The sequence below is a fragment of the Brevibacillus sedimenti genome, assembly GCF_020923495.1.
In the GTDB taxonomy this organism is placed as follows: domain Bacteria; phylum Bacillota; class Bacilli; order Brevibacillales; family Brevibacillaceae; genus Brevibacillus; species Brevibacillus aydinogluensis.
This window is the reverse complement of record NZ_CP064048.1, coordinates 259,703-317,373: the sequence shown is the minus strand read 5'-3', so window position 1 is coordinate 317,373 and position 57,671 is coordinate 259,703. Positions and strand designations below refer to the sequence as shown.

The following is a 57,671-nucleotide window of genomic DNA, read 5'->3' as shown; positions in this document are numbered from 1 at the left end:
CGCCGTCCCACATCATTATTCCCGCGATCCACAAGAACAAAAGCCAGGTGGCGCAGCTGTTTTCCCAGGTGGCGGGAACCGATCTCCCGGCGGAAACGGCGATTCTTGCCGGATTTGCCCGCACCAAGCTGAGGGAGAAGTTTCTCGCCGCCGACATCGGCATGACCGGCTGCAACTTTGCTATTGCTGAAAGCGGTTCGATTGTGCTTTTTTCCAACGAAGGAAACGGCAGAATGGTCAGCACGTTGCCCAAGACGCAGATCACCTTCATGGGGATGGAGCGAATCATCCCCTCCTGGGAAGATCTCGAAGTGATGGCGACGCTGCTGCCCCGTTCCGCCACCGGACAGAAACTGACCGTGTACATGTCGGCGATTACCGGTCCACGGCGCAGCGGAGACGGCGACGGGCCGGAAGAGCTGCACGTCATCATCATTGACAACGGGAGGTCCCGCCAACTGGGCGACCCGGAGTTTCAGGAAGTACTCAACTGCATACGCTGCGGTGCCTGCCTCAACGCCTGCCCGGTCTACCGGCACGTGGGCGGCCACGCGTACGGCTGGGTGTACAGCGGGCCGATCGGCGCCGTGCTCACGCCTCTGCTGAATGAAGACCGGGCCAAGTGGGGAGAGGTGGCGAACGCTTCCAGTCTTTGCGGCGCCTGCTATGAAGCGTGTCCGGTCAAAATCCCCCTGCACGACATGCTGGTCTACACCCGCAGGAAAAATGTGGAAAGTGGACTGACCGCACCTGCGGAGAGGCTGGGGATGAAGGTGTTTCGACTGGCTGCCTCCAGTCGCCACGCGTTTCGGCGAACGATCAAGCTGGGGCGGATCGGACAGGCCGCGCTGCTGCGAAACGGCGTGATCCGCGCCAAGTGGGGCCCGTTCAAGGGATGGAACGCGGGGCGGGTGCTGCCGGGTTTGGCCGGGCAGTCTTTCCGCGAGCGCTGGTCCGCCCTGGAACAGGAGCTGCGTGATGAAAGCACGGAGATGAGCGACGAGATTCGAAAACGGCTGCAGGATCAGCTCGAGCAAAGGAGGAAACGCTGATGAACCGCACTCTATCCCCAACCGGCCATGAGGAAATTGATCGGCTGCATCGCGAGTCTCTGGAAAAGGAACAGGCATTCTTCGCGCGGATTGCAGAACGCCTGGGACGGCCGCAGCTCACCAAGCCGCCGCAGCGCACGGTAAAGGGAGCGCCCGATTTTTGGAACGATTATGCGCTGGACAGGGAGGACAACGTGGAGTTGTTCATCAAAAACTGGAAGAGTCTGGGCGGAGTTGCCAGGCGTTTTGCAGACACGGCCGCTCTCGGTCAATTTCTCGAAACGTTTGCCGCCGAGACAGGCGTGAAGCAGGTGATCCGAGCCGATCATCCGCTGATGGAAGAGCTGCGGGTGGACGTCCGCATGAAACCGGCCGAGGTTCACGTCTGGAAAAAGGAGTCGGGCGAAAACGGCGGGCGTTCGCGCCTGTTGGAAAAGGCAGCCGACGCCGACCTGGGAATCGCCGTCGTCGACTTTGCCATTGCTCACACCGGTTCGGTGGTGATCGCCTCCGGGCCGTCTCAGGGCCGCTTGATCAGCCTGCTGCCCACTGCGTTCATGGGCATTGTGAAGGCATCCGCGATCAAGACGAAAATGGGCGAGGTGCTGCGCGAGATCGCCGCATGGAGCGGGAGCGGGCTGCCGGCGGGCATTCACTTTATCACAGGCCCCAGCCGTTCGGCCGACATCGAGAACGACCTGACGATCGGCGTGCACGGACCGGGGATCGTCTACGCATTGGTCCTCGACGACGAATAGTTAGGTATAAGTGTGGTCAGTAAACAAAAGCGGGTGTCTTCAACGGACGCCCGCTTTTGCGTTGGGGAAGCGGACAGGCGATAAAAAGCATTGTCGCCGCTGCGTGAACGACGGCCGCATCGTCTTGGTCCGGACTGGGCGCGTCAGAAAAGTGTTGACATCCTCGGATGCACAGGCGTATATTGAAAGCGTATACATGAAACCGGTTACATATGGTTGGATACTCCGATCATTCATTTTTTTCCAATCATGTGTAACCGGTTACAGATCAGATGACGACGGTGAAGCAGACATGGCGACGATTCGCGATGTAGCCAGACTGGCGGGCGTCTCCGTGGCGACAGTGTCCCGGGTGCTCAACCAAAACGGCTACGTGAACAAGGAAACGGAACAAAAAGTGCGCAGAGCGATTGAGCAGCTCAGGTACGAACCGAATGCGGTGGCGCGGGGCTTGGCCGGCAAACAGACAGGCACGATTGCCCTGATACTGCCCGACATCACCAACCCGTTTTTTCCCGAGATGGCCCGCGGCGTGGAGGACGCGGCACAGGCGCAGGGGTACACGGTGATTCTGTGCAACTCCGACGACCAGGGACAAAAGGAAAAGTCATACATCGAAATGCTCCGCAAAAAGTACATCGACGGCATCATTTTCGCCTCCAACACCCTGGGGCAGGAAGACGTGGAGCAGATGCGGAGCAACAACATTCCGCTGGTCGTGCTCGACCGGGCGCCCACTCGGCAGTTGTGCAGCGTGATCCGTTCACAAAACTACGAAGGGGCCAAACTGGCGGTCCGCCACCTGCTGGACGTGGGGTGCCGGAAAATCGCCCACATCTACGGCCCGCAGGAGCTGATCACGGCGAAAAAACGGCTGCTCGGCTACGAGGAGACGGTGATGCACTTCCCCTGGTACACGCCCAGCCTGATGGTGCCCGGCCACTTCCGCGTGGATGGCGGATTTGATGCCGTCAAGGAGCTGTTGAAGCGGCACCCGGACGTGGACGGCATTTTCTGCGGCAACGATCTGATGGCGGTCGGCGCGTTAAAAGCGCTGTACCAATTGGGCGTAAGAGTGCCGGAGGACGTGGCGCTGATCGGTTTTGACGGGATCGGGTTGACTGAACTGACCCAGCCGGAGCTGTCCACGGTGGCCCAGCCCATTTACGAGATGGGAGTGCTTGCGGCCAAAGTCTTGATGGAAACGATTGAGACCGGCGTGATGGAGCCAAGGCTGTACGAGCTGGAGGTCACCCTCGTTGCGCGGGAATCCACGAAAAGGAGAGCGGAAGCATGAACAAGATCCCTTCGATTGTCGTAATCGGCAGTTTGAACATCGACATCGTGGTGGAAGCGGACCGGCCGCCTCAAATGGGCGAAACGGTGTCCGGCAGCCAGGTGCATTTCATTCCCGGAGGCAAAGGTTCCAACCAGGCGGTGGCCGCTGCCCGGCTGGGAGCGCGAACAGCGATGATCGGGGCTGTCGGCGGCGATCCGTTTGGCGCGGAACTGCTGCAATCGCTGCAGCGTGAAGGCATCGACACAAGGGCAGTCAAAACCGTAAGCGGGACGCACACCGGCGTTGCCTCAATCCTGCTGTCGCAAGGAGACAACCAGATTATCGTCGTCGCCGGGGCAAACGGTCACTGCACTCCGGCTGACATCGACCGGCACCAGGAGCTTGTCAGACAGGCGGACGCGGTGCTCCTGCAGTTGGAAATTCCGCTGGAGACGGTCCAGTACGCGGCGCAGACGGCCAAGCGGCTCGGCAAGGCGGTCGTGCTCAACCCGGCTCCGGCCCGGCCGCTGCCCGACGACCTGCTCTCCCATGTGGATGTGCTGATTCCGAATGAAACGGAGCTGTACCTTTTGGCGGAAGCGGACGAACGCACCGAGCTGGTCGATGCGATGCGCCGTCTGCAGGACAAAGGGGTGCGGACCATCGTCACCACGCTCGGCGCCAAGGGTGCGGCGTATCTGACAGAAGACGGAGCGTTTGGCCGCGTTCCCGGCCACAAGGTAGACGTGGTGGATACGACAGGAGCAGGCGATGCGTTCAACGCCGGATTTGCCTTTGCGCTTGCAACAGGCGAGACAGTGCCTGCGGCGGTGGCGTTTGCCGTCAAGGTGGGGGCGCTGGCCGTCACCAGGCTGGGGGCGCACGCCGGAATGCCGACGCTTGCACAGGTGCAGGAATTTGCCGCAGAGTAGGAGGACGCCATGAAAAAACAGGGGATACTCAACAGTGAATTGTCGGCGCTGATCAGCAGACTGGGACACACGGACCGGATCGTCATTTGCGATGCCGGCCTGCCGATTCCCGAATTCGTTCCGCGCATTGATCTGGCTGTGTTGCCGGGACTGCCGTCGTTCTTTGACGTGCTGCAGGCGGTCCTGATCGAGATGCAGGTGGAGCGGGTGATCTACGCGGAGGAATGGCAGCGGGTCAACCCGCAGGCCGTCCGGCGGCTGGAAGCGGAACTGCCCGGCGCCGAACGGGACATCGTCAGCCACGAAACGTTCAAGCAGCTGACCAGGGAAGCCCGGGCGGTGATCCGTACGGGTGAGTGCACGCCGTACGCCAACGTGATCCTGCAGGCAGGCGTCATCTTCTAAAGCGCGAGGCGAAGGGAGGGAGAGCGCATGAGTGACTACTTGTTGGAGATGAAGGAGATCAGCAAGTCGTTCCCCGGGGTAAAGGTGCTGGACGGGGTGATGCTCAACCTGAAGCGCGGCGAAGTGCTTGCGCTGATGGGCGAAAACGGGGCGGGCAAATCCACCCTGATGAAAATTCTCGGCGGCATCTACCAGCGGGACGGCGGCACGATTGTCGTCAAGGGGCAGACGCAGGAAACGATGACCCCCGACATCGCCGCCAAACGGGGCATCGCCATCATCCACCAGGAGCTGAACCTGATCCCGCACCTGTCCGTCATGGAAAACATCTTTCTCGGCCGCGAGTTTACCTACGGCAAAAGCGGGCTTGTCAACTGGTCCCGGATGCGGACGGAAGCAAAGCGCTGGCTGGAGCAGCTGGCGATCGACCTGGATCCGGCGACGCTGGTGGGCAACCTGTCCGTCGGGCAGCAGCAGATGATCGAAATTGCCAAAGCGCTGTCGATGCAGGCGGATATCCTGGTGCTGGACGAACCGACGGCGGCGCTGACCAACCGGGAGATCGACGCCCTCTTTGAGGTGATTGCCGCCCTCAAACAGAAAGGGGTGGGCATGATCTACATTTCCCACCGCATGGAGGAGATTTTCCAGATCAGCGACCGGATCACGGTGCTGCGGGATGGCAAATACGTGGGAACAGTGACGACGGAACAGACCAACCTGGATGAACTGGTAAAAATGATGGTCGGCCGGGAAATCACGGATCGCTTCCCGAAAGTGGAAGTGAAGCCTGGCGAGGAACGGCTTCGCGTGGAGAACCTCACCGTCCGCGGCAAGCTGTCCGGCATCTCCTTTTCCCTGAGAAGCGGTGAGATTGTCGGCGTGGCCGGCTTGATGGGAGCAGGCCGCACCGAGATGGCCAAAGCGCTGTTCGGCGCGGAGAAGATGGACGGCGGCGCCATTTTCGTCGACGGCAAGCAAGTCCGCATCAGCCAGCCGATCGACGCGATCCGGGCGGGCATTGCGCTGGTGACCGAGGACCGAAAAGAGGAGGGGCTGGTGCTGCCGCTCTCTGTGCGGGAAAACATCGCACTGCCCAATCTGGCAAAGCTCTCGTCGCTGGGCGTGATGAACCGGCATGCGGAGCGGACATTGAGCGAGGAGACGATTCGGCGGCTGTTAATCAAGACATCCGGCGGGGAACAGGCGGCCGGCTCGCTCTCCGGCGGCAATCAGCAAAAAGTGGTGATCGGCAAATGGCTGGCCACCAAGCCGAAGATTTTGATTTTGGACGAACCGACCCGAGGGGTCGACATCGGAGCGAAAAAAGAGATTTACGACATCATGAACCGCCTGGCCCAGGAAGGCGTGGCCATCCTGATGATTTCCTCCGAACTGCCGGAGGTGCTGGGGATGAGCGACCGGGTGCTAGTCATGCACGAGGGGCGCATCACCGGATCGTTTTCACGGGCGGAAGCGACACAGGAATTGATCATGCATGCGGCGACGGGAGGGACGAACACCCATGCGGTTTAACCTATTGCAGCGGATGGGCCCGCTCCTCGGGCTGGCCTTGATTGTCATCGTACTGTCCATTATTAGCGACGACTTTTTGACCCTCAGCAACATTTTCAACGTGCTGCGGCAGATCTCCATCAACGCCCTGATCGCGTTCGGGATGACCTTCGTCATCCTGACGGGCGGGATCGACTTGTCCGTTGGCTCCATTCTGGCCCTGTCCAGCGCCATCACGGCCGGCTTGATGACCGGCGGGATGGACACGACGCTGGCCGTCCTGATTGGCCTGATGGCCGGCATGGCGATGGGAGCCGTCAACGGCCTGATCATCGCCAAGGGAAAAGTCGCCCCGTTTATCGCCACGCTGGCGACGATGACCGTGTTTCGCGGACTGACGCTTGTCTATACGGAAGGAAAGCCGATCACCGGCCTGAATCCCGATTTTGCCATGCTGGGGAAAGGCTTTTTCCTGGAGATTCCGATGCCGGTCATCTGGATGGTGCTCTCCTTTGTCGTGCTGTACTTCATTCTGCGTCACACGACGTTTGGGCGTCACGTCTACGCGCTCGGCAGCAACGAGGAAGCGACGAGGCTGTCCGGCATCAGCACGACCCGGGTGAAGGTATGGGTCTACACGATCAGCGGGCTGTTTGCCGCTCTGAGCGGAATTATCCTCGCCTCCCGCCTCAACTCGGCGCAGCCGACGGCGGGGACTGCGTACGAACTGGATGCGATTGCTGCCGTCGTGCTGGGCGGAACCAGTCTGGCCGGCGGACGCGGCTGGATCGTCGGCACCCTGATCGGGGCGATGATCATCGGTGTGTTAGACAACGGTCTCAATCTGCTCAATGTCTCCTCTTTCTACCAGGCGGTGGTCAAAGGGGCAGTCATCCTGGTGGCAGTATTGCTCGACCGGTCTAAATCCAATAAATAATGCTCACATAGGGGGAAGGTACACATGAAAAGGTTTTTGAAGTTGGCGTTGGCTTCGTCACTGGTGCTGTCGGTGCTGGCCGGCTGCTCCACGTCGTCCAGTCTGGAAAACAAGGCACCGGATCAGTCGTCCCAAGGTGGCTCCGGTGCTGCGGCAGACGGCACAATCACCATCGGTCTGGCCGTGTCCACGCTGAACAACCCGTTCTTTGTCACGCTCAAGGAAGGGGCGGAAAAGGCGGCAAGCGAGGCCGGCGCAAAGCTGATCGTCGTCGACGCGCAGGATGACACCGCCAAGCAGATCAGCGGCGTGGAAGACCTGATCCAGAAAAAGGTGGACGTCATCCTGATCAACCCAACGGACAGCGCCGCCATCACCACCGCAGTGGAAGCGGCCAATCAGGCCAACATTCCGGTAATCACCGTCGACCGTGCGGCAGAAGGCGGAAACGTCGTCTCCCACATCGCCTCTGACAACGAAAAAGGAGGCAAAATGGCGGGCGAGTTCATTCTGGAGAAGCTGGGCGGCAAGGGCAACATCGTCGAGCTGCAGGGCATCGCCGGCACCTCCGCGGCCCGCGACCGCGGCAAAGGGTTCCACGAAGCCGTTGACAACAAGGACGGTGTAAAAGTGGTGGCTCAGCAGCCGGCTGACTTTGACCGCGCCAAAGGATTGAGTGTAATGGAAAACATTCTGCAGGGCAACAAGGACATTCAGGCCGTCTTCGCCCACAACGACGAGATGGCGCTGGGCGCACTGCAGGCGATCGAAGCGGCGGGCAAACAGATCCTGGTGGTCGGCTTTGACGCTACCGACGACGCAGTCAAAGCGGTCAACGAGGGCAAAATGGCGGCAACCGTCGCGCAAAAACCGGCTGCAATCGGGGAGACGGCTGTACAAACGGCAATCAGCGTGGCTAAAGGAGAGAAAGTGGACAGCTTCATCCCGGTTGATCTGGAGCTGGTGACGAAAAAGTAACACCGGAAATGGGCCTCCTGTCTGTACGGCGGGAGGTTTTTTTTGCGCATGGATTGGATTTAAGGCCGGGAGTTGTCCAACAGGTCCATCACCCAGCGGCACCACTCCATTTCCTCGCGCATGCTGCTGATGGCGCGGCGGATCAGAATGTATTCGCCAAAGGAGGGAGTGCGGGGGTCTTGCGGCAGGCCGTCGCAAGCCTTCTCCAGCTCTTGTAAAAAGGTCTCAAACATCTGCAGCTGCTCCCGGCAGTACGCTTCCCGCTCGGCAAACAGGTTGCGGGCCGACTCAGTATCTGTCAACCACAGGCAGTACGACTTGAGAAACAGCTCGTCGCGAAACACCGGCTCCGAAGTCGGTTCCGCCAGCCACTCCCGCAAAGCCTCGCGTCCCTTTTCGGTAATCGAATACACTTTTTTGTCCGGCCGGTCTATCTGGTGTACGCGGGTAAATTCCACATACCCCTCCTGCTCCATTTTGGCCAGCAGGGGGTAAATCTGGCTGTGTTTGGCCTGCCAAAATGGTTGAAGCTGCAGCATCAAGTCATAACCGGAGCTGGGCGTGCGCGCCACCAGCCCAAGCAGTCCGTACGCAAGCGGATTCACGTTGTAGCCTCCTGTCATCGTTATGTTTGAGACTATTATAGGAAGAGGTGGAAACGTTTTCAACTTGGCGTGTTTGCCCGCCGCCATCGCGCCGAAAACTCGCTCGGAAAAATTTGATCGACAAGACCCTCCACCTGTTTACAAAACGTGTCATCCACGTTATATTTACCTAGATTGGTTATGAGTATTTTGACATATGGTGAGACGATGACCAGATGAAAACGATCATTGCCCTGGAGTCAATTGAAAAGCACTTTTCAGGTTCCGTGGTGATTCCTCCCCTGTCCCTAACCATCGGTGAAGGGGAATTTCTGACGCTGTTGGGGCCGAGCGGCTGCGGCAAAACGACACTGCTGCGCATGATCGCCGGTTTTGAGGAGCCGACAGCCGGGGAGATCTATCTGGACGGGAAGCCGTTGACCAACGTTCCCCCCTACAGGCGCGACATGAACATGGTGTTCCAGCAGTACGCCTTGTTTCCGCACATGACGGTGGAAGAGAACATCCTGTTCGGACTGAAAATGAAGAAAGTGCCTGCTGCGGAACAGCAGCGGCGGCTGGAGGAAGCCCTGCAGTACACGCATCTCGCTGAGCTTCGCAAGCGGACGCCGAAACAGCTGTCCGGCGGGCAGCAGCAGCGCGTGGCCATTGCCCGGGCAATCGTCAACAACCCGAAGGTGCTGCTGTTGGACGAGCCATTGGGAGCGCTGGACTATCAACTGCGCAAAAATCTGCAGTTGGAATTAAAGAATTTGCAGAAAAATTTAGGTATTACCTTTGTCTACGTGACGCACGACCAGGAAGAGGCGATGGCGATGTCCGACCGGATTGCAGTCATGAACAAGGGGCGGATCGAGCAGATCGCCACACCGGCCGAGATTTACAACCGACCGCGCACCCTGTTCGTCGCCACGTTCATCGGTGAAAACAACATTTTCCGCAGCGGTGACGCCAACATCGCCGTCCGGCCGGAAAAAATCAGGCTGTATCCGCTTGAAGCGGAGCAGGACAAGCACCGCATGACCGGCCGGATCATTGACATGGTGTTTCTCGGCAACCTGCGCAAGCTGTACATTCGGCTGTACGAGGAGGACATGACCGTGCTGGCCCACCAGTACGCAGGCGACAGCCGCAGCTGGCGGGAGGGCGATCAAGTGGCGATCGGATGGGCACCCGAGGACGAGGTGACGCTCTGGTTATGACCACCAAACGGCTCAAGCTATTGGCGCTGCCGGCCCTGGTGTGGCTGGGGGCGCTCTTCGTCCTGCCGCTATTGATGATCGCTGCCCTTTCCTTTTTGAAACGCGGCACCTACGGCCAGATCGTGTATCAGGGGACGCTGGACAACTACACGCGCATCATTGATCCGCTGTACGGAGACATCTTCCTGGACACGCTGGCCATTTCCGTGCTGACGACGTTTCTCGCGCTCGTCTGCGGCTATCCGCTGGCGTACCACATCTCGCGGATGCGGCGGTCGGCGCAGAAAATCTGGCTGCTGCTGGTCATGATCCCGTTTTGGATCAATTTTCTCGTTCGCTCGTACGCCTGGGTGATCATTTTGCGCTCGCAAGGTGTAATCAACACCGTGCTGCAGTCGCTCGGTCTGATCGACGAACCGCTGCCGCTCTTGTACAACTCCGGCTCGGTGCTGCTGGGGATGGTCTACACCCTGCTGCCGTTCATGGTGCTGCCGATCTACGTCTCGCTGGAGCAGATGGATCGGCGCAAGCTGGAGGCGGCGTACGACCTGGGTGCGACGCCGTGGAAAGCCTTTTGGCACGTCACCTTGCCGCTGAGCAAGACAGGCGTGGTCACCGGTTCCATTCTGGTTTTCGTGTCGTCCATCGGCATGTTCGTCGTGCCTGACGTGATGGGCGGGGCGAAATCGGCCCTGATCGGCAACGTCATCCAGAACCAGTTCCTCTCCGCACGCGACTGGCCGTTTGGCTCGGCGCTTTCGATCGTTTTGATGCTTCTGTCGATGCTGTTGATCTTCCTTTACTACCGTGCCACCAAAGCGGCCGGGCCAAAGGAGGGAGCAGCATGAGCAGCTGGCGGCGCCGAGCACTATCCGGTTATTCCTGGGCGATGCTGGTCTTTTTGTACCTGCCGATCGCCGTTTTGATGCTGTATTCGTTCAACCAGTCGCGCATCAATGCCGTCTGGAGCGGGTTTACGTGGAAATGGTACGTTTCCTTGTTTGAAAACCGGCAGGTGATGGAAGCATTGGGCAACAGCTTGTCCATCGCGCTGATCAGCAGTGTGCTGGCCACGCTCTTGGGGACGGCGGCGGCACTGGCGTTAAAGCATTTCTCGCTTCGCTGGCGCAGCATCGTTCAATCCCTAATCTACCTGCCGATCGTCATCCCGGAAATCATGATGGGGCTGTCGCTGCTGGTGCTGTTCAGCCAACTGCACATCGAGCTGGGCAAAGCGACGCTGGTGATGGCGCATGTCACCTTCAGCATGCCGTTTGTGATGGTCATCATCATGGCGCGGCTGGCCGACATGGGCAGCGAACTGGAAGAGGCGGCACAGGATTTGGGTGCCACCCCCTGGGAGACGCTGCGCCATGTGACGCTGCCGCTGATCTCGCCCAGCATTCTCGCCGGGCTGCTGATGTCCTTTACGCTCTCGCTGGACGACTTCATTATTTCGTTCTTTGTCGCCGGGCCCAACTCGACGACGCTGCCGCTGTACATCTACGGCCTGGTTAAACGCGGCGTGTCTCCGGAGGTAAACGCGCTCTCCACGCTGATGATCGCCTGCACGGTGCTGCTGGTGGTCATCGCCGAGCTTCTCCGGCGCAAGGACTCCAAATCGATCACGTTGTAACCAGGACACAAACAACCGTTTACGGGAGGTTGAACTCGTCACATGAAAGTGCTGAAGTCCCTGTTGATCGGCGCGATGTCCGCCGCCCTCGCCTTTTCCGCCGTCGGCTGCTCCTCTTCCGAGCAAGGGGAGCAGGTGCTGAACATCTACAGTTGGGCTGACAACTTTAACCCGGATGTGATCAAGGAGTTTGAGCAGACGTACAACGTCAAGGTAAACTACGACGTGTACGGCAGCAACGAAGAGATGCTGGCCAAAATCCAGGCGGGCGCTTCCGGTTACGACCTGATCCAGCCGTCCGACTACATGGTGGGAACGTTGATCCAGCTCGGCTTGCTGGAAGAGCTGAACAAGGAGAACATCCCCAACCTGAAGAACATCGTCTCCACGTTCCAGACGCCGCCGTTTGACCCGGGCAACAAGTATTCGATCGTGTATACCTGGGGCATTACGGGGATCGCCTACAACAAAAAGTACGTGAAAGAGCCGATCACCAGCTGGCAGGACCTGTGGAACCCTGCGTACAAGGGACGTGTGATCCTGCTGAACGACCCGCGCGAAGTCATGGGCATGGCGCTGATCAAAAACGGCTTCTCCAACAGCACCAAGGACAAGGGCGAACTGGAGAAGGCGTTTGCGGATCTGAAGGGCCTTTTGCCCAGTGTGATCGCGTTTGACACGGACAACATCAAGCAGAAAATGATCGCCGAAGAAGCGTGGATTGGCACCGTCTGGTCCGGCGACGCGTCGTTTATCAACGCGCAAAACCAGGATGTCGCGTACGTCATCCCGAAAGAAGGGGCCACAATCTGGGCGGACACGCTGGCCATTCCCAAAGGAGCCAAGCACAAGGAACTGGCGGAGAAGTTTATCAACTACCTGATGGACCCGCAGGTCAGCGTGAAAAACTACGAGTTCATCGGCTACAGCAACCCGAACGAAAAGGCGTACCCGCTGCACAGCGAAGAATACCGCGCCAACAAGATGATCTTCTTGGACAAAGCGGACATCGATCGGGCCGAATGGCTTGTCGACGTGGGCGACACGCTGCAGGAGTACGACCGGTACTGGACTGAACTAAAGAGTGGACGTGAATAAGCGCAAGTCCCGTTTCACCGCACATGTGGCGGCGGCGGGACGCGTGCATCCGGCCCGGCAGCGGGGACATCTCCCGTGTGTCGGGCCGTTGTTTTTTTCAGCGCACATCGCGACCCATACGTGACGTCCGGACTTTTTGGGGGGTATCTCGTATATTGTGTGAATTGTCTGGACACATCCGGGTGATGTGTGCAATAGTGGTGGCGGGGTGATAAAAAATGGAAATCGATCTCGTAACGCAATCCGGATGGATCGAAGCGAACGGCACCCGCTTCTACTACGAAGCACAGGGAACGGGAGAGCCGCTGCTGCTGATTCACGGACTTAATCTGGACACGCGCATGTGGGAGAGACAGGCGGCGGTGTTTGCCCAATTCTATCGCGTCATCCGCTTTGATCTGCGCGGCATGGGCCGGACGCCCATCGGGGAGGGGCCCTACACGGTGTACGGGGATACCCGCGCCGTGCTGGAAGGATTGGGTGTGGAACGGGCCCATGTTGTCGGCTTGTCATTCGGCGGGATGGTGGCCCAGGAGTTTGCCCTGGCCTGGCCGGAGATGGTGAAGCGGCTCGTACTCGTCTCGTCCGGTCTGCTCGGCCACCCGCGATCGGAGCGACGGCAGCGGGATGCAGGCCGCATAGCAGAGCTGATTGAATCAGGCAGCCGGGAAGAGGCAGTGGAGCTGGCGGCGCGGATGTGGTTTGACGGGCCGGATCAGCCGGTCAACACAGAGGCGGGGGAAGAGAGGGAGAACTTCCGGCAGATGACCGCGCATGCCTACTCGCTGCCGCCGGTGACCCAAATGCCCGCGTGGCTGTCACCGCTGCCGAAAGACCGGCTGGAAGAGATCAAGGTACCGACGCTGGTGATTGCCGGCGGCAGAGACTACGAGGACTTTTTGCAGATCGCCGACGAGCTGGCGGCACGCATATCCGGCGCGGAAAAAGCAGTGCTGGAGGCGTCGGCTCACATTCCGCCGATGGACCAGCCGGAGGCGTTCAACCGGCTGGTGCTCGACTTCCTGGGGCGGAAGTAACAGGAAGCAGTAGGCTGTACTTATACGAAAGATGGGCTTGCAGAGACAGCTAAGGAGGCAAAAAGACTCTAGTGAAGAAATGGCTGCTGCTTGTTGTGACAGCTGTTGTCCTGATCGGCTGTACGTCATCGAACAGCGAGCAAGGGGAACGAAAACAACCTGTTCAATCAGAAGAGGGGGATGCAACCAACATCCCCGATTGGTTGTTCGATTCATTCAGACAAAAGTTTAGTCAACCAGATGAAATCAAGAAAGAAAGCATTACGCTTGTGTATCTTCGGATGGATCGAAAAAACAGGGCACCCGAAATAGCCGCCTTCCTGACAACGAGCCATATGGAAGGCTGGTTTGTCCTGTATGCGGAAGAAAACGGCGCATACAGAGAGGTGTATGCCAAGGGTGAGCCAGTATATGGTCTGCAGGTTCACGGTGCCGTTGATCACATGATTTCATTTGTATCCGGGCTTGGCGGTTCCGGCGTACAGAAAAACAATTACCATCTCATCAAATACACAAAGCAGGGTTACAAAGAAGTGTGGAATGGCGTAGCTTATGATGTGTTGGCGAACGGCCCCCCGCCGTTACACAAGAAGTTTGGCACGTTTTTTATCGATGAACATACAGGCACCCTGTATTACAAGCAGACTGCCTACAACTATAACGAGGACTTCGAACACGTAAGTTCGACCAAAGAAACTTCACAAGTCTATCACTATGATGAAGAGAAGGACGTTTTCATCCCCTCTTCCTGATACCAGACGGACTGCTTCGCTCGCCGCGCGTTTCGCGAGTCAGCCGACATTCCGGCCGCTGTGCCGCTGACGCGGCGAGCACACAGTCGTGATCGTGTGCTGATTACTTGTCGATGTACTCGTACAAAAACGACTCGCCCCGGTCGCCAAAACGCGGATCGAAGACGGCCAGACGCTCAGGCGTGTCAACGACGACGACCATCGGCGCCCACTGATAGAGCGTGCGGGCAGCCGGATTTTGCTCGAACAGCGGCGTCAGATCGGCCTGCTCGGCGGTGGTGAGGCGCTGAAGCAGCACCGGCTCCGACCAGACGGAGGCGCGGTGAATGTCCACAGTGGTTCCCTGTTTGCTGATCACCTTGTACGAACCAGGCACAAAGTCGGCGGCCAGCACGACCTGCTCGTACCGGTCTGCAAACGAATGCTTGACGATCTGGCCCTGCACCGTCTGGCTGGCGATCTCCAGCACCAGTAGGCAGGCAACGGCGCGAAAGACGAGATGGCGCGGCCATTTGCCGAAACGGCTGAGGAGATAGCCGGCGAGCATGATCGCCCACATGACCAGATCGATAATCGGGACGGTGCCGATGGAGACGCGCTGCTGGGAAAACGGCTCCCAGTAGCCGGTGCCCCACGGATTGAAAATGTCGGTGGTGATGTGGACAAAGAGGGCGAGCATGGCGAGCGGGAAAATGCGCTTGTCAGCCACCCGCCACCACCATCGGGCGATGCCGGTCAAAAGCGCCGCCCACACCGGCACGAGCAGGACCGAGTGGGTAATGCCGCGATGCCACATCAGGTATTGGCCGCCTGTATCCCACAATTGGGAGACGACGTCGATGTCGGGCAGTTCGCTTCCGGCAAGCGAGGTGAACAAGAGCGCCCGCTTTTCCGCTTTGGACAGGTGTTCAGTGCGAATCGACCTGTAGAGAACTGCGCCGATAAGCGCGTGTGTGACCGTATCCATGGATAAGAAACCCCTCCCACTGCACAGCATGTAAGGTAAGCGTACCACAGAATTATCCAGGCAAACAGCGGGGGGACGTACGGCCGCTTTTCCTGGGCATTCGGCCTGCCTGACTGCAAGACCGCTGCATGAATAATGAAATGGCAATCAAAAATTGCAAATGCTGGGGGAGAAAGATGAAAGCAATCATCATCGGTGCCGTATTATTGATCCTCCTGCTGCTGGTGCTCGTGTCGGCCGTCAAAAGGGCGGGCACTGGTCGATCCTCCGCGTACGGCAGTGACAGTTCGTCGTCCGGACCGTTTTACATCGACAGCGACGGTAAAGACCACAAGTCCGACGGCATCTGGGGAGACGGCGGAGGAGGAAGCGACGGTGGAGGCGGCGACTGACGTCGTCGCGTCAGGCAGAAAATCCGGGGCATCCCGTACTGTTGCTCCCCATAAAACCGTGGTACAATTAGCGGTAACCACATGCATTGACCGGTTCGCCGGTCTGAAAGGAGAGATGTCACGATGGTAAAAACGCAGATTGTCGAGATTGTTCAAGGTGATGTAGTCACGGGAATCCTCCTTTCAGCCGGACGCTAACCGTATTTTTTGCCAGAGGATTCCCTGTGACGGGTTGTTGTCCTGTTGACTGGACCAGACAATACCTTTGCAGGAGGAATCCGTAAGTGAACAACAATTTGCAGGCATGGGGCTGGAACGACCATTTCGCAGCCCATTTCGCTCCGTTTGCGGAGCAGGATGTATGTGTGGGACGCATTGTCCTGGAACACAAACGATTGTATCGCGTGATGACGGAACACGGCGAACTCCTGGGGGAAGTGACGGGTAAGTTCCGTTTTACGGCCTCCGGACGGGAAGACTACCCGGCGGTGGGGGATTGGGTGGTCATCACTTCCCGCGTCGAAGAGAAGCGGGCCTCCATCCACGCCGTGCTCCCGCGCACGAGCAAGTTTTCCCGCAGGGCGGCGGGCGAAACAGTGGAGGAGCAGATCGTCGCCGCCAACGTGGATACCGTGTTTCTCGTCAACGCGTTGAACAACGATTTTAACCTGCGCCGGATCGAGCGCTATCTGATCCTGGCGTGGGAAAGCGGGGCCAACCCGGTCATCGTGTTGAGCAAGGCCGATTTGTGCGAGGATGTGGAGCGCAAGGTGGCCGAAGTGGAGTCGGTCGCCATCGGAGTGCCGATCCACGCGATCAGCGCTGAACGGGGCGAGGGGCTGGACAGCCTGGCTCCGTACCTGAGGGAGGGGCAGACCGTCGCGCTGCTGGGCTCCTCCGGGGTGGGCAAATCGACGCTCATCAATCGGCTGGCCGGCATGGATCTTCAGCGGGTCAGCGGCGTGCGCAGCAAAGACGACCGCGGCCGGCACACCACGACGCACCGCGAGCTGTTCCGGCTGCCCTCAGGCGGCCTGATGATCGACACGCCTGGCATGCGGGAACTGCAGTTGTGGGAGGCGGATGACGGGTTTCGCGACGCCTTTGACGACATTGAAACACTGGCGGAAGCCTGCCGCTTTCGCGACTGCAGTCACGAAAGGGAGCCCGGCTGTGCGGTCCAGGCGGCGTTGGCCGACGGCTCGCTGCAGCGGGCCCGCTTTGACAGCTATCGGAAACTGCAGCGGGAACTGGCCCATCTGGCCCGCAAGGATGACGCCAGATTGCAGGCGGCCGAAAAAAACAAGTGGAAGAAAATCACGATGGCCATGCGCCACGCTAAGCCCAAGCGGTAGGCGGCCTGCTGTTCCATCCTGCCGAACCCTCCCATTGCGCGAGGGTTCGCGCTTTTTTTTTTGACTTGATTGCGGCAAAATTACGCTTGCCCCGCCGACAGGTAGTGTGGTAGATTTGTCTGTATCAACCGAACATCGACACAAGCTCGTATAATTTTGGGAATATGGCCCATAAGTTTCTACCAGGTGACCGTAAATCGCCTGACTACGAGTGAAAGAGCGCCTAGGGTTCCGTTTTGACCGCCGGTCCGTATCGCGGCCGTCCGGCAAAAGCCCGGTCCGAGCGGCGCTGGCACATCTTTCGTGCTACACCTGAGGGAAAAAAGCCCAGAGGGACAGGTTTCACTTGGAGTTGGTCTGCCTGCCAGCCGGTGAACTGTCCGCTCTGGGTTTTCTTGTTTTTGTGGCAGTGCAGCCGATAGGAGGAGGAAAACAACGTGAAAGAATTAAAGGAGCGAATCGTCCGGGACGGCAAGGTGTTGTCCGAGACGGTGCTGAAGGTGGATGCGTTTTTGAATCATCAGGTGGACCCGCAGTTGACGATGAAGATCGGCCAAGCCTTTGCCGAGCTCTTCCGCGATGAGCGGGTCAGCAGGGTGCTGACGGTGGAAGCGAGCGGCATTCACTTTGCGATGGCCACGGCATACGCGCTGGGCGTGCCGTTTGTCTATGCGAAAAAGAAAAAAGCCGTCACCTTGAGCGACGAGGTGTATTCGGTGCCGGTCCAATCCTTCACCCGCCAGGAGACGTACCAAATCAGCATCGCCAAACAGTACCTGTCGTCTCATGACCGGGTCTTGATCGTCGACGATTTTCTCGCCACCGGAGCGGCGCTGGTAGGTTTGGCTACGATCGTAAAGGAAGCGGGGGCGCACCTCGTCGGCGTCGGCGCGGTGATCGAAAAAAGCTTCCAGGAAGGGCGCGGTCTGTTGGAGCAGATGGGCGTTCGCGTCGAGTCGCTGGCCCGCATCCAATCGATGCAGCCGGGTGACATCCAGTTTATCGAGCCTGTGTCTGCTCGCGTCTAGTCGGGTACGCGGGGAATCCCATTCACAAGAGAGGAGAACACTCATGCTGTCCAAACAAAAACTGCTGACGCTGGGCATGCAGCACGTATTGGCCATGTACGCGGGGGCAGTCATCGTCCCGCTGATTATTGGCGGCGCGCTGAAACTGACTCCCACTCAGATTGCCTACCTGATCGCAGCCGACTTGTTCACCTGCGGACTGGCCACTCTGCTGCAAGTGATCGGCACACGCTACACCGGGATCAGACTGCCGGTCGTGCTCGGCTGTACGTTCACCGCAGTGGGGCCGATTATCGCCATCGCCTCCGGCAGCAACCTGGCCACCGCCTACGGAGCGATCATCGTCTCCGGTCTGTTTGTCGTGTTGGCCGCACCGCTCTTTGGCAAGCTGCTGCGCTTTTTCCCGAAGGTGGTGCAGGGCTCCGTGGTGACGATTATCGGTCTGTCGCTGATTCCTGTCGCCATGAACAACGCCGCCGGCGGTGCAGGCAGCCCGGATTTTGGCCAACCGCGCAACCTGCTGCTGGCATTTGGCACACTGGTCATCATTTTGCTTATCAATCGTCTGTTTACCGGCTTTATTCGCGCCATCTCGGTGCTGCTCGGCCTGGTGGCCGGAACGGCAGCGGCGTACGTGATGGGCATGGTCAATTTTGACGCCGTAACTGAGGCATCCTGGGTCAACATTGTCCAGCCGTTCTATTTCGGCGTGCCGGAGTTTCACATCGTTGCGATCCTCACCATGATCCTCGTGAACATCATCAGCATGGTGGAATCGACCGGCGTCTATTTTGCCCTCGGCAGAGTGACGGAACAGGACGTCAGCAGCCAGGACGTCGTCAAAGGATTGCGCGGCGAAGGGATTGCGATCATGCTGGGCGGGATTTTCAACGCCTTCCCATACACCGCCTTTTCTCAGAACGTCGGCTTGGTGTCCCTGACGCAAATCAAGACCCGTGACGTAATGGTAGCCGCCGGCGGCATTCTCGTGGTCCTCGGCCTGCTCCCGAAACTGGCCGCGCTGACCACCGTCATCCCCAATCCGGTGCTGGGCGGCGCGATGATCGCCATGTTCGGCATGGTGGTGGCATCCGGGATCAATATCTTGTCGCAAGTCGATCTGCGCCAAAACGAGAACCTGCTGATTGCCGCCTGCAGCATTGCCGTCGGGCTTGGGTCCGCTGCCGTCCCGCAGATGTTTGATCAACTGCCGACGATGGCGAAAATGATTCTGCAAAACGGCATTGTCACCGGTTCGATCACGGCTGTCGTGCTGAACATCATGCTCGTGCACAGCCGGCAAACACAAAAACAATCAACGCCGGTGCATACGGGTACCGTTACAGAGGCGTAGGGAAAAGGAATCCTCCTCCGCCCGTCCACGGACTTTTTACATTAGATGAATAACCTGTTGGACTGTAGTCAAAGAGGGGACTGTGCAGACAGTCCCCTTTGCTTGTAGACAAAGTCCGTGGGGCATGGGTGGTGATAGGGCCCGCTCGCTCTCTTGACGACCAGCCAAGAAGTTGGCAGCGTCCGCGTACTATATCTCCAACGACGTTTGAATATGGACAGATTACCAAACAGGCGGTATACTATTCTCTACCAATGAATACGTATACATTCGAGGTAACGTTCCATGATCTCTTCCAAAGATGTTGCAAAATTGGCGGGGGTGTCCCAAGCCACCGTTTCCCGCGTACTGAACAACGCGAAAAGCGTGAAGCCCGAGACGAGAAAAAAGGTGCTGCAGGCGATGGAAACCCTGCGCTATCAGCCCAATCTCATCGCCAGGAGCCTGGTGACGAACAGCACGAAAACCATCGCCTTGATTTCCGGTACGCTCAAAAACGGCTTTTTCGTGGAAACCACCGACTCCATTATCAACCTGGCGACCAAACACGGCTACAAAACCATGGTGTACTTTGAGGGCGAGGCAAAGCTGAAAGACATTGTGAACACCGTGATGGGAAACAAGGTGGACGGCATCCTGATGTCATCCATCCTGCTGGACGATCCCCTGTTTCACGAGATCGAGCAGTCCGGCATCCCGTACATGTTTTTCAACCGCCGCCCGAGAAACGGTGGGAACTACGTCGTTCTGGACAACACGCGGGCAGGCGAAATGATTACCAAGCATCTGTTGGACCTGGGACATGAAAGGATTGCCTACATTACGGGCGAACCCACGATCTCTACCTTTCTTGAACGGGAAACAGGGTTCAAAAAAGCGATGGAAGAGGCCGGCATCGAGATCGATCCGCAGCTGGTGTTTGTTACGAACACGACGTCAGCCGAGGTGGAAAAAATCACCTGGAGGTTGATGAACCTGGACGAACCGCCCACGGCGATCATCTGTGCGACCGATACCATGGCGTTGGCCTGCATGGATACGATCATGTCGATGGGGCTGTCCATCCCGGATGACGTAAGTCTGGTCGGGATTGATGACATCAAGATTTCCTCCCATCGCGCCATCCAATTGACAAGTATCGGTCATCACAAATTCAAGATGGGGGAGATCGCAGCCGAAAACCTGATCGAGATGATTCAGCAAGGGGAGCGCCCGAAACAGCTGCGACAGATTGTGCTGCAGCCCGAGCTGATTGTTCGCAAGACGACTGCCCGCCGCAAGTAGCCATGGCCGGGACACCTCTTTTTCGATGTTTTTGAATACGTATTCATAGGGGCGATTTAAGAAAGAATCAGCATTGGATCAAAAGGTGTAACGACCCGCAGGAGGAGTGGTGGAGATGAATCAAAGCGAGATCACCGTCATGCACGTCGGCTCTCTCATCGACGGCAACGAGGTTACCGGGGGCGGCCGGATTCGGCACGAGGTTCGCAGTCCGTACAATGGCGAACTGATAGGAGTTGTGGACTTTGCGACGAGAGAAGATCTGGAACAGGCCATCCAAACCGCCCACCGGGTCTTTCAGCAAACCATGAAAAAAATGCCCGCGCACCAGCGGTCCGAGATTTTGCGGAAAGCTGCCGATGCCCTCGAGGCGCAGCGGGAGGATTTTGCTCACCTCCTGTCTCGTGAAGCGGGCAAGCCGATCCGCGATGCGCGGGGAGAAGTGGGACGTGCGGTGCAGGTACTGCGTTTCGCTGCCGACGTGGCCAAAGCCAACGACGGCGAACTCATCAAAATGGACAGTGCGGTCGGCGGAGAAAACCGAATCGGATTTGCCCGCCGCTATCCGGTTGGGGTGGTCGCCGCCATAACGCCGTTCAATTTCCCGCTGAATCTCGTTTTGCACAAGGTGGCCCCGGCCATCGCAGCAGGCTGCACCGTGGTCATAAAGCCGGCCGAAAAAACGCCGCTGTCCGCGCTGAAACTCGCCAGGCTGCTGCTACAGGCAGGGCTGCCGAAAGGGGCGTTGCATGTCGTGATGGGCACCGGTCCCGACCTGGGGGAACCGCTTGTCACCCACCCGCTGGTAAAGAAGGTGACCTTCACGGGAAGCGGGCCAGTCGGCTATAAAATCAAACAACTGGCGGGCAACAAAAAAGTAACCCTGGAGCTGGGCTCGAATTCGCCCAATCTGGTCTTCGAGGACGCCAACCTGGACGCAGCGATTTCCAGCATCGTGACGGGCGGGTTTGCCTATGCCGGCCAAGCGTGCATCTCAGTGCAGCGCATCTATGTGCAAAGGACGCTGTACCAGACGTTTCTCGATCGGCTTGTGCCGCGGGTGGCGAGCCTGCGCGTAGGGAATCCGGCCGAGGAAACAACAGATGTAGGTCCGCTGATTACGGAAGAGGCGGCCGTACGCGTGGAACAATGGGTGCAGGAAGCGGTCGAAAACGGTGCGAAAGTGCTCACCGGCGGCAAGCGGGAAGGATCCATTTACCATCCCACCGTTCTGGTGGATGTCAAGCCGGACATGAAAGTCGTATGTCAGGAAGTATTTGGCCCTGTCGTTGTCGTCATCCCGTTTGACACGGAAGAAGAAGCGGTATCACTCGCGAACGCTTCCGACTACGGCCTGCAGGCAGGCGTTTTCACGTCGGATATCAATCGTGCCTTTCGCCTGGCCGACGAGCTGGAAACCGGCGGGGTGTGGATTAACGAAGTGTCAACCGTTCGCCAGGACAACTATCCATACGGTGGCGTAAAACGGAGCGGGATCGGTAAAGAAGGCGTGAAATACGCCGTTGAGGATATGACCGAAGTGAAATTTATCGGTGTGAAGCTGCTGTAGACGGAAAATATGTGCGGGATAGGAGAGGAATGGACGATGAGCATTAGCGTGTTTCGAACACCGACTGAACTCGTGACGGGAATCGGCTCGATTGCACACATTGGGGAGAAGGCAAAGAAGCTGGGGGCAACAAAGGTTTTGGTCTTGACCGACAAGGTATTGAAGCAAACAGGTCTGGTCGACAAGGCCGTAACCCCGCTGACGCAAGCAGGCCTGCCCGTTCACGTGATTGATGAAATCATGCAGGAGCCTCCGTTTGAAAATCTGGAGCAGCTTGCCTCCCAGGTCAGGGGTCGGGGCTATGACGTGTTTGTCGGGATCGGGGGCGGTAGCGTGCTGGATGTGACCAAGGCCTTGTCCATTATGATGACCAACACGGGCGATGTGCGCGACCTGGTGGGCATTGACAAGGTGGCGAACAAGGGCGTGCCCTTCATCCTCGTGCCGACCACTTCCGGAACCGGGTCGGAAGTTACCTGCAACGCCATTTTTACGGACACGCGCGACCAGGTGAAAAAGGGAATTGTCTCACCGTACCTGCTCCCGGATGTGGCCATCGTCGATCCGGAACTAACGGTGACGGTGCCTCCATCCGTCACGGCCGCGACGGGGATGGACGCGTTTGTTCATGCGGTGGAGTCCTATACGGCGATTCGGGCAAATGAACTGACGGACGCGATTGCCCTGCACGCGATCAAACTGGTTTCCCGTTCCCTTCGCCAAGCCGTGTATCAGGGACATGACCTCAAAGCGCGCGAAGACATGGCGATGGGAAGTCTGCTCGCCGGCATTTCGCTGGGCAACGCCGGGGTAGGAGCCGTCCATGCGCTGGCCTATCCGCTGGGAGGCAAATTCAAAGTGCCCCACGGGGTGGCAAACTCCTTGCTGCTCCCCTACGTCATGAAGTACAATGTAGTTTCGAATATTCCCAAATTTGCGGAAGTGGCCAGGGCGATGGGAGAAAACGTAGACGGGTTGTCGCTTCGCGATGCAGCAATGCAGGCGGTCCACGCCATCGCCAAACTGTCTTGCGACGTGGGCATTCCCGCCAGCATCAGAGATGTTGGCGTGACAGAAGAAGACATTCCGGCCTTGGCAGCAGAAGCTAGCAAAATCGACAGACTGCTGAACAATAATCCACGCTGGCTGACGGCTGCGGACATCGAAACCATTTATCGTGAATCGTTCGCCGGCAAACTGTTTTTGGAATAATTTGTTTCCCGACCTCAGCACCGACTCGGCCTCTCTCGGTATGATGCGCCGTTTGGTGGACGAAGGCAAATACGGCCAGAAAAACGGACACGGTTTTTATCAATGGACAAAGGAATTTTTGCAGAAGAAGAACGACGAGCGGGAAGCAGAACTGATTTATTTGCTGAAAAAAGAGTGGGGGATCTAGCAAAATCTCGCTTGTTTCAAGCCATGCTTCATTTTCCTTCCTGTGAACAACACGATCATTGACACTGGATTCGTTTTCAAATCAGAGAATCGGAAATAATAGAGAGTATGGCTTGCTTTAATACGTGTCAATCTGTGGCCCGTACGGATTTTTGCGGCGGGCAGAATGAAAATCCAAGGAGCTGATTCCTGATGACACTGCGCTTGATCCCCTATCTGATCATGGACGGAAATGCCAAGGAAGCCATTCACTTTTACGAACAAGCACTGGATGCCAAAATCCTGTTTTACCAAACGTTTGGCGAGATGCCGGAAAACCCGGAATTTCCCCTGCCGGAAGAGGCAAAGGATCGCGTGTCGCATGCCATGATAAGGGTCGGCGAGTCGGACCTCATGTTTTCCGATACGTCTCCGGGCCAACCCCATCAGAGCGGCAGTCAAATCACCATCTGTATCTCGACGGACGACAAGGAAAAAGCGACACGAATCTATGAAGCCTTGAAGCAGGACGGTCAGGTGAACATGCCGCTGCAAGAGACGTTCTTTAGCCCGGCCTATGGGATTGTAACGGACAAGTTTGGCGTGACCTTCCAAATCAACACGGAGGGGAAACAACAGTAACGAAAACGGCTCTGCTCGCGTTGATTGCAGCAGAGCCGTTTTCCTTGGCGTTTTACGCCTGCCCAACCTTCGCTGTTCGTCGATTGAAAACTGTCAGCGGAAGATGCTGACAGTTGTGAATTTTTTGGAGAAGCGATCGAAAAACGGGATTGACGGCACATCCCGCTTCGATGTATGATGTCATCAATATTAAAAAGCATAGTGGAAAACTTGGAATTACACATGCCTTCTTATCCAGAGCAGGCTGAGGGACTGGCCCGATGACGCCCGGCAACCGACTGTCAAGAGCATGCTGCTCTTGCGGCACGGTGCTAACTCCTGCAGGAATTTTCCTGAGAGATGAGAGGTGAGCGAGCAAACCGCGCCTCTTTTCTCAAGGAAAAGAGGCGTTTGTTTTTTCGGTTTTTCCGTCCATGTCATTATTTTTTACGCACTCATGAGGGGGATGTACCAAATGAAAACGATCAACAAATGGATGACTGTCAGTCTCGTCGCGGCTCTTTTGCTGACGGCCTGCACCAATGAACAGCCGCCGGCGCCGTCTGCACAATCTGCCGCGCCATCGTCGTCACAGCCGGCGGACGCGCCGCAGCAGCCAGGCGCATCACCGGCGGCGGCAACTCAGGCAGCTATTCCGGCGGCAGTGGACAAACCGTTGAAAATCGCTCTGGTCAGCGAGTTTTCCATCGGGACGTTTTCTGCCCAGTACCTGCAAGGAGTCAAAGAGCAGGTGAGCAAATTCGGCGGCGAGCTGGTCGTCTACAACGCGGACGGCGATTTGGGCAAAATGGCGGCCCACCTGGACACCGCGATCAACCAAAAAGTGGACGGCATCCTGATCAACCACGGCCGTGCGGAAGCGCTGCAGCCGGGGGTGGAGCGGGCGGTCAAGGCGGGGATTCCCGTCGTCGCGTTTGACAACGACCTGGACCAGGTGGAAGGCGTCACTGTAATTGACCAGGACGACTACAGCCTGGCCTGGCAGGGGCTGAAAAATCTGGCCCAATCCATCGACGGGAAAGGCAACATCGTCTACATCTGGGTGGGCGGTTTTGCGCCGATGGAAAAGCGAAACCGCGTCTACGAGATTTTTCTCAAGCGCTACCCCAACATCAAGGAGATCGCCCGCTTCGGTTCGGCCACGCCGAATACGGCGCTGGACACCCAGGCGCAGATGGATGCAATCCTGAAAAAGTTCCCCAACAAAGGCGACATTGCAGCCGTATGGGCGCCGTGGGACGAATTTGCCAAAGGGGCCACACGGGCGATCAAGGCGGCGGGACGGACGGAGATCAAGGTGTTCGGCATCGACCTGTCCGACGAGGACTTGCAGCTCATCCAGGAGCCGAACAGCCCGTGGAAAGCGTCGGCGGCGACTGATCCGGCGGACATCGGACGGGTGCAGAGCCGCTTCCTCTACCAAAAGATCGCCGGCGAACACACGCCCAAGTACTTCTCGCTCGATCCGCATCTGGTCAGCCAGGACAAACTGCCGGACCAACCGGTCAACATGTCCGACCTGACGCAATACGTGAGCGGATGGGGTCGAAGCGACGCCGCCATCTCGCCGTGGATGGCTGCGCTGGAGGCAAAGCACAAGTGACCGAAACGGACAGATCAGGGAGGGATGCGAGATGACGGCCTCTGTTTTGGAAATGAAGGGGATCGTCAAGCAGTACGGCGGGGTGTACGCCCTGCGCGGGGTGGATTTCACCGTACGCGGCGGGGAGGTGCACGCCATCCTCGGAGCCAACGGAGCGGGCAAAAGCACGCTGATGAAAATTCTCTCCGGCGCAGAGCAGGCGACGGCCGGCAGCATTCTGATCGACGGCCGTGAGCTGGCCGTCAGCGGACCGCGGGATGCCAAGCGGGCCGGTATCCACCTCGTGCAGCAGGAAGTGGACACGGGGCTGATTCCCTCCCTGAGCGTCGCGGAAAACATACTTCTGGACCATACTGTCTCCGCCGGCGCCTGGTGGCATTCGCCGAAGCGTACGGTGGAACAGGCCCAACAGATACTCAGCCGGTGCGGTTTTTCCCTGCCGCTGAAGGCAAAGGCGGAGGAGCTGACGCTGGCGGAGAAACAGTTGGTGCTGCTGGCCCGGGCTGTGGCCCAGGATGTCCGCTTCGTCATCTTTGACGAGCCGACCGCGCCGCTCAGCCTGACGGAAGCGGCGGCGCTGTTTGAGCTGATTGCCAGCTTGAAGGCGGCAGGGCTGGGGATTGTCTACATCTCCCACCGGCTGCCGGAGGTGTTTGCCATCGCTGATCGCATCACTGTGCTGCGGGACGGCAGCCGGGTGTGGGAAAAGCGGACGGAACAGACCAGTCCGGAAGAGGCGGTGGCGGCGATGCTGGGCCGCCGCGAAGCCAATCAGACGGACGAGAGATGCAGACGGGCAGGCGAGGTGTTGCTGGAAGCGAGAGAGCTGCGGATCGGCCACAAGGTGAAGCGGTTTGACGTTCAGCTGCGGCAGGGGGAGATCGTCGCGGTGGTGGGACTGGTGGGCGCCGGCAAGACGGAGGTGTCCCGTGCCCTGTTCGGCGCCGACCGGCTGGACGGCGGCGAGATCCGGCTGAGAGGGAAGACTCTGCGCCTCCGCCATCCTGGTGAGGCGATTCAAAACGGCATCGCGCTGATTCCCGAAGAGCGGCGGCTGCAGGGCATCCTGGTGGAGGAGCCGGTGAAGCACAACCTGACACTGGCCCACCTGAAGGCGTTTACGCGCGGAGGCTTTCTCTCGGACAAGGCGGAGCGCGAGGCGGCCCAATCCCTCGTGGAGCGGCTGGGCATCAAGACGGCCGGGCTGGATCAGCCGACGGGCAGCCTGTCCGGCGGCAATCAGCAGAAAGTGGCGATCGGCAAGTGGCTGTTGACCACGGCCAGCGTGTTCCTCTTCGACGAGCCGACCAAGGGCGTGGACATCGGCGCCAAGCAGGAGATTTTCCGCTTGATTAAGGAACTCGCGGACGAGGGCAGAGGCGTCTTGTACTTTTCCAGCGAGATTGACGAAGCGCTGGCGCTGGCCGATCGGCTGATCGTGCTGGAAAACGGACGGACCGCCGCCGAGTGGAGCCGGAGCGAATGGACGACAGGACGGATCACGGCCGAGACGGTGATGTATTACATGAGTGGAGGGAATCATCATGGAAGCAGTGCTGCAGGGTGAAAAAACAAAACAGACGCGGGGGTCGCTGGCGCAGCGGTACGGTGCGCTCCTGGCCATTCTGGCCGTGATCGTGTTTTTCAGCATCGTCAACGAAAACTTTCTCAGCTACGCCAATCTGGTGGACATCCTGCGCTCCATTTCCATCGTGACGCTGGTGGCAATCGGGGTTACCTTTTCCCTGATCGTGGGCGGCTTTGACCTGTCCGTCGGTTCGACGGTCAGCGTGGCGACGGTGCTCTCCGCCTCGCTCATGGTGTGGTACCGGCAGGAACTGCTGGTGGCGGTGGTTGTTCCGCTCCTGGCCGGTCTGGTGATCGGGCTGATCAACGCGCTGTTGGTGGTCAAGGTGCGGATTCCCGACATCCTGGCGACGCTCGTGTCGCTGTACGTCTTTCAGGGCATTCACCTCAGCTACACGCAGGGCTTTTCCATCTACAACAACATGCCGATGGCCGACGGCTCGTCCGCTCCCGGCATCATCATTCCGTCGTTTCTCTTCATCGGCCAGGGGGAAATATGGGGCATCCCCGTCCCGGTCATCCTGATGGCGCTGGCCGTCGTCGGCGTGCACGTGTTTCTCAACTACACCCGTTTCGGACGGATGCTGTACGTCACCGGCGGCAATCTGGAAGCGGCCCGCCTCTCAGGCGTACCGGTCAACAAGTACCGCACGCTGGCCTACATGCTGTCGGCGCTGTTCGCCTCCATCGGGGGGATCGTGCTGACGGCGCGGATCGGCACCGGCCAGGTGATGGCCGGATCGCCGCTGTTGATGGACGCCGTGGCTGCTGCGTTTATCGGGTTTTCCATCTTCGGGCAGGGCAAGCCCAACGCGTTCGGCACCTTTTGCGGCGCCATCCTGATGGGTGTGCTGATGAACGGGCTGACGATGATGAACGTGCCGTATTACGCCCAGGACATCGTCAAGGGGCTGGTGCTGGCAGGAGCGCTGACGCTTACCTATCTGCCCAGGCTGAAAAAATAGGCGGGCAGCCGATGGACTGCTGCTGTCGGGTTAGTGAGCTTTCTGTTTTTGCGAAAGCGACCGCCGAGCGACTGAAGCAGTAGTTTCCCGCTTTGTTTGATCGGAAAAAGGCGCGATGGCCGTCATGTCGGACGAGGGCGGCGATACGGCCATGCGCCCGGTTTACGCCCGCTGACTTCCCGCCGGCAGTTCCGCCTGTCTTTTTCGGGCACGCTGGCTGTGTTTGTCCGCTGTGCGCCTGCCTTTTCCGGGAGCTTGCGAAAAAAATTTGTGAATGAAAAAAATACGGGTTGATTTTTTCTTGTCTCCCCTGTATAGTATTGAATTGTCGCCACGGTGCGAAACAACAAACAGATACGTGCCCTTAGCTCAGCTGGATAGAGCGTTTGACTACGAATCAAAAGGTCGGGAGTTCGAATCTCTCAGGGCACGCCATAATGCAGAGGCGAGAGCCTATCTCGCCTCCAGTCGGGAAGTGGCTCAGCTTGGTAGAGCGCTTGGTTCGGGACCAAGAGGTCGCAGGTTCAAATCCTGTCTTCCCGACCATTTTTATTTTTACGGACGTGCCGCTCAGCATTGTTGGCAGAAAACCAAGCCCCAAGGGGCGGCATACAAGCCCTACGCCGGTATGGAAATAGGGACAGCGGCTTTTCAGATGCAAAACAGACCGCCAGGAGGAGATCTCCGGCGGTCTTGCTGTTATTACGCCACCAAGCCCAATCCTCGTGCTGTCTGCGCGATGACAAACGTCACGGCAATCGCGATGGACAGCGGGATCAGAGCGGACAGCACGGTCCATTTGGCGCTTTTGGTCTCTTTGTAAATGTTGAACAGGGTCGTGCCGCAGGGATAGTGCAGCAGCGAGAACAGCATCATGTTCAGCGCGGTCAGCCACGTCCAGCCGTGTGCCAAAAAGATGTCCTTGATGTTGTCCAGGCCGTCAATGTCCACCATTGCCCCGGAGGACAGATATCCCATCAGAAGGATCGGCAGGACGATCTCATTGGCCGGCAGCCCGAGCAGAAAGGCCATGAGGATGTACCCGTCAAGTCCGAGCGCGTGGGCGAATGGATGGAAAAAGGAAGCCAGGTGATTCAAGATGCTGTCGCCGCCCACGGTCACGTTGCCCAGTATCCAGGTAATCACGCCGGCCGGAGCGGCGACGAGGACCGCCCGGGTCAACACGCTCAGGGATTTGTCCTTGGACGCCAGCAGCACGGTTTTGAGCATCTGCGGTTTCCGGTACGGCGGCAGCTCCAGCGTGTAGTGGGTGGGGACGCCGCGCAGCGCCGTTTTGGACAAAATCCAGGAGACGGTCAGGGTGACGACGATGCCGATCAGCACCATGCCCATGACGATCAGCGCCGTGACCAGCGTGTGGTACTGGCTGGCGACACCGGCGGCCACGAACAGTGAGGCGAGCAGGATCAGCGTCGGCCAGCGCCCGTTGCAGGGGACAAAGTTGTTGGTCAGGATCGCAATCATCCGCTCCCGCGGCGATTCAATGATCCGGGTGGAGATGATCGCCGCCGCGTTGCAGCCGAAGCCCATCGACATGGTCAGCGCCTGCTTGCCGTGCCCGCCCGCCTTTTTAAACAACCGGTCCATGTTGAATGCGACCCGCGGCAGATAGCCGAAGTTTTCCAGCAGCGCAAAGATCGGGAAGAAGATCGCCATTGGCGGCAGCATGACGCTGACGACCCAGGCTGTCCCGCGGAACAGCCCGAGCACGAGCAGGCCGTGCAGCCAGTCAGGGGCGTGAACAGCCTGAAACGCGGCCGTCAGGTGCCCTTCGATCCATCCGAACATGTCGGCAAGCATCCCGGACGGGACGTTGGCGCCGGCGATGGTGATCCAGAACACGACGCCGAGAATCGCCAGCATGATCGGGAAGCCCCAGATCGGCGAGGTGACGATTTTATCCAGCCGATACGTGCTTTCCAGCTTTTTGGGGTCTTCGTAGCGGACGGCCTCCCGGCAGATGTTCCGGGATGTCTGGTAAATGTCGCGGACGATGCCGTCGCGGATCGCGTCTCCGCCGGCCATGCACTGGGCCAGGGCAAACAGCGAGTCGAGCGAATCCGGCCTCTCAGTGGCAAGAAATCTGCTCATGGGGCACGACCTCCTTCATCCCGGTCGCTCCGACGGTGTCGAGGCGTGCCTTGAGGGAGGCGAGCAGCTTCTCGTCGCCGTCAAGCAGGCGGAGCGCAATCCATCTGGGCGAAAAACGCGTGCCCAACAGGTGCGTGACATGCGGCTCCAGCTCCCTGATTTTCTGCTCGATGTCCGCACTGTAGGAAATCGTCACGGGCTGCGGGATGATTTTGCCGGACGCCACTTTTTCCACCTCGGCCAGGAGCGCGTCGATTCCCGTCCGATTGCGGGCTGAGATGGCAACCGTCGGCACGCCCAGCTTTTGTCTGATTTTGGTTACGTCGACGTGAATGCCCAACCGCTTCGCTTCGTCGATCAGGTTGACGCAGAGGACGACGCGGTTGGTCATCTCCATCACCTGCAGCGCCAGATTCAGGTTGCGCTCCAGCGATGTGGCGTCCACGACGACGACAGTTACGTCGGGCTGTTCAAAAATGATGTAATCGCGCGCCACTTCCTCATCGGCGGAATTGGAATACAGTGAGTAGGTGCCCGGCAGGTCGATCACCCGGTAGGTGACGTCTTCGTGGACAAACTCACCGACGGCTGACTGCACCGTTTTTCCCGCCCAGTTTCCGGTGTGCTGGCGGAGGCCGGTCAGCGTGTTGAACAGCGTGCTCTTTCCGGTATTGGGATTGCCGGCCAGAGCGATTGTGTACGCAGCCAAAATCATTCACCTCCCAGGATGTTTCCGAATATCTGCGAGCTTTCTTCCCGGCGCAGGGCAATCGTCGTATTGTTCACACGAAATGCGACCGGATCGCCGAGCGGACTTTTCTGCAGGACCTCGATGACGTTTCCCGGGACGAATCCCAGGTCGAGCAGTCTTCGCCGCAGGACCCCCTGCACGTTGATTCCCGATAAAACAAGCCGCATTCCGGTTTTTGCCTCGGAAAGCGGAATTGTGGGCGAAGCCATGTGATGCCACCCCCTGTGGTTTTCGCATGGGACAAAATGTTTGCCAAGGGCAAATTTTTGCTTACAAAAAAATATGTGACAAAAGTAGATCAGGTTCTTACTGTTAGTATAGTACAAAATTTTTCTCTTAGGAACAAAAAGTTTCTCTAGTGCAACATTTCGTCCTTTGTGCAACACTCCGACGCTGGAGCGGCAGGCATTCGGCACGACTTTGACTCATTTGTCTGTTATAATGGAAATCGTAACGGTTCTCTTTTGGGGTGGTGACTGGATGATATCAAACGAGATGCAGGATTCCTGTGACGATACGTGTCAAGGAACGGAACCGACAGCCGCTGAAATAAAGGAAGCCATGATTGATAACGACACGGCCGGGGCGCTCGCCGATCTGTTTCGCGCGCTGAGCGATCCTACCCGGGTCAAGATCATTTACGCTTTATTGCACAGGGAGCTGTGCGTCCACGACATCTCCACGGCCCTGGACATGGGGCAGTCAGCGGTGTCGCACCAGCTCCGTTATCTGCGAAATCTGCGCATCGTCAAACGGCGAAAGGCGGGAAAAACCGTCTTTTACTCCCTGGACGACGATCATATTGAACAGATATTCGTGCAGACGCTTCAGCACATGAAACACGGCTGATCGTCCGAGACCCGCTTGCTTGGCAGGCGGGTTTTTTTGTCTGCGCTGCGGCCTGCATGCACGGCTGTCCGCCCGGGAAAAATTGTGTTGACGTTTTGCAGCCGGAAAAAATAAGATGATTGTGAGGATAAAATACATGAACAATTAATCATGTGTTTGAGCGGGGTGGAACGAATGGCCAATACGGATGAGTGCTGCAAAGCGGCCTCCCACGCGGAAACAGGATGCTGCGGCAACGGTACTGCCGTTGAGACCTGCAGTGAAACATTGTCCCTGATCGGTCTGCACTGTGCCGACTGTGCGGCACGTCTGGAGAAAAGCCTGGCCCGGCTGCCCGGGATGGCGCGGGCAGAAGTGAACGCTGCCGCCGCCAAGGCAAGCGTCAGCTACGATCCGCATCGGACGACCTATGAGCAGATTGTCGACACCATCCGGAAACTGGGCTACGACGTCGCCCCGCAGCAGCGGGGGACGGTCACGGCTCGCTTCCGCATCCGCGGGATGGACTGCGCCGATTGTGCGCAAAAGCTGGAGAAAAAGGTGGGAGCCCTGCCCGCCGTGCATCGCGTCCAGGTCAATTTCGGCGCGGCGATCATGACCGTCGAGCATGACGGAACGGCAGTTGACCGCGTGATCGACACTGTGCGCCAGGCGGGCTACGAAGCCGTCCGGGAGCAGGAAGCGAACAGGCGGGAGGAAGAGCGGGGCTTTTGGCGGCAAAACAAAAAAGCCTGGTCGACCGTGACTGCCTCCCTTTTGTTTCTCGCCGCCTGGGGCCTGGGGTTCGCGCCGGCGGCACCGGAGCCGCTCATCACGCTGCTCTACGCGCTGTCCATCCTGGCCGGCGGCGTTCGCATCGCCAAAAGCGGCCTGTACGGTCTCAAGTCGCGAACGGTCGGCATCGACTTTCTGATGACGATCGCTGTCATCGGGGCGGTGGCGATCGGCGAGTGGGCGGAAGGAGCGGCGGTGGTCTGCCTGTTTTCGCTGGGGGAAACGCTGGAGGCCTATACCATGGACCGGACGAGACGATCGCTGCGCAGCCTGATGGAACTGGCGCCGGCTGAAGCTCTCGTCCTGCGCGACGGTCGGGAGTTGACGCTTCCGGTGGAACAGATTCGCGTCGGCGACACGATTCTGGTCAAACCGGGGGAAAAGATCGCGATGGACGGCATCGTGACCGACGGGCGGTCGACCGTCAACCAGGCGCCCATTACCGGCGAGTCCGTACCGGTGGAGAAGGGAGCCGGAGACGAGGTGTTCGCCGGCACGATCAACCAGCAGGGAGCGTTGACGGTCAGGGTGACCAGACGGGCCGAAGACAACACCTTGTCCCGGATCGTTCATCTCGTGGAAGAAGCACAGGCGCAGAAGGCGCCGTCGCAGCGCTTTGTCGACGCCTTTGCCGCCTACTACACGCCGGCGGTGATCGCCGTGGCTGTCGCGATTGCTGCCGTTCCGCCGCTTCTGTTCCAGCAGCCGTTTGCGGACTGGTTTTACCGAGCGCTGATGATGCTTGTCGTCTCGTGCCCCTGCGCGCTGGTCATTTCCACCCCTGTCTCTATCGTCTCCGCCATCGGCAATGCCGCACGCAGCGGGATTTTGATCAAAGGGGGCATCCATCTGGAACGGCTCGGTGCCGTTTCAGTGATGGCCTTTGACAAGACGGGGACGCTCACCCAGGGGCTTCCCGAAGTAACCGGGATCATCCCTGTGTCTGCTCTGACGGAGGTGGAGGTTCTCGCCATCGCCGCTGCCGTGGAAGCCCGATCGGAACACCCCTTGGCGGCAGCCATCGTCCGCAAGGCGAAGCAGGAGGGCGTGGCCATCCCTGACAACGATCAGTTTGTCTCCGTCCCCGGCGGCGGGGTGAAAGCCCGGGTGAACGGCATCACGTACATGATCGGAAACCCCCGGTGGATCTCCGGCGACGCGGGGCTCTCGCTGGAGCGGGTCGAGCAGCGGATCGAGCAGCTTCGAGAGTCCGGCCACACCTTGATGGTGCTGGGCACGGAACAGCAGGTGGTGGCGCTGATCACGCTGGCCGACGCGGTCCGTCCGTCCAGCAGGACAGCGATTCGGGAACTGCGCTCCCTGGGGATAGAGCGGATGGTCATGCTGACCGGAGATCACCGGGGCGCGGCTCGCGCTGTCTCCAGCGAACTGGGAGGCATCGACTGCCATGCCGAACTGCTCCCGGAAGACAAGCTGACCCTCATCCGGGAGTGGCAGTCTGCTGGCGCCAGCGTGGCCATGGTGGGGGATGGCGTCAATGACGCGCCGGCGCTTGCTGCGGCGACCGTGGGCATCGCCATGGGCGGTGCCGGATCGGATACGGCGCTGGAAACGGCCGACATCACCCTGATGGCCGACGATCTGTCCAAACTTCCCTACGCCGTCAATCTCAGCCGGCGGACGCTGCGCATTATCAAGCAGAACATCGCGTTTTCGCTGCTGGTGAAGGCGGTCTTTCTGCTGATGATCGCGTTTGGCTGGTCCACGCTGTGGATGGCTGTGCTGGCCGATACGGGAAGCTCCCTGATCGTGATCGCCAACGGCATGCGGCTGCTGCGGTCCGCCGAGCGCGCCTAAGCGCTCCCGGTCCGCACCGGGCAGGCGGCGGGCTAGGCAGCAGCCCGCTGCCTTTTTTAGTCCAGCCACCATCCCACCGGCCCGTCTGGCGCTTCAATGCGCACAAATCAGCGGTCAGCTGCCATCCTTCACTCCCCGCAGTTTGGCGATCGCCAGCAGCACGAGCGGGATGACATAGGCGATCACCACTCCGAAATAGCCGAGCCGGTCGCCAAAGGTAAAAAACTCGGTCTGGTTTTGCGGCATCATCGCAATCAGGTAGATAATCGGCGAGAGGATGAGAATCCACGTAAATCTTGAAATCCGGGTAAACACGGACTGCAGCGTGGTTATGGCCAGATCAAACGAGATGCTGCAGGTGTTAAAGATGGTCATGATCCAGATGGTGAAAAAGACGGATTCGACCCGCTCGATAAACCCGCCGGGCACCTCCACACCTTTTGCCAGCTCGATGGTGGGAAAGGTCAGATTTCTGACCACCTCCGATGAAAAGACGCCGATGACTATCATGTAGATGGTCATGTACAGCAGGATGGGAATCGCCATTCCCAGCGTGACTGATTTGGGGGCATCCTGCGGACGTTTCATCAGAATCGTGTAAAACAGCACCAATTCCCCACCGGTCATGGAAAGGCCCAATCTTTTCACACCGCTGAGCAGGGACATCCAGTCAGTAGAGAAGAACGGCCGGACGTTTTCCCATTCCAAAAAGCGCAGCGTGTACATCTGGACCATGAGAATGACCAGCAGCACGATCGGCAGAAAGATGAGATTGAGACGCAGCAGCGCCAGGCGCGATCCAGCCGCAACGTACTGGACGATCAGCAGAAAGGCCAGCGTGATCATCTCCACCGGCGTGTTCGTAAACAGGCACTGCTTGGTGATAATGCCGACAGCCCGGATTTCAAAGGAGGCCATCCATATGCTGTGCACGCTAAAGAGCAGAGTGAGCAGATACGCGAACGGCCGGCCTGTGATCACCGCCACTAACTCGAAAAAGGGACGGGTGGGAAAGCGGCTGGCCAGCTTGCCCAACAGCCAACTGATGGTACAGACGACAGTGCCGGCGATGAGGATGGAAATCCACCCGTCAAACGAATCGGTTTCCTCCGCAATCGAACGGGGAAAGGTGAGGATGCCTACGGCGATCACGTAATTGGCGATGATGAAGATCATCTCTCGGGTACTGATTTTTTGATCCACATAGGAAACGTTGTTCATGGCGAATCCCCTGTCTTCATGCGAATGTTTTTGCGCTCATTCCCGCTTGTCGCATTTCCATGGCGGATCGCCGTGCTCGCGCAGCTTGCGGAACATGATGTGGAGGCTCCACGGAATCAGCACAGACAGCACCGCCCCGGCACATGTCATAAACGGGGGAAGAATGCCGAATAGCTTGTTCAACATGGCCACACCGCCTTAACGTACTTCGTTCCTGCTGCGGGTTTCCGTTGTATTGATCTCGCCCACATTGCGGATGTACACGGTTGCCTTGACGTCGATTTCGCTCGATGCGAAGTAATTTCTGCCGTAGTCCCAGTCGTGTTTGAGCTGCTTCCAGAGGTGGGGATGCTCCTGTTTCAAGTAAGTGCCCAACCCGAGCACATCTGTTTTCATCTGCTTGTGCACCTTTCTGATCGTGTCGCGGGCCATTCGCTCGATCTCTTTGGCCAGGTGATCCTGCAGCGTTTTTAACGCATCTTTGCTCAGGTAATTCATTGGCTTGAACGTCTCGTCGATCACGCCTTCACACGTGATGGTGTAGACGAATCGCATCCGCTCCTTGTGCCGGGTATCCGCCTTGATTTTCCGGCTGGCCGACTCAATGTTAAATGTCACCAGTTCGCGATCGAGCACTGCCTTCAGCATGCCCCCCTTAACGCGGTCGGTGAGGAAGTTCAAGCCTTCCGTTTCTTCTTCGCCCAAAAAACCGACCATGCGGTTTGATTTTCCATTAAACACGGCCGCGCCGGCCACTTTCACTTCCTTTTCGTTTGAGGTAATGCGGGGAAGCACAAAGCTGTGCTCGTTCATCAGATTTTCGTGGCATTCACCCAACCATATTTCCGGCAATATCCGCGCGTTTTTTTGGATGTTTTCGGCCACGGCGTTGATGTACATGGCCGGCAGTTTCTCGTTAATAGGGGAGATTTCCAGGACGGGCCTGGCGTCCCCCTTGGCGATCATCACCTTGCTGCTACGGCGCAGTTCCGGATCGCGCAGGAAAAAGTCGAGCGCGTCGGCAAAGGCGTGATTGGCCTTGGCCACCTCTTCGGAGATGATCAGCACTTTCAGGTGCTGGTAAAACGGAAACCGGCTGCTCCGCGTCGCCAGCTCACTGGAAATCTCCAGCAGGGAATCCCCTTCTGATGCGAGGTTCAAAAACGCCTCGTTGGCACTGCCCTGGACGCCTCTTTGCTGCGAACCGGAAACCAGTCCGCCCGGCACCACAAACTGGTGGGTGACCAAAAACCGCCATCGTCCCTCCGGCCTGTCTGGCGCTTCCTTTTCTGCTGCTTCTTCTGCGGCTGAGGAGCGGGGGAAGTCAATCGCCACGCCGATGACAAAACCGCGCTCTTCGATGGGCAGCTGATCCCAACACCCGGCTGTCAGGAATGCGCACAGACCGATCAAGGCAGTGCGAACGAATCGGCGGTCAATCATTCTCCTTCACCCCCCGCAGTTTGGCGATCGTCAGCAGCAGGAGCGGAATGGCATAGGCGATCACCACACCGATGTAGCTGAGCCTGTCGCCAAAGGTAAGAAACTCGACCTGGTTTTGCGGCTGCATCGCAATCAGGTAGATAATCGGCGAGAGGATGAGAATCCACGCAAATTTTGAAAACCGGGTAAATACGGACCGCAGCGCAGTTATGGTCAGATCAAACCAGATGGTGCAGGTGTTAAAGATGGTCATGATCCAGATGGTGAAAAAGAGGGATTCGACCCGCTCGATAAACCCGCCGGGCACCTCGACACCTTTTGCCAGCTCGATGGTGGGAAAGGTCAGATTTCTGGCCACCGCCGCTGAAAAGACACCGATGATCACCATGTAAATGGTCATGTACAGCAGGACAGGAATCGCCAGTCCCAGGATGACTGACTTGGGGGCATCCTGCGGACGTTTCATCAGGAGCGTGTAAAAAAGCACGATTTCCGGGCCGGACATGGACAGGGTCACTCCTTTCGCACCTTTGAGCAGGGTCGTCCAGTCGGTAGAGAAGAACGGCCGGACGTTTTCCCATTCCAAAAAGCGCAGCGTGTACATCTGGACCATGAGAATGACCAGCAGCACGATCGGCAGAAAGATGAGATTGAGACGCAGCAGCGCCATGCGCGATCCTGCCACGGCATACTGGACGATCAGCAAAAAGGCCAGCGTGATCATCTCCACCGGCGTGTTCGTGAACAGGTACTGCTTGGCGATATTGCCGACAGCCCGGACTTCAAAGGAGACCATCAATATGCTGTACACACCAAAGAGCAGAGTGAGCAGATACGCGAACGGCCGGCCGACGATCAGCGCCACGTAATCGAAATAGGTACGGGTGGGAAAGCGGCTGGCCAGCTTGCCCAACAGCCAGCCGATGAGACAGACGGCAGCGCCGCCGATGAGGACAGAAATCCATCCGTCAAACGCATCGGTCTCCTTCGCAATCGAACGGGGAAAAGTGAGGATGCCTACACCGATCACGGCATTGGCGATGATGATCACCATCTCTCTGGTGCGGATTTTTTGATCCGCATAGGGAACGTTGTTCATGGCGCATCCCCTGTCTTCATGCGAATGTGGTCTTTTGGCTGCCCGGTCTCCGGCCGTTTTCGCATAAACGTCACGGGAGCACGCAGCAACAGATCCTTCCAGTCGTTCAGCAGTTGCGGCGCAAACGGCGTCAGGTACGGCACACCCAGGCTCGTCAGATTGGCCAGGTGAATAAAGATGGCGACAAACATGAGCACGACTCCGTACAGGCCGAAGATAGCGGCGGCAAACATCACAACAAAGCGGATCATGCGAAACGTCAGCGCCAGGTTGTACGCCGGGATGGCAAACGAGGCGATCGCCGTCAGGGCGACGACGATGACCATGACCGGGCTGACGAGTCCGGCTGATACGGCCGATTCGCCGATCACCAAACCGCCGACGATCCCCACCGTCTGACCGATTGGTTTCGGCAGGCGCAGCCCCGCCTCCTGAAGCAGCTCCATCGTCGCCACCATCAGCAGCGCTTCGACAAACGCCGGAAACGGAACGCCTTCTCTCGTCGCTGCGATAGAGAAGGCCAGGTCGGATGGGATCAGTCCGGGATGATAGGTGACGAGCGCGACGTACAACGCTGGAGAAAAGACCGCCAGAAACGCGGCGACGTAGCGAAGCAGTCGGGCCAGCGTTCCGACAATCCAGCGCTCGTAAAAGTCTTCCGGCGAATGAAGCAGCATGCTGAAGGTAACCGGCACGATCAGGCCCATCGGGGTACCGTCCAGCAAGATGGCCACCCTGCCTTGAAACAGCGCGGAAGCCACCTTGTCCGGCCGCTCGGTCACCTGGCATTGCGGGAACGGCGAAAGAAAGTCGTCTTCGATCCACTGTTCAATAAATCCAGATTCTTCCACCTCATCAACGTCGATGGTGGCCAGCCGCCGTTTCACCTCTTGCACGAGCGCGGGATTGGCGATGTCCTGCATGTAGGCGATGATCAAATCGGTCTTGCTGCGCCGTCCCACGTTCATGGTATCAAAGCGGAGCTGGACGTCCCTGACCCGCCGCCGGACGAGCATCGTATTGTCCCGGATGTTCTCGGTAAACCCTTCCCGTGGGCCCCGCACCAGCCCTTCCGACACCGGCTCGTCGATAGTGCGGGTCTGCCAGCCTCGGCTGTCGATCACGATGGTTTGGGCTGTGCCGTCAACAAACAGGGCGGTATCTCCTGCGAGTACCCGGTCATACATGGCTTCAAATGTTGATTCCAGTTTGACCTCGATGGTAGACAGCACTTCTCTCAACAGGAACGTCAGCATCTCTTCGCCCGGCGGAGGGAGCTTCTTGCCCGATGCCGGCAGTGTCAGCTGGATGTGCTTGACGACTTTGTCATTGATGAGATCAGAGTCCACCAGTCCGTCGAAGCAAACCACGGCGCACGTCAGCGAGGTATTGTCGATCGAAAATGTCCGGACGATCAGATCTTGCGGGTTACCCAACGTCTGCTTGATGGCCGTCAGGTTTTCCTCAAGACGGGGGTAGAGCGGGGTGGACAGGTCGGGCGTCTGCTGCGGGCGTCGCTTCAACTGCGAAGCCATTGTTTTTGTCGGCCTCTTATTTTTGCGATACACCTGGAGGTCCCTCCTGTCGTGGAAACACAAGCCTGTTAGTGCGATTTTTTCCGGAAGTGAGCGGAATTATGCGAACGCTGCCGCTTCTGCGGTGCCGGTTTGCCCCTGCATGTAAGTTCCAATACCGCATTCGCGCAAAAGAATTGAAGAACGAGGGGAGGTGTGGTACATTCGGCATGGTAGAATAGGAGAGTGGAGAGGAAGAAAGACGAGAGGATGATAGGGGTGCCTGACACACAGGTAATGGAGCGGGCAACGGATTTTGCCCGCCTTGCTGATACACTGGAACAGATCGGATCGATGATGGAAGAGGCGAAAGACGGCACGACGCCGGGGAAAATGGCGCAGCTTGCCGAGAAGACGCGGCAGGCAGAGCTGAACATCGCATTTTGCGGCCACTTTTCCGCCGGCAAATCGACGATGATCAATACGCTGTTGGGCGTCAATCTGCTGCCGTCCAATCCGATTCCCACCAGCGCCAACGTGGTCAAAATCCGCGGCGGGGAAAAGGCTGCTCGCGTCTATACGCGCAACAGCGGCGTACTGACCTTTGACCCTGACACCGAAATGGAAAAGCTGAAGCAGTTTGCCGTGGATGGGGACACCGTGGAATGGGTGGAAGTCTCCTATCCGGGGACGTTCCTGGACGAGCGTTCCAGTCTTCTGGATACGCCGGGGATCGATTCCACCGACGCCGCCCACAAGATCGCGACCGAATCGGCGCTTCACCTGGCGGACGTGGTCGTCTACATGATGGACTACAACCACGTGCAGGCGGAGGAGAACTTCAATTTTACCAAAGCGCTGAAAGACCGCGGAAAACCGGTCTACCTGGTCGTCAACATGATTGACAAGCACATCGACTTTGAGCTTGATTTTGACAGTTACAAGGAGAGCGTGGAAGAGGCGTTCGCCACGTGGAACATCAAGCCGGACGGCATTTTCTACACGTCGCTGGCGGAGCCGGATCACCCGGAAAACCAGTACGAGGCGTTTCGGGAGAAGCTGCTGGCGCTGATCGGTGAGCGGGAGAGGCTGATTGGGGAGAGCGTCGTCCACTCGGCGGAGCACCTGATCGACGAGCACGTGAAAGGGATCGCCCAGCGCAACGCAGCGGCCCGCGAAGCGCTGGAGAGCAGACTGGAGGCACTGGCGGTGGACGGCGTGGACAAGAGCGATGCCGCCCAGGCGGAAGCGGCGCTCCGGGAGGCGGAAGCGCAGCAGTCTGCGCTGGCCAACCGGGCCGAGGAGGCGCGCAAGCAGATGGAAAAAGAGCTGTCCGCCCTGCTTGACAACGCGCGGCTGACGTATTACAGCACCAACGAAGCGGCGGAGCGCTATCTGGAAAGCCGCAAGCCGGGATTCAAGGTGGGCCTGTTCTTTGCCGCCAGAAAAACGGAGGAGGAACGGGCCAAGCGGCTGGACGCCCTCTTGGCTGATATCCGCGAAAAGGTGGCCGGCAATCTCGACTTCCATTTCAAGGATCTGGTGAGCAAGCTGCCCGAGGCGTACGGCATCCGCGACGAAGCCTACCACGCCGCCGTGCACGCCACGCGGATCGAGGTGACGGCTGAATTTCTCGCCGCCCTTGTGAAGGAGGGAGCAGGCACGCGCGAATACGTGATGAACTACTGTTCCGATATTTCCAACGCGATCAAGGCGGAGTACCACCGTGCAGGACTGGCGTTCATCGAACAGGTGACGGCGCGGCTGCGTAAAGAGGCAGAAGCGGAGGCCGAAGCGCTGAATGGGCGGCTGGGCGCACTGCGTGAACTGGCGGAGATTCACGCCGGGCTGGCTGCGCTGGCAGAAAACGAGCGGGCGGTCAAAGAGCGGCTGCGAGCGATTTTGCGTGAAGGAGCGTAACGGAGACAATGAACCAACTGAGAGAGAAACTGATTGCTGCAGCGGAGCGCTTGCGGCGGGCAAGCGATGAAATTGCGACGGTGCCGGGAATGCAGGCGCAGGCCGAGGCAATGCGGGAGCGTGCCGACCGTCTGACTGCCAACCGCTTTACGGTCGCGTTGTTCGGAGCGTTCAGCGCCGGCAAGTCGTCGTTTGCCAACGCGCTGATGGGGGATTTGGTACTGCCGGTGTCCCCCAATCCGACGACGGCGGCGATCAACAAAATCATGCCGCCGACCGAGAGCCATCCGCACGGGACGGTGCGAGTGGTCCTGAAGAGCCGGGAAGCGGTGGAGCAGGACGTGCTGCGCTCACTTGCCGTCTTTGGCCTGTCGGCTGACGGGCTGGAGCAGGCTCTGGCCGAACTGGACAAGATCGACGTGGCGCACATTCCGCCGACTGCGAAACCGCATTTCACCTTTTTGAAAGCGGTGACCAAGGGGCTCAGCGACATGACTCCCCATCTGGGGGGCGAGCTGATCGTCGACATGCAGGCGTTCAAAGGCTTTGTGGCCAAAGAGGAGAAAGCCTGCTTTGCCGAGTACATCGAGCTCTTTTACGCGTGTCCCCTGACCGAGCAAGGGATCGTGCTGGTCGATACGCCGGGAGCGGACTCGATCAACGCCCGCCATACCGGGGTCGCCTTCGAGTACATGAAAAACGCCGACGCGGTGTTGTTCGTCACCTACTACAACCACGCCTTTTCCCAGGCGGACCGGGAATTTCTGCTGCAGATGGGCCGCGTGAAGGACACCTTTGAGATGGACAAAATGTTCTTCATCGTCAACGCTGCCGACCTCGCCTCCTCCAAGGAAGAGCTGGACGGAGTGGTCGCGCACGTGGAGAAAAACCTGCTCGCCTGCGGCATCCGCCATCCGCGGATCTATCCTGTCTCCAGCCAGACGGCATTGCTGGCCAGGATGCACGCGGCAGGCAAGCTGTCGGCCTCGGCGGAAAAAGTGTACCGCCAGCGCACCGGCACGGCGGAAGGCGAACCGCTGCCAGCGGCGGAACAGGCATTTGAGCTGTCCGGCATGGCAGGGTTTGAACGGGATTTCCTCCGCTTTACCCTGGAAGAACTGACGAGCATTGCTGTTACGGCGGCGATGGGAGAAATCCGCCGGGCACACGACATGCTGGCCGAGTTCATCCGGATGGCCCAGGCGGACGAAAGCGAACGGATCGCACGCCGCCAGGCCGCCGAAGAGGCGAAGCGGGCGGCGCTCGCAGCGGTGGCCGAGCTGTCTACTGCGTCGGCCGAACGGGATCTGGCCAAGGAGCAGGAGGAACTGCTGTACTATGTAAAACAGCGCCTCTTCTTCCGGTTCAACGAACTGTTCAATGCCGCGTTTAACCCGGCTGTGCTGAAAGAAGACGGCCGGAACATGAAGCAGGCGCTGCAAGGCTGTCTGAGTGACCTGCTGCGGTCGATCAGCTACGACCTGGCTCAGGAGTTGAGGGCCACGACGCTGCGCCTGGAGAAGTTTGTAAACAGACTGGGAGTCTCCCTGGTGGAGCAGTGGCAGCGCGACGTACAGCGGCACGCCGCCGGGCTGACGCTGGCTCCGTTCCAGCCGCGCCAGACGGAGACGCTGCCGTTTGCTGAAGAGCTTCCGGTGGATGCGGCAGCCCTGCACCCGGCGCTTTCCCTGTTCAAAAACACCAAGGACTTTTTTGAACAGGACGGCAAGACCAAACTGCGCGACCAACTGGAAAAACTGCTGCAGGAACCCGTCGCCGCCTACGTCGCGGCCGGCAGTGAGCAGTTGGGTGAACAGTTTTCCACCCTGTTTGCGGCCGTGACAGCGGACGAGCGGAACCGTGCGGCGGAGCAGGTGGAGTCGTACTTTACCGGCGTGTTTGCCGCACTGGACATGACGCTGGATTTGGACGAACTGTCCGGCAAGCTGCAGCGCGTGGCTTCCGAGCTGGAGTAAGCGGCACCGGCGAGACGAGGAGCAATGTAACATGACGCCAAAAGCGGCCTGTCACCGGGCCGCTTTTTTTGGTGTGCATGGGCGGAAGCGTTTGATGCAGCGATACACGCTTCGGCACTGCTGGGCGCAGGAAGCGCCAGGCGATCGCCGACCACCTGCATCCGCACGTGACCGTGCTGGGCCATTCCGTGGGCCTGCACATCCTGCTGGAAGTACATACGGACCGCAGCGAAGAAGAGCTGATTCGTATAGCCGCTGAGGCGGGAGTGGGTGTCTACCCGGTCGGACGCAACTGGCAGGAGCCGTGCGGCAGACAGGAGCGGCCGCGCATTATCGTCGGCTTCGGCGGCATGAGGGAAGAAGACATTTCAGAAGGCATCCGCCTGCTGGCCGCCGCGTGGTTTGGGCGATGTTGAACGTGTCGTGTCCGGTTTTGTCGTGCAGAGGGGTTACCGGTTTGAAAAGGAAAGGTTCGGGCAGATATTCGTGTGCAAAAATAAGCAGACCGCCAATACAGGTTGCATTGACGGTCTGCCAGTGAATAGAGTGGGAGCGGTAATCAAGCAAGTTGCTTACTGCTTGCTCAAACGCTCGTATCGGTCAAATTGCTCCTGGAGCTGCTGCGACGGCTTTTGCGTCAGCAGGCTGACGACCACGATGGCCAGCAAGCTGGCGGCAAAGCCCGGCACCATTTCGTAGAGGAAATTCTTCAGCACGTCAAATTGGGTCCAGATGATGACGGTAGCGGCACCGGCAACCATCCCGGCGAGCGCGCCCCATTTGTTCATCCGTTTCCAGTAGAGGCTAAGCAGCACGACCGGTCCAAACGATGCGCCAAACCCGGCCCAGGCGTAACCGACCAGACTCAGGATCGTGTCGTTCTTGCTGTAGGCAAGCGCCAAGGCGATCAGCGACACCAGCAGGACGGACAGGCGGCCGATCGTGACCAACTCCTTGTCCGTAGCCGAGCGACGGAAGAAGGTCTTGTAGACGTCTTCAGTCAGCGAGCTGGAAGTGACAAGCAGTTGGGAAGAAATCGTACTCATGATCGCTGCAAGAATGGCTGCCAGCAGGAAGCCGGTAATCAGCGGGTGGAACAGGATTTTACCCAGTTCGATAAAGATCGTCTCCGGATCGGCAATCGTCCAGCCCTGTTTGGAGTACAAGGCGATGCCGATCAAACCGGTCAGCATTGCACCAACGACGGAGAAGATCATCCAGCCCATGCCGATGCGGCGCGCTTTTTTCATCTCCTTGACGGAGGAGATGGCCATGAAGCGGACGATGATGTGCGGTTGGCCGAAGTAGCCAAGCCCCCAGGCAAACAGCGAGATGATGCCCATCAGGCTGGTGCCTTTGAAAATGTCGAGCAGGGCGGGGTCAACGGCATGGATTTCCGTAAAGGTTGGCCCGATTCCGCCGACGGTCATAATGGTGACCACAGGCACCATGATCAGCGCGATGAACATGATCAATCCCTGCACAAAGTCGGTCCAGCTCACGGCGAGAAAACCGCCGAACAGCGTGTAAGCGATGGTGACGCCGGCTACGATCCACAGCCCGGTGTGGTAGTCGAGGCCAAACGTGTTTTCGAACAGCACGCCGCCGGATACGATCCCGGAGGAGACGTAAAACGTAAAGAAAATCATGATGACTAGGCCGGATACCAGGCGCAGTATGCGGCTGCCGTCGCCAAAGCGGTTTTCCAAAAACGCTGGAATGGTGATGGAGTTGTTGGCTACCTCCGTATAGGTGCGCAAACGCGGCGCCACGTACAACCAGTTGGCGTACGCCCCGAGCGTCAGGCCGATGGCAATCCACGAGGCGCTGATCCCTTGGGCAAACATCGCGCCGGGCAAGCCCATCATCAGCCAGCCGCTCATGTCGGATGCTCCTGCACTGAGCGCCGTCACAGCCGGCCCGAGCGTCCGGCCGCCCAACATGTAGTCAGTGAGATTGGATGTGCGCTTGTACGCGTAGTACCCGATCAGCAGCATGCCGACCATATAGGCGGTAATGGAAGCGACTAGTTGCATATCCATGTGCGTTTTATTCCCCTTTACAATTTTATCAATATTGAACATATTGTGACGATGAATAGTCTAACATGAAAGCGCTTTAAAATCTACTGGTAAAATCAAACGAATAGCAAAAAGATATCAAAAAATTAGATTGAACGTTTCCTTCGTACGACATTCTTTCTTTCGTGCTGCGTTTCCACTTTCCCATGCATCCGCATATGATGTGATAAGCCAGCGAGCTGCACTGACACAGGGAGGAAGGGCAATGATTGAAGGGAAAGTGAAATGGTTCAGCAAGGAAAAAGGGTACGGCTTTATCGAACGGGAAGGCGGCCCCGATGTGTTTGTCCACTATTCGGCCATCGCCGGAACAGGATACCGCAATCTGGAAGAAGGTGAATTGGTCACGTTTGACATCGTCAACGGCCAGCGCGGCTTGCAGGCGGCAAATGTGGTCCGCAAGAACAGCCAAAGCTGACCGCTGGCCCCGGCCGGCAGCGAGGAGGAGCAACAGTCGCCAGCCGGTTGCGCCTCGACAGACAGTCCAGCAGACGTACAAGACGCCGTTGCTCCCGCGGGAGCAGCTGGCGTCTTTTTGCGCATGTCTTATTGTCGGGATAAAAATATGAAAAAGGCAATCAACAAAACGAGCGTGAGGGACAGATAGATCGAAAGCAGGTTTTTCGACCGTCTGGCAAAACTTCTTCTCGTCTTTTCTTCCGGATTTCGGCCAATCAGGATGGTACTGACAAGTCCGATGAAGGATAGAACGAGGACGGCTATGATAAAGGGATAAATGCTCACATCGGTACACTCCTTTCGGTCTTTGCCATGCGCCAGCGAGGAGCTGAACACATGGGGCCACATGCTTGTCCCACACGATCATATCCCGTTGTTCGCCGAAATGGACCATCCACTTGCCCACTTTTTTGCCCATCCACTTGAACGACTGTCGTTCCGCGGGTGCCGTGACCCTGGGGAAAAAAAGCGGCGGGCGGTCATTGGCGACAAACGGAGCGATACGCCTCCGCCAGGCGGCTGATCGCGTCCTGAATCCGCTCTTTTGGGGGGCGTCCGAAGGTGAAGCGGACGAACCCTTTTTTTGATCCGAAGACCATGCCCGGGACAAAGATGACGCCGCGCTTGACCGATTCGGCCAGCATCCGGTTCTCGCTCCACTCGCCCGTCAACCGGCACCATAAATGAATTCCTCCTGCGGGCGGCACAAACTCTGCGCTGCCGCCAAACGACTCGCGAAGCGAACAAACAAGCCGCTCGCTGCGGCCGGCCAGCTCCCTGCGCAGCATGTCCAGATGGGCGGGAAACCACTCCGAGGACAAAAAGCGGTTCGCCAACCACTGGGGAAAAATGCTGTGCCCAAAATCGATCTGCTGCTTGGCGTCGGCCAGCCGCTCAATGACCGTTCGGGGCCCGACAACCCATCCGATCCTCAACCCGGAGGCGACAATCTTGGTCAGCGAGCTGATGTACAGCACGGTGCCGTGTCGATCCAGGGACTTCAACGTAGGAACATGTTCGCCCGAAAAGGCGGTCAGGCTGTACGGGTCGTCCTCCACGATGGGAATTCCGTGTTCAGCCGAAATCTCCAACAGCCGTTTCCGCCGGGGCAGGGAGAGGAACGTTCCCGTCGGATTCTGAAAGTTGGGGTTGAGAAAGACCATTTTGATCCGATGCTTGCCGTGCAGCGCCAGCAGTTCGTCCGGATCGATGCCTTCGCTGTCCACGGGGAGCGGAAAAAGCCGCACGCCCGCCGACCGGAACAGCGGCAGCGAGTAGCAGTACGACGGGTCTTCGATCGCCACGGCGTCGCCCGGCTGGAGCAGGCACTGAACCACGAGATGCAGGGCCTGTTGGGCGCCTGCCGTCACCAGAATGGACGAGGGAGCGGCATCGATGCCCTTCCACGTCTTCATGTGGGCAACCAGCGTGTCACGCAGCTGCGGATTTCCTTGCGGATGTTCGTAGCCAAAGTGACAGGGGAAGTCGCCCGCGGCCAGCAGCTGCCGAAACTGCTCGTGCGGGACCAGTTCGGGAGACAATTCGCCGCTCGCCAGGTCAAGCATGTCGCTGTCCTGCGTGTCGCGGCGTATCTGGCGGATCAGAGGCAGGTTGGGACGGAACAACCCCGCCTCTGCCATCCGATTCCAGTCGGGCGTACGATTCCGGGCCAAGCCCCAGATGTCCCGGCTCACAATGGTTCCGCTGCCTTGTCTCCGCTCCACCAAGCCGGCCGCCCGCAATTCCTCGTAGGCGGTCACGACGGTCGAACGGTTGACCTGGAGCTCCTTGGCGAGCAGCCGTTCGGACGGCAGACGGCTCCCGGGCGGAAACTCTCCGCTGGCAATCCGCTGTTCCATCCATTCGGCAATTTGTTTGTAGACAGGTGTATGTCCCTGACGGATCGGTTTCCAATCCACCTTAGCATCCCCGGCTTTCTCCTAATACTTTCGTGTCGCCGTTATTATAGCACAGCCCGTCCGGTGACCGAGAAAATACGGATCGCTGCCGCTCCGCACATGATTCAGATGATAATACTTATTTCTTTTTAATAATAATTATTGAAAGATAATTGTTATTGTGTTATGGTTGATGCATGAAAGTGATAATGATTTTCAAATGATAGCTATTCTAATCAATGGGAGGCACGATCATGGAGAACCGTAATGTTTTGACGACCAATCAGGGAGCGCCGGTGGCGGACAACCAAAACTCGAAAACGGCCGGCCAGCGCGGACCGACGCTGCTGGAAGACTACCATCTGATTGAGAAGCTGGCGCACTTCGACCGCGAACGGATTCCGGAGCGCGTCGTTCACGCCCGGGGGCGGGAGCGCACGGCGTGTTTGTGACGACGGCCAGCATGGCGAAATACACCCGGGCCGCCTTTTTGCAGGAAGCAGGCACGGAAACGCCGGTGTTCGTCCGCTTCTCCACGGTGATTCACGGCGGCACGTCGCCGGAGACGCTTAGAGATCCGCGCGGTTTTGCCGTCAAGTTCTACACCACCGAAGGCAACTACGACCTGGTTGGCAACCACCTGCCCGTCTTCTTTATCCGCGACGCGATCAAGTTTCCCGACATGGTGCACTCGCTGAAGCCGGCGCCGCACAACAACATTCAGACGCCCAACCACTACTGGGATTTCATGACGCTGAGTCCTGAATCCACGCACATGCTCACCTGGCTGTTCTCCGATTACGGGACGCCGGCCAACTACCGCCAGATGGAAGGGTTCGGGGTTCACGCCTTCAAATGGGTGAACAAGCACGGCCAGGTCGTATACGTGAAATACCACTGGAAGCCGCTGCAGGGCGTCAAAAACCTGACGGCGGAAGAGGCGCGGGAAATCGGCGGCCGCGACTTCAACCACGCGCCCCGGGATTTGTACGAGGCGATCGAAGCCGGCAACTTTCCGCAGTGGGATCTGTACGTGCAAATTCTCGATCCGAAAGACATGGACGCGTTTTCCTTTGACCCGCTTGATCCCACGAAGGTATGGCCGGAGGACGTGCTGCCGCTCGTCAAGGTGGGCACCATGACGCTCAACCGCAACCCGGAGAATTACTTTGCCGAAGTGGAGCAGTCCGCCTTCGCCCCCAGCGCACTGGTGCCGGGCATTGAGCCGTCCGAAGACAAACTGCTCCAGGGCCGTCTGTTTTCCTATCCGGACACCCAACGTCACCGTCTCGGGCCCAACTACCTGCAGATCCCGATCAACTGCCCGTACGCGCCGGTGCGCAACTACCAGCGGGACGGGGCGATGCGCATCAAGCAGGACGCATCGCGGATCAACTACGAGCCGAACAGCTACACGGAAACGCCGAAACAGGCCCCTGAGTACGCGGAGAGCCAAGCGCCGCTGCACGGGGTCACGACCCGCCAGCGCATCGCAAAAACCGATGACTTTACCCAGGCGGGTGAACGCTACCGCTCTTTCAGCCAGACGGAGCGGGACAACCTGATCAAAAACCTGGTGAACGACCTGAAATCGGTCGACCGGGAGATTCAATTGCGGGCCATCTGCAACTTCTTCCGCGCCGACGCCGAGTACGGCATGCGCGTAGCGGAGGGGTTGGGCATCGACATCAGCGGATATATCCCGCAGCCGTCGGGCGAGTAACCCCCTGAGCGAATCCGGGCCGGCGGGGCTGAGCCGGCCTCTGATCCACCCTGATCTTCCGTGTGAGGAGGGATAGTATGCGGGTTATTCAAGCCTTGTACAAGTATGCGCTGCCATCCACCGACGGCGTTCGCGTCTCCTGCGGCGAACTGCTGCGGGACGCGAACGGCCTTGTGCTCGTCTCGTTTCCGTTTGCCTTCACCGAGACCAGCGAACAGGCTCTGGCCTGGTTCCGCGATCAGTACAGCCAGTTTGCGGAAAAGAACTGCCGCGTCGTCGGGCTCAGCGTGGAAAACGTGTTTACGCTGAAGGCGCTGCGGGAAAAGCTGCACCTGCCGTATCACCTGCACAGCGACGCCAACCGGGAAGTAAGCCGGTCGCTCGGGATTCTCCTCCCGGAAGTGGCGGGGGTCAGGGACGTCACCGATAGTTCTGTCCTGTTCGTGGACCGCTTGCGGCACATCCGGCGCTGGACGTACGGCGGCGGTGCGTCCGATTTTGAACGGATTCAGCGGGAACTGGTCAAAAGCCTTGTCCCATTTCCGTCCCATTTGGGTTACTATTAAAGGATGGGACAACTGCTGTACGCAAGGGAGCGATGAATGATGAAACAATACCTGGACCTGTGCCGCCGGATTTTGGCGGAGGGGACCGTCAAACAGGACCGGACGGGAACGGGCACGATCAGCATCTTTGGTCACCAGATGCGGTTTGACCTGCGCGAAGGCTTTCCTCTGCTGACGACGAAAAAGCTGCATACTAAATCGATCATCCACGAACTGCTGTGGTTTTTGAAAGGCGATACCAACATCCGCTATCTGCAGGAGAATGGCGTGCGGATCTGGAACGAGTGGGCGGACGAAAATGGCGAGCTGGGGCCGGTGTACGGCAAGCAGTGGCGCTCGTTTGCCGGTCCGGACGGGAAGACGGTGGACCAAATCCAGTGGGTTGTAGAGGAAATCAAGCGCAACCCCGATTCGCGCCGGCTGGTGGTGAGCGCCTGGAACCCCGCCGAGCTGGACAAGATGGCGCTGCCGCCGTGCCACGCGCTGTTCCAGTTTTACGTCGCGGACGGCAGGCTCTCCTGCCAGTTGTACCAGCGCAGCGGCGACACGTTTCTCGGCGTGCCGTTCAACATCGCCAGCTACGCGCTGCTGACGCACATGGTTGCCCATGTGACCGGACTTGAGCCGGGCGAATTCGTGCATACGCTCGGCGACGCCCACCTCTACCTCAACCACGTGGAGCAGGTGAAACTGCAGCTGACTCGGGAGCCGCTGCCGCTGCCGCAGCTCAAGCTGAACCCGGCGGTCACGTCCATCTTTGACTTTACGTTTGACGACATCGAGATCGTGGGTTACGAGGCTCATCCCCACATCAAGGGGGAGGTGTCGGTATGATCAGCATGATCGCGGCATACGCCCGCAACCGCGTGATCGGCAAGGACGGCGCGATGCCGTGGCATTTGCCCAACGACTTGAAGCACGTCAAGGAAGTGACCACCGGCAAGACGATCGTCATGGGGCGCAAGACTTTTGAGTCGCTGGGGCGGCCGCTGCCCAACCGACGCAACGTCGTGCTGACCCGCCGGCGCGATTTTGCCCCGCCGGGCGTCGACGTCGTGCACAGCGTGGAAGAGGTGCTGGCGCTGGGCGACGTAATCATCTTCGGCGGCGCCGAACTGTACCGCCAGTTCATGGATCTGGCCGATCGGCTGTACATTACGGAAATCGACATGGAGGCAGAGGGAGACACGTTTTTCCCTGAGTGGGACCGTGATGCTTTTACGCTGGTGTGGAAGCGGGAAGGAACGGTCGATGAACGCAACCCGGTTCCGCACACGTTTTACCTGTATGAACGAAAAAACAGAAGCGGCGGTGCGTGAGCCTGCTTCCCGTCCCCCATACTACAAAGCCGGACACCCGATGCGCGGCACCGCGCGGATACGGTTGTCCGGCTGTCTTTTTGCATGCGCACCATTATAATGAAGAAATTTTTCGAAATTAATCACCAAGAGCAGCAGGGCATGTTGTTATATTTTTATATTTATACAAAGCTATGAATAAAATATCGTTTTTGTTATGATGGAAAAAGAGAGCTGAAAGAGGAGCGGGAGGATGGACATGCTGCAGGAGAAACTGAAAGAACTGCTGAGAGAAATAGAACCGCAGATGGTCGCGTGGCGCCGCCATCTGCACCAGTATCCGGAGCTGTCGTTCCAGGAGGAAAAGACGCCCGCCATGATTGCGGACATCCTGCGCCAACTGGAGTTTGACGAAGTGCGGACCGGTGTGGGCGGACGCGGCGTCGTCGGCGTGCTGCGTGGCGGACAGCCGGGTGCCACTGTCGCCCTGCGCGCCGATTTTGACGCCCTGCCGATCCAGGACGAAAAAGAGGTGGAGTACAAGTCCAAGGTGCCGGGCGTGATGCACGCCTGCGGCCACGATGCCCATACCTCCGGACTGCTGGGGCTGGCGACGGTGCTGTCCCGCCACCGCGGCGAGATCCCGGGTACGATCGTGTTTTTGTTCCAGCATGCCGAGGAGGAAAATCCGGGCGGAGCGATTCAGATGGTGGAAGACGGCGCGCTGCAGGGGGTTGATGCCATTTTTGGCGCACACCTCTGGTCGATGTGTCCGGTCGGCACGGTCTGGGTGAACGCCGGCCCGGTGATGGCCAATTGCGACGACTTCATAATCGAGATCCAGGGCAAAGGAGGGCACGGCGCGATCCCGCAGGAGACCGTCGATGCTATCGTGATCGGTTCCCAGATCGTGGGGGCGCTGCAGACGATCGTCAGCCGCAACATCAGTCCGCTGGAGAGCGTGGTCGTCACGGTGGGAACCTTTCACGCCGGAGACAACTACAACGTGATCGCTGACCGCTGCCGCCTGACGGGCACGGTCCGCTCGTTCCTGCCGCACGTGCGGGACAAGGCGGAACAGCGGCTGATCGAGATTGCCAAAGGCACGGCTGCATTGATGGGAGGCAGCGCGGAAGTGACCTACATGCGCGGCTACCCGGCCGTCATCAACAGCGAGGCAGAGACAGAGATCGCCCGCCAGGCGGCCGCAGCGGCGGTCGGCTGGGACAACGTGGAACGCATGGAACCGATGATGGGAGCGGAGGATTTCGCCTACTATCTGCAGCACGTGCCGGGCTCGTTTCTCTTTGTCGGTGCCGGCAATCCGCAAAAAGGGGCAGAGTATCCGCACCACCATCCGCGCTTTGACATTGACGAAAGCGCCATGCTGATCGCCGCCGAAGTGCTTGGACGCGCCGCTCTCGATTTTTTGGACAAACACGAAAAGCGTTCACGAAGCGCCTAACCCTTGTGGGCCCTGGCGCTTTTTTTCACGTTCGGCCATAAGCTGATGGGGAGAAGTCATCCACAGAGAGGGAGGACGACACGTGAAAAAACGGATCGGCATTCTGACCTATCGGGGGGAAAATGGTTTTTACGAACAAGGATTTTTGCGCCGGCTTGTCCGGGAGGGAAAGCTGATGGGGGCGGAAGTGTTTGTCTTTTCCCCGCAGGATGTGAACGCTGCCTCCCGCATGATCAAGGGGTTTACGCCGGGAGCGGACGGCTGGAAAAGCAGCTGGTACGCTTGGCCCGATATCGTAATCGACCGGTACCGCTACTATCCGATAGCGAAGCACAAGAATTACCTGCCGTTCCGCACCAAAAACTTGTTTCGCTACGCCAACAGCCGCTTTGCCAACAAGTTTCGCGTCCATCAGGTGCTGATGCAGGAGGAGGAACTGCAGCGCTGGCTGCCGGAGACGCGGCTCTACAAGCGGGACGTGCTGGCCGACATGCTGAAACGGCACGGCATCGTCTACGTCAAGCCGACCAATGGATCAGGCGGACGCAGCATCCTGCGGGTGGAGCGGAGAGGCAAGGTCTACCTGCTGCGCGGACGGACCAAGAAGCAAGGGAGGAAGCATGCCGTCCTGCCGACGCTGTCGGCGCTGACCGCCGAAATCGAGCGCTGGACGAAGCGGGAAAAATTCGGGCAGGAGCAGTTCTTCCTGCAGCAAGGGCTGGATTTGACCCTGCTGCCGGGACGGACAGTGGACGCGCGATTGTTGATCCAGAAGGATGGAAGCGGCAAGTGGAGGCTGACCGGCGTGGGAATGCGGCTCGGTCCCAAGCAATCGTCCACGTCCAATCTGCACGGCGGCGGGACCGCGTTGCCGGCTGGCCGTTTTCTGGCCTATCGCTTCGGCGTGCAGGAGGCGGAGCGGATTCTCTGCGAGTGCCGGGAGCTGGCGCTGAAAACGGTGGAAGCGATCGAGAAACATTTCGGCTCCATGATGGAGTTTGGGTTTGATTTGGGCATTGATGCAAACGGCCGGGTGTGGATCATCGAAATCAATCCCAAGCCGGGTCGTGATATTTTCCGCAAGCTGGGCCAGTGGGACCGCTACCTCCATGCTGTGAGAAGACCGCTGGAGTACGCCCTGCATTTGGTGTCTGACGAGCGCATCGCCTCCCATACCGGATAAGGCCTTCTGCCATGGCGGAAGGTCTTTTGCATTTTTCTTTGATACAGCGAATCTGGCTTCGCTCCGACGGGTTTCCTTTTGGGCGTTGCTGCCTTCATAATAAGATAAGAAAAAACCCCCAAAGAGGTGAAGAATCATGATGGAGTCGTTTCGCATTGCCGCCGGCGAGGACTTGACGATCCGCGGCGACTTTCACGCGAAGAGCGCGTCGCCGGACCAGCCGCTCGTGATCTTTTGCCACGGGTTTAAAGGGTTTAAGGACTGGGGCAGCTTTCCCTACGTCGCCGAGCAGTTGGCTGAGCGGGGCATCGCCGTCGTCCGCTTCAACTTTTCCTGCAATGGCGTCGGGGAAAGCCTGACGGAATTTGACGAGCTGGAAAAGTTCGGGCGCAATACATACGCGCGTGAGGTGGCCGATTTGACCATCCTGACCGGGTGGCTGCTGCAAGATGGCGGAGCGTTCTCCGCCTGGTTTGACAGGGAAAAGCTGTTTGTGCTCGGGCACAGCAAAGGCGGGGCGGACGCGATCCTGTTTGGGGCGGGCAACCCGCTCGTCAAAGGGATCATCACCTGGAACGGCGTGGCCGACGTCAATCTGTTTGACGAGAAGCTGCGCCGGCAAATCGCCGAGCAGGGCGTCGGCTACATCGCCAATGCCCGGACCGGACAGCAGATGCCGATTACGAAGGCGGTCATCGACGACGTGGATCAGAACCGGGACAAGTACGACCTCCTGGTGAAAGTGGCGAGCATGCCGCAGCCGCTCTGCATCATCCAGGGGCGGGATGACTACGATCGGCTGGTGAAGGGAGCGATGCGCCTGCACGAGGCGGCGCGGGAAAGCGAACTGCACTGGATCGAAGCGGGCGACCACACCTTCAACACCCGCCATCCGTTTGCCGGCACCTCCTCCCAACTGGAAGAGGCAATCGAACGAACCGCCGCCTTTGTCCACGCCCGGTGCACATGAGCAAAAGCGGCGAAATCACGCGTTTTCTTTCCCTATGGGCTGTGGTATACTGAATAGCATCATATGGTGAATGATACAAATAATTCAGAAAAATGATAGAAGCACATGGGGTGGAGAGAAGATGAAAGAAAAGGTGTATCTGTACGATACGACACTGCGGGACGGCACGCAGGGCGAAGGCGTCAGCCTGTCGGTGGAGGACAAGGTGAAGATCGCCGTGAAGCTGGACCAGTTTGGCATCGACTTTATCGAAGGCGGCTGGCCCGGCAGCAATCCCAAGGACATGGCCTTCTTTGAGCGGATGCGGGAAATTCCGCTGAAACACGCGGTGGTGACAGCGTTTGGCAGCACCTGTCGGCCCAACGTGGCGGCAGAGGAGGACGACAACCTGCGAGCCCTGCTGGAAAGCGGCGTCAAGGCGGCGGCCATCTTCGGCAAGTCGTGGGATCTGCACGTCACCGACGCGCTCAAGACTACCTTGGACGAAAACCTGCGGATGGTGGCTGACTCCGTCGCTTTTCTCAAATCGCGGGGGCTGACCGTCCTGTTTTTGGCCGAACACTTTTTTGACGGCTACAAGCACAATCCGGTCTATGCACTGCGCGTGCTGGAAGCGGCGGAGGAGGCAGGTGCCGACTGGATCGTCCTCTGCGACACCAACGGCGGCAGCCTGCCGCACGAGATTTTCGATACCGTCCGCACGGTAAAGGCAAGCGTACAGACACCGTTGGGCATCCATCCCCACAACGACGGCGAACTGGCCGTGGCCAACGCGCTGGCGGCGGTTCAGGCGGGCGCCCAGCAGGTGCAGGGGACGATCAACGGGATTGGTGAACGGTGCGGCAACGTCAACCTGGTCTCGGTCATTCCCAATCTGCAGTTGAAACTTGGCTACGACTGCGTCGCTCCGGAGCAGCTCAAGCAGCTGACCAAACTGTCCCGTTTTGTGGCGGAGATCGCCAACATGGCGATGCCCAACAACCAGCCGTTTGTCGGCAACAGCGCATTTGCCCACAAAGGCGGCATCCACGTCAGCGCCGTGCTGAAAGATCCCAAGACCTATGAACACATCGACCCGGAATTGATCGGCAACAAACGGCGCGTGCTGGTCTCCGAACTGGCCGGCCAGAGCAACCTGCTGGCCAAGGCAGAGGAGCTGGAGATCGACGTGGCGCTGGACAGGCAGGAAGCGCGGGAGATCGTCAAGCGGATCAAGGAGCGCGAATTTCAGGGATATCAATACGAAGGGGCAGAGGCATCGCTCACGCTTATGCTGCTGGAGGCGGCGGGCAAGCTGCGCCAACTGTTTACGCTCGACTCGTTCAAGATTTTGATGGAAAAGACGGCAGACCAGTCGATCTCTTCGGAAGCGATGGTCAAGCTGCATGTCAATGGCCAGGTCGTCCACACCGCTGCGGAAGGCAACGGTCCCGTCAACGCTCTGGACAACGCGCTGCGCAAGGCGCTGGAAACCCACTTCCCCTGTCTGGCAGAGATGTATCTGACCGACTACAAGGTGCGGGTGCTGGACGAGAGCGGGGCGACGGCGGCCAAAGTGCGCGTCCTGATCGAATCCGCCCGCGACGGAGAAAAGTGGAGCACGGTCGGGGTCTCCACCAACGTGATCGAAGCGAGCTGGGAAGCGCTGGCGGACAGTATCCGCTACCTGCTCTGGAAAGAAGGCTGCGAGGAGGCGGAGCGGCCGGAGCAGACGGAAGCGCGCGTAGGCATCGTCAACCACTGATAAAAACAAAAAAACGGGTCTTCCCTCAGGCAGTGCCGACGGGAGGGCTCGTTTTTTTCGTGCAGTGTGGGCGGCGTGTTCCGTGCCGGATATGGGAAAGGGACGCCATGCTGCCGGGATGATGCGCCTGCGTCAAACCGCTTGTCCTGCGTCCTCATTTGCCTCGCCAGCTTTTTGCCCCTCTCCGAGGTCGAACGAGCGCAGCCCCGCGTTCATTCCGCCAATTGCCGCGCACAGGGCCAGCAAAAGCGCTCCCAGACCATAGCTGGGTTTCGCGCCGATCACGTCCGCCAAGGCGCCGATGCCGCCGTAGGTGATCGGGATCGAGATGTTAAACGCGATCGACGTCATGCTGTTCACCCGCCCCCGCATCCTGTCGGGAATCAGTGTCTGCATCAGCGTGCTCAACGGAATGTTGCAGACCATCACCCCGATTCCCAGCAGAAAATTGCCCGCATACGCCATCCATGCAAACGGGGCGACGGCAACGCTCAGCA

At 58.7% G+C, this 57,671-nt stretch carries 52 protein-coding genes, 2 tRNA genes, 1 pseudogene and 2 riboswitches (2 of these 57 running past the window's edge); of the genes and pseudogenes, 42 read left to right on the top strand and 13 right to left on the bottom strand.

Annotated elements, in window-relative coordinates; all coding sequences use genetic code 11:
- The 8 genes from IRT44_RS01585 to rbsB form a co-directional block, all read left to right on the top strand.
- Positions 1–1,052: the 3' portion of a LutB/LldF family L-lactate oxidation iron-sulfur protein gene (locus tag IRT44_RS01585; protein WP_230077328.1), read on the top strand. The gene continues 445 nt to the left of window position 1, outside the view; 1,052 of the gene's 1,497 nt are visible here — the last part of the coding sequence; the start codon falls outside the window, past its left edge; its stop codon occupies positions 1,050–1,052.
- Positions 1,052–1,810 carry a LutC/YkgG family protein gene (locus IRT44_RS01580; protein ID WP_230077327.1) on the top strand — a complete coding sequence of 253 codons (759 nt, stop codon included), beginning with the start codon at positions 1,052–1,054 and terminating at the stop codon, positions 1,808–1,810. The genes IRT44_RS01585 and IRT44_RS01580 overlap by 1 nt, the downstream gene beginning before the upstream one ends.
- 292 nt (positions 1,811–2,102) lie before the next feature.
- Positions 2,103–3,107 (top strand): LacI family DNA-binding transcriptional regulator, encoded by a 1,005-nt coding sequence (locus IRT44_RS01575; RefSeq protein ID WP_171565922.1) that lies wholly within the window; start codon positions 2,103–2,105, stop codon positions 3,105–3,107.
- Positions 3,104–4,021 carry a ribokinase gene (gene rbsK / locus IRT44_RS01570; protein ID WP_230077326.1) on the top strand — a complete coding sequence of 306 codons (918 nt, stop codon included), beginning with the start codon at positions 3,104–3,106 and terminating at the stop codon, positions 4,019–4,021. Before IRT44_RS01575 ends, rbsK begins: the two co-directional genes overlap by 4 nt.
- 9 nt (positions 4,022–4,030) lie before the next feature.
- Positions 4,031–4,426: a D-ribose pyranase gene (gene rbsD, locus IRT44_RS01565; RefSeq protein ID WP_230077325.1), complete on the top strand. Its 396-nt coding sequence runs from the start codon at positions 4,031–4,033 to the stop codon at positions 4,424–4,426.
- A gap of 27 nt (positions 4,427–4,453) precedes the next feature.
- Positions 4,454–5,962 carry a sugar ABC transporter ATP-binding protein gene (locus tag IRT44_RS01560; protein WP_230077324.1) on the top strand — a complete coding sequence of 503 codons (1,509 nt, stop codon included), beginning with the start codon at positions 4,454–4,456 and terminating at the stop codon, positions 5,960–5,962.
- Positions 5,952–6,878 carry an ABC transporter permease gene (locus IRT44_RS01555; RefSeq protein WP_230077323.1) on the top strand — a complete coding sequence of 309 codons (927 nt, stop codon included), beginning with the start codon at positions 5,952–5,954 and terminating at the stop codon, positions 6,876–6,878. The genes IRT44_RS01560 and IRT44_RS01555 overlap by 11 nt, the downstream gene beginning before the upstream one ends.
- A gap of 24 nt (positions 6,879–6,902) precedes the next feature.
- On the top strand, positions 6,903–7,856 hold the full coding sequence (gene rbsB / locus IRT44_RS01550) for a ribose ABC transporter substrate-binding protein RbsB (protein WP_171565927.1): 954 nt from the start codon (positions 6,903–6,905) through the stop codon (positions 7,854–7,856).
- A gap of 59 nt (positions 7,857–7,915) precedes the next feature.
- Here rbsB and IRT44_RS01545 read toward each other — a convergent pair whose 3' ends face one another.
- Positions 7,916–8,461, bottom strand: a complete 546-nt coding sequence (locus IRT44_RS01545) for a PadR family transcriptional regulator (protein WP_171565928.1) — start codon at positions 8,459–8,461, stop codon at positions 7,916–7,918.
- 215 nt (positions 8,462–8,676) lie between these two features.
- On the opposite strand from IRT44_RS01545, the gene IRT44_RS01540 reads away from it, so the two are divergent.
- The 6 genes from IRT44_RS01540 (at position 8,677) to IRT44_RS01515 (ending at position 14,186) form a co-directional block, all read left to right on the top strand.
- On the top strand, positions 8,677–9,663 hold the full coding sequence (locus IRT44_RS01540; RefSeq protein ID WP_171565929.1) for an ABC transporter ATP-binding protein: 987 nt from the start codon (positions 8,677–8,679) through the stop codon (positions 9,661–9,663).
- A complete protein-coding gene (locus IRT44_RS01535) occupies positions 9,660–10,511 on the top strand; it encodes an ABC transporter permease (protein WP_171565930.1) in 852 nt (283 codons plus the stop codon). Before IRT44_RS01540 ends, IRT44_RS01535 begins: the two co-directional genes overlap by 4 nt.
- Positions 10,508–11,299 carry an ABC transporter permease gene (locus IRT44_RS01530; protein WP_171565932.1) on the top strand — a complete coding sequence of 264 codons (792 nt, stop codon included), beginning with the start codon at positions 10,508–10,510 and terminating at the stop codon, positions 11,297–11,299. The genes IRT44_RS01535 and IRT44_RS01530 overlap by 4 nt, the downstream gene beginning before the upstream one ends.
- Positions 11,300–11,374: 75 nt before the next feature.
- Positions 11,375–12,397 (top strand): polyamine ABC transporter substrate-binding protein, encoded by a 1,023-nt coding sequence (locus IRT44_RS01525; protein WP_376717853.1) that lies wholly within the window; start codon positions 11,375–11,377, stop codon positions 12,395–12,397.
- A 218-nt stretch (positions 12,398–12,615) separates the two neighbouring features.
- Entirely contained in the window at positions 12,616–13,434 is an 819-nt protein-coding gene (locus IRT44_RS01520) for an alpha/beta fold hydrolase (protein ID WP_230077321.1), read from the top strand.
- 71 nt (positions 13,435–13,505) lie between these two features.
- Positions 13,506–14,186: a hypothetical protein gene (locus tag IRT44_RS01515; RefSeq protein ID WP_230077320.1), complete on the top strand. Its 681-nt coding sequence runs from the start codon at positions 13,506–13,508 to the stop codon at positions 14,184–14,186.
- 103 nt (positions 14,187–14,289) lie between these two features.
- Here IRT44_RS01515 and IRT44_RS01510 read toward each other — a convergent pair whose 3' ends face one another.
- Positions 14,290–15,153, bottom strand: coding sequence for a metal-dependent hydrolase (locus tag IRT44_RS01510; protein ID WP_171565941.1), 864 nt, complete (start codon positions 15,151–15,153; stop codon positions 14,290–14,292).
- A gap of 176 nt (positions 15,154–15,329) precedes the next feature.
- Here IRT44_RS01510 and IRT44_RS01505 point away from each other — a divergent pair, with 176 nt between their 5' ends.
- The 14 genes from IRT44_RS01505 (at position 15,330) to IRT44_RS01445 (ending at position 28,856) form a co-directional block, all read left to right on the top strand.
- A complete protein-coding gene (locus IRT44_RS01505; RefSeq protein ID WP_171565943.1) occupies positions 15,330–15,545 on the top strand; it encodes a hypothetical protein in 216 nt (71 codons plus the stop codon).
- A gap of 284 nt (positions 15,546–15,829) precedes the next feature.
- A complete protein-coding gene (gene rsgA, locus IRT44_RS01500) occupies positions 15,830–16,900 on the top strand; it encodes a ribosome small subunit-dependent GTPase A (RefSeq protein ID WP_171565944.1) in 1,071 nt (356 codons plus the stop codon).
- A gap of 126 nt (positions 16,901–17,026) precedes the next feature.
- Positions 17,027–17,128, top strand: a riboswitch (purine riboswitch).
- 209 nt (positions 17,129–17,337) lie between these two features.
- Positions 17,338–17,928 carry a xanthine phosphoribosyltransferase gene (locus IRT44_RS01495; RefSeq protein WP_171565946.1) on the top strand — a complete coding sequence of 197 codons (591 nt, stop codon included), beginning with the start codon at positions 17,338–17,340 and terminating at the stop codon, positions 17,926–17,928.
- 43 nt (positions 17,929–17,971) lie between these two features.
- Positions 17,972–19,282, top strand: coding sequence for a nucleobase:cation symporter-2 family protein (locus IRT44_RS01490; RefSeq protein ID WP_171565947.1), 1,311 nt, complete (start codon positions 17,972–17,974; stop codon positions 19,280–19,282).
- A gap of 285 nt (positions 19,283–19,567) precedes the next feature.
- On the top strand, positions 19,568–20,566 hold the full coding sequence (locus IRT44_RS01485; RefSeq protein WP_171565949.1) for a LacI family DNA-binding transcriptional regulator: 999 nt from the start codon (positions 19,568–19,570) through the stop codon (positions 20,564–20,566).
- A gap of 115 nt (positions 20,567–20,681) precedes the next feature.
- A complete protein-coding gene (locus tag IRT44_RS01480; RefSeq protein WP_212132077.1) occupies positions 20,682–22,136 on the top strand; it encodes an aldehyde dehydrogenase family protein in 1,455 nt (484 codons plus the stop codon).
- Positions 22,137–22,172: 36 nt separating this feature from the next.
- The gene (locus IRT44_RS01475) at positions 22,173–23,348 is read left to right on the top strand and encodes an iron-containing alcohol dehydrogenase (protein ID WP_230077319.1); all 1,176 of its coding nucleotides are present in this window, start codon (positions 22,173–22,175) and stop codon (positions 23,346–23,348) included.
- Positions 23,349–23,403: 55 nt separating this feature from the next.
- A complete protein-coding gene (locus IRT44_RS19305) occupies positions 23,404–23,535 on the top strand; it encodes a hypothetical protein (protein WP_256379883.1) in 132 nt (43 codons plus the stop codon).
- Between the two features lie 191 nt (positions 23,536–23,726).
- Positions 23,727–24,155, top strand: coding sequence for a VOC family protein (locus tag IRT44_RS01470; RefSeq protein WP_171565955.1), 429 nt, complete (start codon positions 23,727–23,729; stop codon positions 24,153–24,155).
- A 227-nt stretch (positions 24,156–24,382) separates the two neighbouring features.
- Positions 24,383–24,501: riboswitch (SAM riboswitch) on the top strand.
- A gap of 108 nt (positions 24,502–24,609) precedes the next feature.
- Positions 24,610–25,758: a sugar ABC transporter substrate-binding protein gene (locus IRT44_RS01465; RefSeq protein WP_371808897.1), complete on the top strand. Its 1,149-nt coding sequence runs from the start codon at positions 24,610–24,612 to the stop codon at positions 25,756–25,758.
- Between the two features lie 31 nt (positions 25,759–25,789).
- Positions 25,790–27,325, top strand: a complete 1,536-nt coding sequence (locus tag IRT44_RS01460; protein WP_230077318.1) for a sugar ABC transporter ATP-binding protein — start codon at positions 25,790–25,792, stop codon at positions 27,323–27,325.
- Complete coding sequence (locus IRT44_RS01455; RefSeq protein ID WP_171565960.1) at positions 27,303–28,310, top strand: ABC transporter permease; 1,008 nt, start codon at positions 27,303–27,305, stop codon at positions 28,308–28,310. Before IRT44_RS01460 ends, IRT44_RS01455 begins: the two co-directional genes overlap by 23 nt.
- A 358-nt stretch (positions 28,311–28,668) precedes the next feature.
- A tRNA-Arg gene (locus IRT44_RS01450) sits at positions 28,669–28,745 on the top strand.
- Between the two features lie 34 nt (positions 28,746–28,779).
- Positions 28,780–28,856 (top strand) — tRNA-Pro (locus IRT44_RS01445).
- A 156-nt stretch (positions 28,857–29,012) separates the two neighbouring features.
- Here IRT44_RS01445 and IRT44_RS01440 read toward each other — a convergent pair.
- The 3 genes from IRT44_RS01440 to IRT44_RS01430 are packed head-to-tail and all read right to left on the bottom strand — an operon-like array spanning position 29,013 to position 31,382.
- Positions 29,013–30,422, bottom strand: coding sequence for a ferrous iron transporter B (locus IRT44_RS01440; RefSeq protein WP_171565961.1), 1,410 nt, complete (start codon positions 30,420–30,422; stop codon positions 29,013–29,015).
- On the bottom strand, positions 30,400–31,131 hold the full coding sequence (locus IRT44_RS01435; protein ID WP_171565962.1) for a FeoB small GTPase domain-containing protein: 732 nt from the start codon (positions 31,129–31,131) through the stop codon (positions 30,400–30,402). The genes IRT44_RS01440 and IRT44_RS01435 overlap by 23 nt, the downstream gene beginning before the upstream one ends.
- A 2-nt stretch (positions 31,132–31,133) precedes the next feature.
- On the bottom strand, positions 31,134–31,382 hold the full coding sequence (locus tag IRT44_RS01430; protein WP_171565963.1) for a FeoA family protein: 249 nt from the start codon (positions 31,380–31,382) through the stop codon (positions 31,134–31,136).
- 271 nt (positions 31,383–31,653) lie between these two features.
- On the opposite strand from IRT44_RS01430, the gene IRT44_RS01425 reads away from it, so the two are divergent.
- On the top strand, positions 31,654–32,022 hold the full coding sequence (locus tag IRT44_RS01425; protein WP_171565964.1) for an ArsR/SmtB family transcription factor: 369 nt from the start codon (positions 31,654–31,656) through the stop codon (positions 32,020–32,022).
- Positions 32,023–32,196: 174 nt separating this feature from the next.
- The gene (locus IRT44_RS01420) at positions 32,197–34,614 is read left to right on the top strand and encodes a heavy metal translocating P-type ATPase (protein WP_230077317.1); all 2,418 of its coding nucleotides are present in this window, start codon (positions 32,197–32,199) and stop codon (positions 34,612–34,614) included.
- A gap of 114 nt (positions 34,615–34,728) precedes the next feature.
- Here IRT44_RS01420 and IRT44_RS01415 read toward each other — a convergent pair whose 3' ends face one another.
- Genes IRT44_RS01415 through IRT44_RS01395 form a run of 5 tightly spaced genes read right to left on the bottom strand, consistent with a single transcriptional unit; the run spans position 34,729 to position 39,912 of the window.
- The gene (locus IRT44_RS01415) at positions 34,729–35,835 is read right to left on the bottom strand and encodes a GerAB/ArcD/ProY family transporter (protein ID WP_230077316.1); all 1,107 of its coding nucleotides are present in this window, start codon (positions 35,833–35,835) and stop codon (positions 34,729–34,731) included.
- A gap of 36 nt (positions 35,836–35,871) precedes the next feature.
- Complete coding sequence (locus IRT44_RS01410; RefSeq protein ID WP_171565968.1) at positions 35,872–36,021, bottom strand: hypothetical protein; 150 nt, start codon at positions 36,019–36,021, stop codon at positions 35,872–35,874.
- Positions 36,022–36,033: 12 nt separating this feature from the next.
- A complete protein-coding gene (locus IRT44_RS01405) occupies positions 36,034–37,278 on the bottom strand; it encodes a Ger(x)C family spore germination protein (RefSeq protein ID WP_230077315.1) in 1,245 nt (414 codons plus the stop codon).
- Positions 37,271–38,377, bottom strand: a complete 1,107-nt coding sequence (locus tag IRT44_RS01400; protein WP_230077314.1) for a GerAB/ArcD/ProY family transporter — start codon at positions 38,375–38,377, stop codon at positions 37,271–37,273. Before IRT44_RS01400 ends, IRT44_RS01405 begins: the two co-directional genes overlap by 8 nt.
- Positions 38,374–39,912, bottom strand: coding sequence for a spore germination protein (locus tag IRT44_RS01395; RefSeq protein WP_171566046.1), 1,539 nt, complete (start codon positions 39,910–39,912; stop codon positions 38,374–38,376). The genes IRT44_RS01400 and IRT44_RS01395 overlap by 4 nt, the downstream gene beginning before the upstream one ends.
- A 249-nt stretch (positions 39,913–40,161) precedes the next feature.
- Between IRT44_RS01395 and IRT44_RS01390 the strand changes: the two genes are divergently transcribed.
- From IRT44_RS01390 to IRT44_RS01380, 3 genes are all read left to right on the top strand, one after another.
- Positions 40,162–41,811 carry a dynamin family protein gene (locus IRT44_RS01390; RefSeq protein WP_171565970.1) on the top strand — a complete coding sequence of 550 codons (1,650 nt, stop codon included), beginning with the start codon at positions 40,162–40,164 and terminating at the stop codon, positions 41,809–41,811.
- A gap of 8 nt (positions 41,812–41,819) precedes the next feature.
- Positions 41,820–43,787 carry a dynamin family protein gene (locus IRT44_RS01385; protein ID WP_230077312.1) on the top strand — a complete coding sequence of 656 codons (1,968 nt, stop codon included), beginning with the start codon at positions 41,820–41,822 and terminating at the stop codon, positions 43,785–43,787.
- Positions 43,788–43,975: 188 nt separating this feature from the next.
- Positions 43,976–44,203: a hypothetical protein gene (locus IRT44_RS01380; protein ID WP_230077311.1), complete on the top strand. Its 228-nt coding sequence runs from the start codon at positions 43,976–43,978 to the stop codon at positions 44,201–44,203.
- Between the two features lie 156 nt (positions 44,204–44,359).
- On the opposite strand, the gene putP is transcribed toward IRT44_RS01380, so the two are convergent.
- Positions 44,360–45,829 carry a sodium/proline symporter PutP gene (putP, locus tag IRT44_RS01375; protein ID WP_230077310.1) on the bottom strand — a complete coding sequence of 490 codons (1,470 nt, stop codon included), beginning with the start codon at positions 45,827–45,829 and terminating at the stop codon, positions 44,360–44,362.
- 244 nt (positions 45,830–46,073) lie between these two features.
- On the opposite strand from putP, the gene IRT44_RS01370 reads away from it, so the two are divergent.
- Positions 46,074–46,286 (top strand): cold-shock protein, encoded by a 213-nt coding sequence (locus tag IRT44_RS01370; protein WP_171565976.1) that lies wholly within the window; start codon positions 46,074–46,076, stop codon positions 46,284–46,286.
- Between the two features lie 520 nt (positions 46,287–46,806).
- Here the strand turns inward: IRT44_RS01370 and IRT44_RS01365 are convergent.
- A complete protein-coding gene (locus IRT44_RS01365) occupies positions 46,807–48,246 on the bottom strand; it encodes a MocR-like pyridoxine biosynthesis transcription factor PdxR (RefSeq protein WP_230077309.1) in 1,440 nt (479 codons plus the stop codon).
- A 218-nt stretch (positions 48,247–48,464) separates the two neighbouring features.
- Here IRT44_RS01365 and IRT44_RS01360 point away from each other — a divergent pair.
- The 8 genes and pseudogenes from IRT44_RS01360 to cimA all read left to right on the top strand — a co-directional run bounded on the left by IRT44_RS01360 (position 48,465) and on the right by cimA (position 57,174).
- A pseudogene (locus IRT44_RS01360) lies at positions 48,465–49,948 on the top strand (catalase).
- Positions 49,949–50,025: 77 nt separating this feature from the next.
- Complete coding sequence (locus IRT44_RS01355) at positions 50,026–50,514, top strand: redoxin domain-containing protein (protein ID WP_171565980.1); 489 nt, start codon at positions 50,026–50,028, stop codon at positions 50,512–50,514.
- 39 nt (positions 50,515–50,553) lie between these two features.
- A complete protein-coding gene (locus IRT44_RS01350; RefSeq protein WP_171565982.1) occupies positions 50,554–51,348 on the top strand; it encodes a thymidylate synthase in 795 nt (264 codons plus the stop codon).
- A complete protein-coding gene (locus IRT44_RS01345) occupies positions 51,345–51,833 on the top strand; it encodes a dihydrofolate reductase (protein ID WP_171565983.1) in 489 nt (162 codons plus the stop codon). The genes IRT44_RS01350 and IRT44_RS01345 overlap by 4 nt, the downstream gene beginning before the upstream one ends.
- 238 nt (positions 51,834–52,071) lie before the next feature.
- A complete protein-coding gene (locus tag IRT44_RS01340) occupies positions 52,072–53,277 on the top strand; it encodes an amidohydrolase (RefSeq protein ID WP_171565984.1) in 1,206 nt (401 codons plus the stop codon).
- Positions 53,278–53,359: 82 nt separating this feature from the next.
- Entirely contained in the window at positions 53,360–54,460 is a 1,101-nt protein-coding gene (locus IRT44_RS01335; protein WP_171565985.1) for a YheC/YheD family endospore coat-associated protein, read from the top strand.
- A 136-nt stretch (positions 54,461–54,596) separates the two neighbouring features.
- Entirely contained in the window at positions 54,597–55,430 is an 834-nt protein-coding gene (locus IRT44_RS01330) for an alpha/beta hydrolase family protein (protein WP_230077308.1), read from the top strand.
- Positions 55,431–55,551: 121 nt separating this feature from the next.
- Positions 55,552–57,174, top strand: coding sequence for a citramalate synthase (gene cimA / locus IRT44_RS01325; RefSeq protein ID WP_171565988.1), 1,623 nt, complete (start codon positions 55,552–55,554; stop codon positions 57,172–57,174).
- A 132-nt stretch (positions 57,175–57,306) separates the two neighbouring features.
- Here the strand turns inward: cimA and IRT44_RS01320 are convergent, their stop codons facing one another.
- Positions 57,307–57,671 carry the final stretch of an MFS transporter gene (locus tag IRT44_RS01320; RefSeq protein WP_171565989.1) on the bottom strand. 919 nt of this gene lie beyond the right edge of the window, so only the last 365 of its 1,284 coding nucleotides appear in the window; its start codon lies beyond the right edge, outside the window; it ends in the stop codon at positions 57,307–57,309.

Coding starts and splice junctions, on each gene's coding strand:
- IRT44_RS01580 (WP_230077327.1), top strand. CDS start 1,052: ATGAACCGCACTCTATCCCCAACCGGCCATGAGGAAATTGATCGGCTG.
- IRT44_RS01575 (WP_171565922.1), top strand. CDS start 2,103: ATGGCGACGATTCGCGATGTAGCCAGACTGGCGGGCGTCTCCGTGGCG.
- rbsK (WP_230077326.1), top strand. CDS start 3,104: ATGAACAAGATCCCTTCGATTGTCGTAATCGGCAGTTTGAACATCGAC.
- rbsD (WP_230077325.1), top strand. CDS start 4,031: ATGAAAAAACAGGGGATACTCAACAGTGAATTGTCGGCGCTGATCAGC.
- IRT44_RS01560 (WP_230077324.1), top strand. CDS start 4,454: ATGAGTGACTACTTGTTGGAGATGAAGGAGATCAGCAAGTCGTTCCCC.
- IRT44_RS01555 (WP_230077323.1), top strand. CDS start 5,952: ATGCGGTTTAACCTATTGCAGCGGATGGGCCCGCTCCTCGGGCTGGCC.
- rbsB (WP_171565927.1), top strand. CDS start 6,903: ATGAAAAGGTTTTTGAAGTTGGCGTTGGCTTCGTCACTGGTGCTGTCG.
- IRT44_RS01540 (WP_171565929.1), top strand. CDS start 8,677: ATGAAAACGATCATTGCCCTGGAGTCAATTGAAAAGCACTTTTCAGGT.
- IRT44_RS01535 (WP_171565930.1), top strand. CDS start 9,660: ATGACCACCAAACGGCTCAAGCTATTGGCGCTGCCGGCCCTGGTGTGG.
- IRT44_RS01530 (WP_171565932.1), top strand. CDS start 10,508: ATGAGCAGCTGGCGGCGCCGAGCACTATCCGGTTATTCCTGGGCGATG.
- IRT44_RS01525 (WP_376717853.1), top strand. CDS start 11,375: ATGTCCGCCGCCCTCGCCTTTTCCGCCGTCGGCTGCTCCTCTTCCGAG.
- IRT44_RS01520 (WP_230077321.1), top strand. CDS start 12,616: ATGGAAATCGATCTCGTAACGCAATCCGGATGGATCGAAGCGAACGGC.
- IRT44_RS01510 (WP_171565941.1), bottom strand. CDS start 15,153: ATGGATACGGTCACACACGCGCTTATCGGCGCAGTTCTCTACAGGTCG.
- IRT44_RS01505 (WP_171565943.1), top strand. CDS start 15,330: ATGAAAGCAATCATCATCGGTGCCGTATTATTGATCCTCCTGCTGCTG.
- IRT44_RS01490 (WP_171565947.1), top strand. CDS start 17,972: ATGCTGTCCAAACAAAAACTGCTGACGCTGGGCATGCAGCACGTATTG.
- IRT44_RS01485 (WP_171565949.1), top strand. CDS start 19,568: ATGATCTCTTCCAAAGATGTTGCAAAATTGGCGGGGGTGTCCCAAGCC.
- IRT44_RS01480 (WP_212132077.1), top strand. CDS start 20,682: ATGAATCAAAGCGAGATCACCGTCATGCACGTCGGCTCTCTCATCGAC.
- IRT44_RS01475 (WP_230077319.1), top strand. CDS start 22,173: ATGAGCATTAGCGTGTTTCGAACACCGACTGAACTCGTGACGGGAATC.
- IRT44_RS01470 (WP_171565955.1), top strand. CDS start 23,727: ATGACACTGCGCTTGATCCCCTATCTGATCATGGACGGAAATGCCAAG.
- IRT44_RS01465 (WP_371808897.1), top strand. CDS start 24,610: ATGAAAACGATCAACAAATGGATGACTGTCAGTCTCGTCGCGGCTCTT.
- IRT44_RS01460 (WP_230077318.1), top strand. CDS start 25,790: ATGACGGCCTCTGTTTTGGAAATGAAGGGGATCGTCAAGCAGTACGGC.
- IRT44_RS01455 (WP_171565960.1), top strand. CDS start 27,303: ATGGAAGCAGTGCTGCAGGGTGAAAAAACAAAACAGACGCGGGGGTCG.
- IRT44_RS01440 (WP_171565961.1), bottom strand. CDS start 30,422: ATGAGCAGATTTCTTGCCACTGAGAGGCCGGATTCGCTCGACTCGCTG.
- IRT44_RS01430 (WP_171565963.1), bottom strand. CDS start 31,382: ATGGCTTCGCCCACAATTCCGCTTTCCGAGGCAAAAACCGGAATGCGG.
- IRT44_RS01425 (WP_171565964.1), top strand. CDS start 31,654: ATGATATCAAACGAGATGCAGGATTCCTGTGACGATACGTGTCAAGGA.
- IRT44_RS01420 (WP_230077317.1), top strand. CDS start 32,197: ATGGCCAATACGGATGAGTGCTGCAAAGCGGCCTCCCACGCGGAAACA.
- IRT44_RS01415 (WP_230077316.1), bottom strand. CDS start 35,835: ATGAACAACGTTTCCTATGTGGATCAAAAAATCAGTACCCGAGAGATG.
- IRT44_RS01410 (WP_171565968.1), bottom strand. CDS start 36,021: ATGTTGAACAAGCTATTCGGCATTCTTCCCCCGTTTATGACATGTGCC.
- IRT44_RS01405 (WP_230077315.1), bottom strand. CDS start 37,278: ATGATTGACCGCCGATTCGTTCGCACTGCCTTGATCGGTCTGTGCGCA.
- IRT44_RS01400 (WP_230077314.1), bottom strand. CDS start 38,377: ATGAACAACGTTCCCTATGCGGATCAAAAAATCCGCACCAGAGAGATG.
- IRT44_RS01395 (WP_171566046.1), bottom strand. CDS start 39,912: ATGGCTTCGCAGTTGAAGCGACGCCCGCAGCAGACGCCCGACCTGTCC.
- IRT44_RS01390 (WP_171565970.1), top strand. CDS start 40,162: ATGATAGGGGTGCCTGACACACAGGTAATGGAGCGGGCAACGGATTTT.
- IRT44_RS01385 (WP_230077312.1), top strand. CDS start 41,820: ATGAACCAACTGAGAGAGAAACTGATTGCTGCAGCGGAGCGCTTGCGG.
- putP (WP_230077310.1), bottom strand. CDS start 45,829: ATGGATATGCAACTAGTCGCTTCCATTACCGCCTATATGGTCGGCATG.
- IRT44_RS01370 (WP_171565976.1), top strand. CDS start 46,074: ATGATTGAAGGGAAAGTGAAATGGTTCAGCAAGGAAAAAGGGTACGGC.
- IRT44_RS01355 (WP_171565980.1), top strand. CDS start 50,026: ATGCGGGTTATTCAAGCCTTGTACAAGTATGCGCTGCCATCCACCGAC.
- IRT44_RS01350 (WP_171565982.1), top strand. CDS start 50,554: ATGAAACAATACCTGGACCTGTGCCGCCGGATTTTGGCGGAGGGGACC.
- IRT44_RS01345 (WP_171565983.1), top strand. CDS start 51,345: ATGATCAGCATGATCGCGGCATACGCCCGCAACCGCGTGATCGGCAAG.
- IRT44_RS01340 (WP_171565984.1), top strand. CDS start 52,072: ATGCTGCAGGAGAAACTGAAAGAACTGCTGAGAGAAATAGAACCGCAG.
- IRT44_RS01330 (WP_230077308.1), top strand. CDS start 54,597: ATGATGGAGTCGTTTCGCATTGCCGCCGGCGAGGACTTGACGATCCGC.
- cimA (WP_171565988.1), top strand. CDS start 55,552: ATGAAAGAAAAGGTGTATCTGTACGATACGACACTGCGGGACGGCACG.